Annotated in this window: 46 protein-coding genes and 1 pseudogene; 23 read left to right on the top strand and 24 right to left on the bottom strand. The window is 67.3% G+C overall.

All coding sequences use genetic code 11. The features are described from left to right. From ASC93_RS32115 to ASC93_RS14010, 5 genes and pseudogenes are all read left to right on the top strand, one after another. A pseudogene (locus tag ASC93_RS32115) lies at positions 1–213 on the top strand (methyl-accepting chemotaxis protein); the annotation flags it as partial. A 15-nt stretch (positions 214–228) separates the two neighbouring features. Further along, positions 229–735: a chemotaxis protein CheW gene (locus ASC93_RS14025; protein ID WP_056442910.1), complete on the top strand. Its 507-nt coding sequence runs from the start codon at positions 229–231 to the stop codon at positions 733–735. Between the two features lie 7 nt (positions 736–742). Continuing rightward, the gene (locus tag ASC93_RS14020) at positions 743–1,564 is read left to right on the top strand and encodes a protein-glutamate O-methyltransferase CheR (protein ID WP_056442907.1); all 822 of its coding nucleotides are present in this window, start codon (positions 743–745) and stop codon (positions 1,562–1,564) included. Beyond that, positions 1,561–2,640 carry a chemotaxis response regulator protein-glutamate methylesterase gene (locus tag ASC93_RS14015; RefSeq protein ID WP_056442904.1) on the top strand — a complete coding sequence of 360 codons (1,080 nt, stop codon included), beginning with the start codon at positions 1,561–1,563 and terminating at the stop codon, positions 2,638–2,640. Before ASC93_RS14020 ends, ASC93_RS14015 begins: the two co-directional genes overlap by 4 nt. Positions 2,641–2,746: 106 nt before the next feature. Then, on the top strand, positions 2,747–3,370 hold the full coding sequence (locus tag ASC93_RS14010; RefSeq protein WP_056442901.1) for a hypothetical protein: 624 nt from the start codon (positions 2,747–2,749) through the stop codon (positions 3,368–3,370). Here ASC93_RS14010 and ASC93_RS14005 read toward each other — a convergent pair. Beyond that, entirely contained in the window at positions 3,357–4,625 is a 1,269-nt protein-coding gene (locus ASC93_RS14005; protein WP_056442898.1) for a cytochrome P450, read from the bottom strand. The two genes, ASC93_RS14010 and ASC93_RS14005, sit on opposite strands and share 14 nt — an antisense overlap. A 212-nt stretch (positions 4,626–4,837) precedes the next feature. Here ASC93_RS14005 and ASC93_RS14000 point away from each other — a divergent pair, with 212 nt between their 5' ends. The 3 genes from ASC93_RS14000 to ASC93_RS13990 are packed head-to-tail and all read left to right on the top strand — an operon-like array spanning position 4,838 to position 6,259. Continuing rightward, complete coding sequence (locus ASC93_RS14000; RefSeq protein ID WP_056442895.1) at positions 4,838–5,329, top strand: type VI secretion system tube protein Hcp; 492 nt, start codon at positions 4,838–4,840, stop codon at positions 5,327–5,329. Between the two features lies 1 nt (position 5,330). Beyond that, a complete protein-coding gene (locus ASC93_RS13995; RefSeq protein ID WP_157201914.1) occupies positions 5,331–5,762 on the top strand; it encodes a Rap1a/Tai family immunity protein in 432 nt (143 codons plus the stop codon). Between the two features lie 14 nt (positions 5,763–5,776). Further along, the gene (locus tag ASC93_RS13990) at positions 5,777–6,259 is read left to right on the top strand and encodes a T6SS effector amidase Tae4 family protein (RefSeq protein ID WP_162251875.1); all 483 of its coding nucleotides are present in this window, start codon (positions 5,777–5,779) and stop codon (positions 6,257–6,259) included. A gap of 94 nt (positions 6,260–6,353) precedes the next feature. Here the strand turns inward: ASC93_RS13990 and ASC93_RS13985 are convergent, their stop codons facing one another. Next, positions 6,354–7,154, bottom strand: a complete 801-nt coding sequence (locus tag ASC93_RS13985) for a hypothetical protein (protein ID WP_157201913.1) — start codon at positions 7,152–7,154, stop codon at positions 6,354–6,356. A 202-nt stretch (positions 7,155–7,356) separates the two neighbouring features. Here ASC93_RS13985 and ASC93_RS13975 point away from each other — a divergent pair, with 202 nt between their 5' ends. From ASC93_RS13975 to ASC93_RS13950, 6 genes are read left to right on the top strand one after another with little or no spacing between them, the layout of a single operon-like run. Then, complete coding sequence (locus ASC93_RS13975; protein WP_056442950.1) at positions 7,357–8,196, top strand: M15 family metallopeptidase; 840 nt, start codon at positions 7,357–7,359, stop codon at positions 8,194–8,196. 52 nt (positions 8,197–8,248) lie between these two features. After that, positions 8,249–12,037: a type VI secretion system membrane subunit TssM gene (tssM, locus tag ASC93_RS13970; RefSeq protein WP_056442879.1), complete on the top strand. Its 3,789-nt coding sequence runs from the start codon at positions 8,249–8,251 to the stop codon at positions 12,035–12,037. Then, positions 12,034–13,020, top strand: coding sequence for a type VI secretion system-associated protein TagF (tagF, locus tag ASC93_RS13965; RefSeq protein ID WP_056442876.1), 987 nt, complete (start codon positions 12,034–12,036; stop codon positions 13,018–13,020). Before tssM ends, tagF begins: the two co-directional genes overlap by 4 nt. Position 13,021: 1 nt before the next feature. Next, a complete protein-coding gene (locus tag ASC93_RS13960) occupies positions 13,022–13,816 on the top strand; it encodes an OmpA family protein (RefSeq protein WP_056442873.1) in 795 nt (264 codons plus the stop codon). Positions 13,817–13,835: 19 nt separating this feature from the next. Further along, a complete protein-coding gene (gene tssA, locus ASC93_RS13955; protein ID WP_056442945.1) occupies positions 13,836–14,867 on the top strand; it encodes a type VI secretion system protein TssA in 1,032 nt (343 codons plus the stop codon). A gap of 42 nt (positions 14,868–14,909) precedes the next feature. Beyond that, positions 14,910–15,842: a LysR family transcriptional regulator gene (locus ASC93_RS13950; protein ID WP_056442870.1), complete on the top strand. Its 933-nt coding sequence runs from the start codon at positions 14,910–14,912 to the stop codon at positions 15,840–15,842. Here ASC93_RS13950 and ASC93_RS13945 read toward each other — a convergent pair. The 14 genes from ASC93_RS13945 to ASC93_RS13880 form a co-directional block, all read right to left on the bottom strand. Next, positions 15,796–16,515, bottom strand: a complete 720-nt coding sequence (locus ASC93_RS13945) for an SDR family oxidoreductase (RefSeq protein ID WP_056442866.1) — start codon at positions 16,513–16,515, stop codon at positions 15,796–15,798. The two genes, ASC93_RS13950 and ASC93_RS13945, sit on opposite strands and share 47 nt — an antisense overlap. Positions 16,516–16,642: 127 nt before the next feature. Beyond that, a complete protein-coding gene (locus ASC93_RS13940) occupies positions 16,643–18,298 on the bottom strand; it encodes a glycoside hydrolase 43 family protein (protein WP_056442942.1) in 1,656 nt (551 codons plus the stop codon). 44 nt (positions 18,299–18,342) lie between these two features. Continuing rightward, positions 18,343–20,280: a glycoside hydrolase family 97 protein gene (locus ASC93_RS13935; RefSeq protein WP_082548039.1), complete on the bottom strand. Its 1,938-nt coding sequence runs from the start codon at positions 20,278–20,280 to the stop codon at positions 18,343–18,345. A gap of 121 nt (positions 20,281–20,401) precedes the next feature. Next, entirely contained in the window at positions 20,402–21,415 is a 1,014-nt protein-coding gene (locus ASC93_RS13930; RefSeq protein WP_056442864.1) for a family 43 glycosylhydrolase, read from the bottom strand. 86 nt (positions 21,416–21,501) lie between these two features. Next, positions 21,502–22,134: an NF038129 family PEP-CTERM protein gene (locus ASC93_RS13925; RefSeq protein ID WP_056442860.1), complete on the bottom strand. Its 633-nt coding sequence runs from the start codon at positions 22,132–22,134 to the stop codon at positions 21,502–21,504. A gap of 12 nt (positions 22,135–22,146) precedes the next feature. Continuing rightward, entirely contained in the window at positions 22,147–26,631 is a 4,485-nt protein-coding gene (locus ASC93_RS13920) for a discoidin domain-containing protein (protein ID WP_082548038.1), read from the bottom strand. 378 nt (positions 26,632–27,009) lie between these two features. Next, positions 27,010–29,625, bottom strand: coding sequence for a type VI secretion system ATPase TssH (gene tssH / locus ASC93_RS13915; protein WP_056442852.1), 2,616 nt, complete (start codon positions 29,623–29,625; stop codon positions 27,010–27,012). A 30-nt stretch (positions 29,626–29,655) separates the two neighbouring features. Then, positions 29,656–30,735, bottom strand: coding sequence for a type VI secretion system baseplate subunit TssG (gene tssG / locus ASC93_RS13910; protein ID WP_056442849.1), 1,080 nt, complete (start codon positions 30,733–30,735; stop codon positions 29,656–29,658). Further along, positions 30,699–32,540, bottom strand: a complete 1,842-nt coding sequence (gene tssF, locus ASC93_RS13905; RefSeq protein WP_056442845.1) for a type VI secretion system baseplate subunit TssF — start codon at positions 32,538–32,540, stop codon at positions 30,699–30,701. The genes tssG and tssF overlap by 37 nt, the downstream gene beginning before the upstream one ends. Position 32,541: 1 nt before the next feature. Beyond that, positions 32,542–33,036, bottom strand: coding sequence for a type VI secretion system baseplate subunit TssE (gene tssE, locus ASC93_RS13900; RefSeq protein ID WP_056442842.1), 495 nt, complete (start codon positions 33,034–33,036; stop codon positions 32,542–32,544). 15 nt (positions 33,037–33,051) lie between these two features. Continuing rightward, on the bottom strand, positions 33,052–33,546 hold the full coding sequence (locus ASC93_RS13895) for a type VI secretion system tube protein Hcp (protein ID WP_056442839.1): 495 nt from the start codon (positions 33,544–33,546) through the stop codon (positions 33,052–33,054). Between the two features lie 53 nt (positions 33,547–33,599). Next, on the bottom strand, positions 33,600–35,093 hold the full coding sequence (tssC, locus tag ASC93_RS13890) for a type VI secretion system contractile sheath large subunit (protein ID WP_056442836.1): 1,494 nt from the start codon (positions 35,091–35,093) through the stop codon (positions 33,600–33,602). 2 nt (positions 35,094–35,095) lie between these two features. Further along, a complete protein-coding gene (gene tssB, locus ASC93_RS13885) occupies positions 35,096–35,599 on the bottom strand; it encodes a type VI secretion system contractile sheath small subunit (protein ID WP_056442833.1) in 504 nt (167 codons plus the stop codon). Between the two features lie 29 nt (positions 35,600–35,628). Then, entirely contained in the window at positions 35,629–36,234 is a 606-nt protein-coding gene (locus ASC93_RS13880; RefSeq protein ID WP_056442830.1) for a hypothetical protein, read from the bottom strand. 317 nt (positions 36,235–36,551) lie between these two features. On the opposite strand from ASC93_RS13880, the gene tssK reads away from it, so the two are divergent. Genes tssK through ASC93_RS13835 form a run of 8 tightly spaced genes read left to right on the top strand, consistent with a single transcriptional unit; the run spans position 36,552 to position 43,292 of the window. After that, entirely contained in the window at positions 36,552–37,913 is a 1,362-nt protein-coding gene (tssK, locus tag ASC93_RS13875) for a type VI secretion system baseplate subunit TssK (RefSeq protein ID WP_056442825.1), read from the top strand. Between the two features lie 16 nt (positions 37,914–37,929). Continuing rightward, positions 37,930–38,694: a type IVB secretion system protein IcmH/DotU gene (gene icmH, locus ASC93_RS13870; RefSeq protein ID WP_056442823.1), complete on the top strand. Its 765-nt coding sequence runs from the start codon at positions 37,930–37,932 to the stop codon at positions 38,692–38,694. A 25-nt stretch (positions 38,695–38,719) separates the two neighbouring features. Then, positions 38,720–39,121 (top strand): contractile injection system protein, VgrG/Pvc8 family, encoded by a 402-nt coding sequence (locus tag ASC93_RS31690; RefSeq protein WP_056442819.1) that lies wholly within the window; start codon positions 38,720–38,722, stop codon positions 39,119–39,121. After that, positions 39,043–39,663, top strand: coding sequence for a DUF2345 domain-containing protein (locus tag ASC93_RS13860; protein ID WP_056442815.1), 621 nt, complete (start codon positions 39,043–39,045; stop codon positions 39,661–39,663). The genes ASC93_RS31690 and ASC93_RS13860 overlap by 79 nt, the downstream gene beginning before the upstream one ends. A gap of 17 nt (positions 39,664–39,680) precedes the next feature. Next, a complete protein-coding gene (locus tag ASC93_RS13855; RefSeq protein WP_056442808.1) occupies positions 39,681–40,826 on the top strand; it encodes a hypothetical protein in 1,146 nt (381 codons plus the stop codon). After that, a complete protein-coding gene (locus ASC93_RS29870) occupies positions 40,826–42,550 on the top strand; it encodes a TIGR02594 family protein (protein ID WP_082548037.1) in 1,725 nt (574 codons plus the stop codon). Before ASC93_RS13855 ends, ASC93_RS29870 begins: the two co-directional genes overlap by 1 nt. A 12-nt stretch (positions 42,551–42,562) precedes the next feature. Then, positions 42,563–43,018 (top strand): hypothetical protein, encoded by a 456-nt coding sequence (locus tag ASC93_RS13840; RefSeq protein ID WP_056442794.1) that lies wholly within the window; start codon positions 42,563–42,565, stop codon positions 43,016–43,018. A 4-nt stretch (positions 43,019–43,022) separates the two neighbouring features. Beyond that, positions 43,023–43,292 carry a PAAR domain-containing protein gene (locus ASC93_RS13835; RefSeq protein ID WP_056442790.1) on the top strand — a complete coding sequence of 90 codons (270 nt, stop codon included), beginning with the start codon at positions 43,023–43,025 and terminating at the stop codon, positions 43,290–43,292. A 5-nt stretch (positions 43,293–43,297) separates the two neighbouring features. On the opposite strand, the gene ASC93_RS13830 is transcribed toward ASC93_RS13835, so the two are convergent. The 4 genes from ASC93_RS13830 to ASC93_RS13815 form a co-directional block, all read right to left on the bottom strand. Next, entirely contained in the window at positions 43,298–44,167 is an 870-nt protein-coding gene (locus ASC93_RS13830) for a hypothetical protein (RefSeq protein ID WP_056442787.1), read from the bottom strand. Between the two features lie 103 nt (positions 44,168–44,270). Then, positions 44,271–45,470, bottom strand: coding sequence for a DNA-binding transcriptional regulator (locus ASC93_RS13825; protein ID WP_056442936.1), 1,200 nt, complete (start codon positions 45,468–45,470; stop codon positions 44,271–44,273). Positions 45,471–45,900: 430 nt separating this feature from the next. Then, positions 45,901–47,118 (bottom strand): AraC family transcriptional regulator, encoded by a 1,218-nt coding sequence (locus tag ASC93_RS13820; RefSeq protein ID WP_056442784.1) that lies wholly within the window; start codon positions 47,116–47,118, stop codon positions 45,901–45,903. Between the two features lie 195 nt (positions 47,119–47,313). Continuing rightward, positions 47,314–48,723 (bottom strand): glycoside hydrolase family 5 protein, encoded by a 1,410-nt coding sequence (locus ASC93_RS13815; RefSeq protein WP_056442782.1) that lies wholly within the window; start codon positions 48,721–48,723, stop codon positions 47,314–47,316. Between the two features lie 322 nt (positions 48,724–49,045). On the opposite strand from ASC93_RS13815, the gene ASC93_RS13810 reads away from it, so the two are divergent. Continuing rightward, a complete protein-coding gene (locus ASC93_RS13810) occupies positions 49,046–51,169 on the top strand; it encodes a beta-galactosidase (protein ID WP_056442780.1) in 2,124 nt (707 codons plus the stop codon). Positions 51,170–51,175: 6 nt separating this feature from the next. Here the strand turns inward: ASC93_RS13810 and ASC93_RS13805 are convergent, their stop codons facing one another. The 4 genes from ASC93_RS13805 to ASC93_RS32110 all read right to left on the bottom strand — a co-directional run. Continuing rightward, entirely contained in the window at positions 51,176–52,096 is a 921-nt protein-coding gene (locus ASC93_RS13805; RefSeq protein WP_082548032.1) for an esterase family protein, read from the bottom strand. Between the two features lie 26 nt (positions 52,097–52,122). Further along, the gene (locus ASC93_RS13800) at positions 52,123–53,754 is read right to left on the bottom strand and encodes an alpha-L-fucosidase (RefSeq protein ID WP_056442777.1); all 1,632 of its coding nucleotides are present in this window, start codon (positions 53,752–53,754) and stop codon (positions 52,123–52,125) included. A gap of 95 nt (positions 53,755–53,849) precedes the next feature. Continuing rightward, positions 53,850–55,367: a tryptophan halogenase family protein gene (locus tag ASC93_RS13795; RefSeq protein WP_056442774.1), complete on the bottom strand. Its 1,518-nt coding sequence runs from the start codon at positions 55,365–55,367 to the stop codon at positions 53,850–53,852. Positions 55,368–55,444: 77 nt separating this feature from the next. Further along, positions 55,445–57,400 (bottom strand): TonB-dependent receptor (locus ASC93_RS32110; RefSeq protein WP_229412720.1); only part of this gene is annotated, 1,956 nt, incomplete at its 5' end.

The raw sequence follows: 57,400 nt of genomic DNA, 5'->3' as shown, positions 1-57,400 counted from the left end.
TCCAGTTCCGAAGAGCTGGCGGCGACGGCCGAGGAGATGAGTTCCCAGGCCGAGCAGCTGCAGGTGGCGATGGGCTTCTTCAAGCTCGCCGGCGACGCGGCACGCGGCGCCGCCGCGCGCCCGGCCCGTGCCGCCAGGCGCAGCACGCTGCGCCTGGCCGGCGGCGTTGCCGCCCAGGGCGAGCCGGACGAAGCGAACTTCACCCCCTTCTGACCGGACCGCGACCCGATGAAGCACACGAACCAGGACACCAATGTGGACGGCCAGACCGCCCAATACCTCACCTTCATGCTGGGCGGCGAATCGTTCGGCATCGGCATCATGGCCGTGAAGGAGATCATCGAATTCGCCGGCATCACCGAAGTGCCGATGATGCCGGACTCGATCCGCGGCGTCATCAACCTGCGCGGCGCCGTCGTGCCAGTGATGGACCTCGCGGCCCGCTTCGGCCGTCCGCAGACCGTGGCCGGCAAGCGCACGTGCATCGTGATCGTCGAGCTGGAGGCGGACGGCGAGCGCCAGCTGACGGGCGTCGTCGTCGATGCCGTCAGCGCCGTGCTGGACATCCCGGCCGCGGACATCGAACCCGCGCCGTCGTTCGGCACGCGCATCCGCGGCGACTTCATCGCCGGCATGGGCAAGGTGAACGGCAGGTTCGTCATCCTGCTGAACGTCGACTCGGTGCTGGCGCTCGCGGGCCTGCCCGACCTGGCGGCGGACGCCGCGCTGGCCTGAGGCACCCATGCAGCACAGTGCGATCAGCCAGGGCGAATTCGCGCGCTTCCAGCGCTTCATCTTCGACATGGCCGGCATCACCATGTCCGATTCGAAGAAGGCGCTGGTCAGCGGCCGCCTCGCCAAGCGCCTGCAGCATCTGGGCCTGCCCTCGTACGACGCCTATTTCCGCCTGCTGACGGACGGCGCGCACAAGGACGAGGTGCAGCTGGCCGTCGACCTGCTGACGACGAACGAGACCTACTTCTTCCGCGAGGCGCGCCATTTCGAGCTGCTGCGCGAGGCGGCGGAAGCGGCGCGTCCGGAGCTGCGCACAGGGGCGCCGTTCCGCGTGTGGAGCGCCGCCTGTTCGTCCGGCGAGGAACCGTACAGCATAGCGATGGTGCTGGCCGACGTGTTGAAAGCGGCGCCGTGGGAAGTCACGGCGTCCGACATCAGCACGCGCGTGCTGCAGCGCGCGCGCAGCGGGCACTATCCGCTGGAGCGGACCAGCCACGTGCCGCCGGACTACCTGCGCCGCTACTGCCTCAAGGGCATCCGCGAGCAGCAGGGCACCCTGCTCGTCAACCGCGCCCTGCGCGAGCGCGTGCAGTTCCGCCAGGTGAACCTGAACACGGCGCTGCCCGGGGACCTGGGCACGTACGACGTCGTCTTCCTGCGCAACGTGATGATCTACTTTAACGGCGAGACCAAGCGGCAGGTCGTCACGCGCGTGCTGGGCCGCCTGAAACCCGGCGGGCACCTGTTCATCGGCCATTCCGAGAGCCTGCAGGACATGGGCGACCTGGTCCGCCCCGTCATCCCTTCCGTCTACCGCAAACCGGCATGAAGACGATCGATGTGATGGTGGTCGACGATTCGGCCGTCGTGCGCAAGATCGTCGGCGCGATGCTGGAAGGCGCGCCCGGCATCCGGCTGCTGCACGCCGTGTCCGACCCGCTGCTCGCGATCGAGCGCATGAAGCAGGCGTGGCCCGACGTGATCGTGCTGGACGTCGAGATGCCGCGCATGGACGGCATCACCTTCCTCAAGAAGATCATGGCGGAGCGGCCGACGCCCGTCGTGATCTGTTCCACCTTGACGGACAAGGGCGCCGAGACGACGATGGCGGCGCTGGCGGCAGGCGCCGTATCGATCATCACCAAGCCCAAGCTGGGGCTGAAGGACTTCCTCAACGAGAGCGCGGACGAGCTGGTTGCGGCCGTGCGGGCGGCCAGCCAGGTCAATGTGCGGCGCCTCGCCGCGCGCGTCGCGCCCGCCCCTGCGCCCGCGAAGCTGACGGCGGACGCCGTGCTGCCGGCCGCCCACGATGCGCGCCCCCTGCTGCGCACGACGGAACGCGTCGTCGCGATCGGCACCTCGACGGGCGGCACGCTGGCGCTGGAAGAAGTCCTGACGGCGCTGCCGCGGGTCACGCCCGGCATCGTCATCGTGCAGCACATGCCGGAAAAATTCACGGCCGCCTTCGCCGAGCGCCTCAACGGCCTGTGCCTGATCGAGGTGCGCGAGGCGCGCCACGGCGACCGCGTGCTGCCGGGCCGCGCGCTGATCGCCCCGGGCGGCAAGCACATGCTGCTGCGGCGCGACGGCGCGCAATACTGCGTGGACGTCATCGACGGCCCGCTCGTCAACCGCCACCGTCCGTCGGTGGACGTGCTGTTCCGCTCCGTCGCCAAACACGCCGGCACCAACGCGCTGGGCATCATCATGACGGGCATGGGCGACGACGGCGCCGCCGGCCTGCTGGAAATGCGCAAGGCCGGCAGCCGCACCGTCGCGCAGGACGAGGACAGCTGCGTCGTCTACGGCATGCCGAAGGAAGCGATCAAGCGCGGCGGCGTGGAAAAGTCGGTGCCGTTGAAGGCCCTCGACCGCGAGATCCTGCAGCAGCTGAGCGCGCGTTGACGCCGTCCCGCCCGGCGCCGTGACAAACGGTGAGCCATGCGGCGGCGCACGCGGGTATCATGCCTCCCTGAACAGTGAGTCCACACGCCGAAGACGGGAGACGACGATGAAAAACATGATGGGTAGCGCCGCGCTGGCGATGTTGCTGGCGGCATGCGGCGGCGGTGGCGGCAATCCGGGTTCCGCGAGCAGTCCGACGCCGCCGCCGGCGACGGGCGGCGGGAACCTCGACGCCTACGTCGGCACCTGGACGTCCGCCTGCACGTCGCACGCGCTCGACACGGCCGTCATCCAGCGCCCCGCCGGATCGGCCAACACGCTCACGATCGGCGTCACCACCAATTACTACGCCAACACGACCTGCACCGGCGACGTCATCGCGACGCAGACCTGGAGCGCCGACACGACGGCGACCTATATCGGCACCGTGGCATCGAGCATCACGCCCGCCCCCGGCGTGGCCGTGATCTCGGCTTCCGTGGACAAGGTGACGACGCAGGTGCCGCAGCGCAGCGTCACGCTCACGGGCACCTTCGTCAGCCACAAGATCATCGACGGCCAGCCCAACTGGTGCGTCGATTACGCGGGCGGTTCCGTGTGCGTGCCCGACCAGGTCTACGCGGCCGGCGCAGCCTCCTTCGACGGCCTGTACGTGCAGGGCACCGATCTGTACGAGGTCAAGTCGAACGGCACCAATTTCGACGCCGTCGAACACTTCACGAAGAAATGACGGGTAGCGCAGCGAGCCCGCGCAGGCCCGCGATGCCGTTCCAGCGCGGGACCGCATCGGCCAGCGCCAGCCCCGGCCAGCGCCGCAGGACGGCGCGCAGCACGACGTCGGCCTCCAGCAGCGACAGTCCGGCGCCGATGCACACGTGGGGTCCGCTGCCGAACGACAGGTGGCTGCCGGCGCGCCGGCCGATGTCGAACGTATCGGGGTCAAGGAAGCGGTCCGGATCGCGGTTGGCCGCGCCGATCATGGCGATCACGAGGTCGCCGCGCTTGAGCGTCGTGCCGTGCAGCGTGAATTCGGTCGCGACGCGCCGGCCCGTGTACTGCACGGGACTGTCGTAGCGCAGCAGTTCGCGCACGGCCAGCGGCACGCCCTCCTCGTCCGCGCACAGGCGCGCCCACGCGTCCGGATGCGTGAGCAGGGTGTACAGGCCGTTGCCGAGCAGGTTGCGCGTCGTCTCGTGGCCCGCGAACAGCAGCATCGCGCATTGCGCCAGCAGTTCGCCGTCGGCCTGGATGTCGCCCGCGGCCTCGGCCAGCAGCATGCGGCTGACGAGGTCCGTGCCGGGTTCGCGCCTGCGCGCGGGCAGCAGCGCGTCGAAATAACGCACCATCTGCAGCAGGCTGCGCTGGGCGGCGCGCAACTGCTCGGCCGTCGGCTGCAGCGCGCCGATGAATGCGGCCAGATCGTCCGACCAGGCCATGAAGCGCGCTTCGTCCGCGCGGGGTATGCCCAGCATCAGCCCGATGACGCGCGACGGCAGCGGGCGCGCGACCGCGGCGATGAAGTCGAAGCCGGCGCCCGCATCCAGCTCGTCGAGCAGCTCGTCGGCGAGACGCTCGACCTCGACGCGCAAGGTTTTCACCAGGGTCGGATGGAAGCCAGCCGCCATGGCCTTGCGCACGCGCTGGTGGTCGGCCCCGTCGAGGAACACCATGGCGCTGCCGAACAGGCGCTGGAACGCTTCCAGCCCCGCCTGCGCGCGGCGGCCCGCAAAGCTCGCGTCGACGCCCGGAATGCGCTTGACCCAGCCACCCGTGCGCTGCGACGAAAAGCGCGGATCGCGCAGGGCCAGCTCGACGTCCTCGTGGCGCGTCAGCAGCCACGCGCCCTGGAATACGTCGTCGCGCCACAGCACCGGGCCCGCCGCGCGCAAGCGGCTGTAGGCGGGATACGGGTCGTGCAGGAAGGCGGCGTCGAACGACGGCGCCGCCGGTGCCGCGTCGGGCGCCGTGGTCGCGAAGTCTCTCATGCGATTCAAAAGATGATGAACGGCCGGCACATGCCGGGGGCTCGCACTTTACCATTTTTTCGGCGCGACAAGCGGACGCAGTTCGATGCCACCGTCGGCCCGGCTGGCGCCGCATGCCGGATCTTGATTTGCCGGCGCCTCCACATTGAGGCCCCCCAGATTATCCTGAACCGAACTCTGCGACGATGCCTCACCACCTACAGGAGGCATCCATGGCAATCGACGTTTATCTGCAGCTCGACGGCATCAAGGGAGAGTCGGCCGACAGCCAGCATCCGGGCTGGATCGAATGCTCTTCGGTCAACTGGAAACTCCACCAGCCCAGGAGTGCGACGTCGTCGACGGCAGGCGGACACACAGCGGAACGCGCGGAGCTGTCGGACGTTGCACTGACGAAGCTCTCCGACCTTGCGTCGCCCATCCTTGCCCAGCACTGCGCAATGGGCAAGACCATACCGAAGGCGAAATTCGAGTTCTTCCGGGCAGATGGCCAAGGCGCGCGCGTCAAGTATTATGAGGTCGAACTGGACAATGTCGTCATCGCCGACGTCGCACAGTCGGTGGCCGCCGGCATCGGGATGGTCGACGTCATCGGTCTGAAGTTCTCCAAGGTGAAGTGGAAGTACACACAGCAAAAGATCGCGGGTGGCGCCGGCGGTAACACTGCCGGCGGATGGGATGTCGCCACCAACCGGGTGGCCTGACATGGCGCCCGTACCGACTATCTGCAGAACGATCGCCGCACTCGTCCTGATGCTGGCGGCGAACGCCGCGTCGGCCGCGCTGGGTCAGGACGACGAGCATCCCTTTGTCATGCCCGGGACGCCGGCCAAGAGCGTTCCCGCACCAACGCCGTGGTTCACGGGCGCGCAGCTCATGCGCCAGCTCGAGCGACACGATGCCGGTGCCGCCGCGTACCTCAAGGGCGTGTACGACGCCACGGAGAGCGGCCTGTGGTGCTACACCGATCGCCGGCACGTGAAACTGCGCAAGCAGTCTCCTGAAGCCATGCGTGCGGATGCCGTGAGCTATCTGCGCCGGCAACCGGCCGCGAAGCTCGACGGGCGCGCGGCGGTGCTGATCGTGCAAATGTGGCAGGCACGCTGGCCGTGTCCGCCCGACGGCTGCTGCACCTGATGGAGGAGAACACGATGTCCGTGACTCCGCCACCTTACGCGTTGTTGCGCGCGTACTATCCTGATCCGTTCAACGTTCCGGCCGAAGAGCTGTGGCGATGGATCGGGTACCCGGACAAGATATTCGACCCGGCCTGGCACAACACCTGTGCGGTGCGCATGAGCATTGCGCTCATTGGCGCCGGCATCCGCCTGCCGCATGGATTCCTGCAGATCGAAGCCGGAAGGTACCGCGGCGAGCGGATCGAGATCAAGCAGGAAGTGCTGGCCGCCCATCTGGCCGCGATTTGGGGCGAGCCCGAGAAATTCGGCGCGGCCCGCCTGCGCGAGTCGGTGGGCGGCCGGCGCGGCGTGATCCGCTTCGTCGGCCTGTGGGGGCCATACGATCCGCAAGGGCATATCGACTTGATGTGCCACGACGAACTCCATCGCCTCGCCTGTGAAGGTGGCCACGTGTACTGGCACGCAGTGGAGTGCTGGTTCTGGGAATGCCCTTGAGCCGCCGCGCAGGTCCGGCCGGCTCGCGGCCGCTGCCATGCACGACGCCATCAGGCGATGCGTTCCCTCGCGGCCGCCCCGCTCCGGTCTCCGCTCAGGTCTCCGGCCCGGGCCGTGCAACCGGCACCCGCTTGCACGCCGCCTCCCTGCGCCCCACGGCATCGCACACCCGCACGCGGCACTGCTCTTCGCCGGCCGCGTTGTAGCGGCGGCACGCCTCCAGTTGCTGCGCCGGCGTGGCCTTGCGGTTCACCGGTTCCATGTGGCTCATCAGGGCCGCCAGCAGCACGACGTCGCTGTCCTGCTCGCGCGCCGCGCGCGGTTTCGCGCGTTTTTCCCTGCCGCCGTCGCGCGCAGTGTCCCGTGCCGCGTCGTGCGCTTTGCGGTGCGCGGCCTTCGCATGCGCTTCCTTGGGTTCCGCCTTCGCCGCATGCGTCTTGTGGCGTTCCGGCGCGGGCGGCTGCGCCATGTCGGCCAGCGGATTGGCCATCGGCGCGGCCGGTTCCGGCACCGCCGGCGCTGCGGGCTCGTCGCGCAGCACGGCCGCCGTCGACGCGGCGGGCGCAGGCATCGACACGGGCGTGACCGGCGCGGCGCGCGGCACCTCGGCCACGCTGGTCACGGCCGGCGCCGCCGCCACGGCGACCGCCGGCGTGCGGCCTTCCTCGCCGCCGCCGAACAGGAGCAGCGCACCGCCCGCGACGACCGCCCCGACGGCGGCAACGCCCCACGCCAGCGCGCGCGAACGTGGCCGCGGCCCCTGCGCGGCACGGTGCTGCCCGTGCATGCCGTCCAGGGAGCTGAGGATGCCCTTCTGTTCCGGGACAGCCTGCTCGTCGGGCGAAAGCAGACTGGGCCGGCCGCCTCGGACCGGGCGATCGCCTTGATGTTGCAATTTAGCTCCTTAAAAAAGTTTGCATTACTTTACAAGAATCAAGACAATTGTGCCGCGAATTTGCTTTTAATCGTGCGTGATTAACACATTTGGTGAGTTTTTGCGTTTTTTCAATCGTGCGCGGGGTTGTCGATAGCCGGATTTATACTTTCGGGAAATATTTTAACGACAACTATGTGTCCGACTATCCGGAGCGTCCTTGGTGTGGGTCCTGGCAGTAACCGTTTATTTCATCATGGCGTGCGCCGTCAGCTGGATGGTGCTGTTTCCGGCCGGCCGCGAATTCGTCCTGAGCGCGCTCGCCGGGGCCGGAGTGCGGCTCGGCCGCCGCGCGGGCGCGTTGGCGCAGCAGGGCATGCGCGACGCCGATGCGGTCCGCACGAACGGCCGCGCGGCGGCGGGACGGCTGGCGGGCTTCGTGCGGCGCCACTGGATCGCCTGCGCGTGCGGCGCCGCCCTCGTCTGCCTGCCGCCGCTGGCCGCCCTGCTGCTCGCGGAACGGCCCGTGCTGAGCGGCTACGAGCCGTCGACGCACGCCGTGAACGAGCAGGTGGCCGACCTGCTGCAGGGCGAGCAGCTCGTGCCGCCGCCCCCGCTGCCGCCGCTCGTGTTCGCGACTGCCGAAGTGGCGCAGGAGCGGCCGCTGCTCGCTTCGGCCAGCCGCGACTGGGCCATGCTGAACGCGGACTACACGCAGCGCCTGCTCACGGTCTTCCGGATCATGAAGGAGCGCTACGGCTACGACATGGCGATCCTGGAAGGCTACCGCAGCGCCGCGCGCCAGGATGCGCTGGCCGCGCTGGGTCCCGGCGTCACGAACGCCCGGTCGTGGCAGAGCTGGCACCAGTACGGGCTCGCCGCCGACTGCGCGTTCGTCCGCGACGGCCGGCTCGTGATCTCGGAAAAGGATCCCTGGGCCATGCGCGGCTACCAGTTGTACGGCCAGGTGGCGGAATCCGTCGGCCTGACCTGGGGCGGCCGCTGGAAGATGATGGATTTCGGGCATACGGAACTGCGCCTGCCCGGCGTCATGAAACGCTGACTCACCAATCCCGCACCACGCGCACCACGGCATCAACCACTCTCTCGTCATCATGCAAAAAATCTGGCATTTCCTGACCGCCCGCACCAGCCTGACCGTCATCGGCTGGGCGGCCTTCGCCGCGTTGCTGTTCGCGGCCGCGCGGCTGCTGCAATGGCCGCCCGCGCTCCCCTGGATCGTGCTTGGCGCCGCCCTGCTCGTGGGCGCGGCCCTGTGGCTGTGGCGCCGCTGGCGCCATGCGCGCAAGGCCGGCCGGATCGGCGCCATGCTCGAACAGCAGGCCAGCCCGCAAGCCGATCAACCCGTCGCCGACGCGACGCAGCGCCAGGAAACGGAAGTCATCCGCAAGCGCCTGCTGGACGCCATCGCGACGATCAAGGGCTCCAAGCTGGGGCAGTTGTCGGGCAGCGCCGCGCTGTACGAACTGCCGTGGTACATGATCATCGGGAACCCGGCGGCCGGCAAGAGCACCGCGATCGCCAGCTCCGGCCTGCAGTTCCCGTTCGCAGACAGCAAGGTCGTGCAGGGCGTGGGCGGCACGCGCAACTGCGACTGGTTCTTCACGACCGAGGGCATCCTGCTCGACACGGCGGGCCGTTATTCCGTCGTCGACCAGGACCGCGCCGAGTGGTTCGGCTTCCTCGACCTGCTCAAGAAGCACCGCCGCAAGGCCCCGATCAACGGCGTCATCATCGCCGTCAGCATCGCGGAGCTGACGCGCAACCGGCCCGAGTTCGCGATCAACCTGGCCAAGAACCTGCGCCAGCGCGTGCAGGAACTGACCGAGCGCCTGGAAGTGCACGCGCCGGTCTACGTCGTGTTCACCAAGGCCGACCTGATCGACGGCTTCAACGAATTCTTCCAGGAGAGCGAGCGCGCCGAACGCGAAAAGGTGTGGGGCGCGACGCTGCCCTACGACCAGAACGTGACGAGCGAGCGCCTGCTCGACCAGTTCGACGCCCGCTTCGACGAACTGTACGACGGCCTCAAGGAACTGAGCCTGGCGAACATGTCGCAGCAGGCGCGCGAGAACATGCCGTCCGGCGTGTTCACGTTCCCGCTCGAATTCGCGTCCATCAAGCCGGCGCTGCACGCCTTCGTCGCCACGCTGTTCGAGGACAACCCGTTCCAGTTCAAGCCCGTGTTCCGCGGCTTTTACTTCACGAGCGCGCTGCAGGAAGGCGAGACGGTGTCGACGTCGTCGGCCCGCGTCGCCCAGCGCTTCGACCTGCGCCTGCAGCCGCCCGCGCACGAGGACCAGCACCAGCAGCAGGGTTACTTCCTCCTCAACCTGTTCCGCAAGGTGATCTTCGCCGACAAGGATCTCGTCGCGCAGTACGCCAGCCCGGCCAAGACGCGCCTGCGCTATGCGGCCTTCTTCGCGGCGACGGCCTTCGCCGGCCTCGCGCTGGCCGGCTGGAGCTGGTCGTACATGAACAACCGCCAGCTCGTCGCCAACGTCCAGGCCGACCTCGACCAGGCCATCCGCGTGCAGGGCAAGAGCATGGACCTGCAATCGCGCTTCCAGGCGCTGGAGATCCTGCAGGACCGCATCGAGCAGCTCGACCGCTATGCCGAGCACCGCCCGCTGTCGCTCGGCCTCGGCCTCTACCAGGGCAACCTCCTGAACCGCAAGCTGAAGGAGGAATACTTCAACGGCGTGCGTGAAGTGATGTTGAAACCCGTCGCGCAATCGCTCGAATCCTACCTCGCCGACGTCAACGGCAACGCGGCCCAGCTGCAACCGATGAACAAGCCGGCCGGCGCTCCGGCGGCCGGCGCTCCGGCGGCCGACGCGCCGCAGCAGTTCAAGGACGCGTCGCCGCTCGACACCGAGGACGCCTACAACGCGCTGAAGACCTACCTGATGCTGGGCGATAAATCGCGCGCCGAAAGCGCCCACCTGAACGACCAGCTCACGCGCTTCTGGCGCAACTGGCTGGAAGCGAACCGCGGCGCGATGCCGCGCGAGCAGCTGATCCGCAGCGCCGAGCGCATGATCTCGTTCTACCTCGCGCAGGTGAACGATCCGTCCTGGCCCGTCATCGACACCCGGCTGGCACTCGTCGACCAGACCCGCGACAGCCTGCGCCGCGTCGTGCGCGGCATGCCCGCGCGGGAACGCGTGTACGCGGACGTGAAGGCGCGCGCGGCGACCCGCTATCCGTCGATCACGGTGGCGCGCATCGTGGGCGACCAGGACAAGGAACTCGTCCTCGGCAGCTATGCCATCTCCGGCGCCTTCACGCGCCAGGCCTGGGAAGGCTTCGTGCAGCAGGCGTTCCGCGACGCGGCCAACCGCGAGCTGCAGAGCGCCGACTGGGTCCTGAAGACGGCCGCGCGCGACGACCTCACGCTGGAAGGCAGCCCGGAACAGATCCAGAAATCGCTCGTCGACCTGTACAAGGCGGAGTACGCGCGCGAGTGGCAGAAGTTCATGCAGGGCGTGACGGTGAAGGACCTGGACGGCTTCGACGGCGCCGCCAGCGCCATGAACCGCCTGGGCGATCCGCAGAATTCGCCGATCGACAAGCTCGTGTCCACGGTCTATGAACAGACGTCGTGGGACAACCCGACCCTGGCCGGCGCCAGCCTGCAGCGCGCGCAGAACGGCCTCTCGGGCTGGTTCCGCGAGACGATCCTGCGCCAGAAACCGGCCATCGTGAACGTCAGCCTGCCGGCACCAGGCACACAGGCGGCGGCCGCGCCAGCCCTTGGTCCCGTCGGCCGCGAGTTCGCGGGCGTCGCACGCCTCGTCGTGGCACGCGACAAGGACGCGTCGCTGATGCGCGGCTACATCGACAATCTGTCGAAGCTGCGCGCCCGCTTCAACCAGATCAAGAACCAGGGCGACCCGGGCCCCGGCGCCAAGCAGCTGATGCAGCAGACGCTGGACGGCAGCGGTTCCGAGCTGGCCGACGCGCTGCGCTACGTCGACGAGCAGATGCTGGTGGGGATGACGGACGCCCAGCGCCAGGCGCTGCGTCCCGTGCTCGTGCGCCCGCTGATGCAGACGTTCGCCGTGATCGTGCAGCCGGCCGAAAACGAGATCAACAAGGTGTGGGCCGCCCAGGTCGTCCAGCCGTTCAACCGCGGCCTGGCGCTGAAGTACCCGTTCGCGACCGAGTCGAAGGCCGAGGCCAGCAACGCCGAGATCGGCGAGATCTTCGGCCCGGACGGCGCCATCGCGAAATTCTTCACGACGACGGTGGGCCCGCTGGTGGTGCGCCGCGGCGATTCGCTCAGCCCGCGCACGTGGGCCGACATGGGCGTGAATCTGGCGCCGAACGTCGTCGCGAGCTTCCCCGGCTGGGTCGCGCCGCTGGCCGCCGGCGGCGTCGCCAACGCGGCCGCGTCCAGCGGCGGCGAGGCGCAGACCCGCTTCGACCTGCAGGCGCTTGCTACGTCCGGCGCCACCGAATTCACGCTGGAGATCGACGGCCAGGCGCTGCGCTGGCGCGGCCAGCCGCAACCCTGGGTGCACATGGTGTGGCCGAATCCGGCCGGCGTGCCGGGCGCGAAGATCACGGCCGTCACGCCGGAAGGCCGCAACGTCGTGCTGCTGGACGAGCCGGGCCACTTCGGCCTGAAGAAGATGATCGACGCGGCCCAGCGCAAGCGCAAGGACGGCGGCGTGTTCGAGATGAGCTGGCAGAATGCCGGCGTCACGGTGACGGCGAACCTCAAGGTCCTGCCGGCCGCGCCCGCGCCGGTCCAGGCCCAGGCGCCCGCGCCGGGCCAGGGATTCAAGCGCCTGCGCCTGCCGGACACGATCATCGCGCCCAAGCCGGCCGCGCCGGCCGCGCCGCTGCGCACCGCCATGGCGGGAGACGCGCAATGAGCCGCCAGCTCACTCCCGTCAGCGTCGGCTATTTCGGCAAGCTGCCCAGCCGCGGCGACTTCGTGCGCGCCAGCGCCAGCCCGGCCTTGTTGAAAGTGCTGGACGACTGGCTGTCCGAAGCGATGGACCTGATGAGCGCCAACGCGCGCTGGAAGCTCGCCTACGACGCCGCCGCGCCGCTGCACTTCGCCTTCGTCGGCCCGCGCCGGCGCCACGCGATCGGCGGCCACATCGTCGCCAGCAGCGACGAATCGAGCCGGCGCTACCCGTTCCTGATGGCCGGTGCGATGGAAATCGCCGAGCCGGCGGCCTTCCTGCCGACCACCCCGCTCGTGTTCACGCGCCTGTGGAGCAGGCTCGAAACGCTGACGCTCGGCGTGCGCAACGCGGGCGATCCGGCCGCGCCGCTTGCCGCCGCGAGCAGCCAGCCGATCGACCTGGACCTGCGCGCGTGCGCCTACGACGCCGCGTTCGAGGACTTCCTGGACGTGCTGACCATCGGCGCGCTCGACGGGCTCCTGGACCGTACGGGCTTTCGCGTCTCGGCGCGCCAGGTGCTGCTGGCGCTGGGCATGCTGCTGCAGCCCGTGCTGGACAGCGGGTCCGGCCGGCTCGAGAAAAGCCTCGTGCTGCCGCTGCCGGAAGACCTCATCCACCGCAACCTCGTGGCCGCGTTCTGGATGCACGTGATCGCCCCGTTCCTCGCGCGCGCCGACTTCGAGCTGGCGCTGTTCGTCACCCGGCTGGAAGGCCGGCCCGCGCTCGTCGTCGGTTTTTCCGGCGCGTCGGCGCAGACGCTGCGCACCCTCATCGACCCGCAGGCGGGCCTCGACCACCTCATCGCGTTCGCGGACCTCGAATGGGTCGAGGACCAGGTCGACGGCGACTACGCCGTGCGCAAGCTCTCGTCCTACCTGGCCCAGGGCAGCCTGTCCCTCAAGTCCGCGCTCGATTCCGTCGGCGCGGCATTCATCGGAACCTGATATGCGAATCATCACCCAGCGCGCCCTCGCCGCCTTTTTCATCCTGTGCTGCGCCGGCGCGGCGGCGGCCCGGAACACCGCGCCGGCGCCGGCCACCCCGCAGCCGGGCCAGGTGCTGGCCAGCGGCACCGTGCCGGACGAGGCGACGAAGGCCGCCGTGCTCGCGAAGCTGCGCGACGTCTACGGGGCCGAGCGCGTCGTCGACCAGATCGCCATCGGCCCCGTCGCCACGCCGGCGAACTGGAACGGCTATGTGCAAAAGCTGATCACGCCCGACCTGCGCCAGATCAGCCGCGGCCAGCTCAAGATCGACGGCAGCAACGTCAGCCTGCGCGGCGAGGTGGCCAACGAGGCGCTGCGCCAGCGCATCGCCAGCAATGTCGCCACCAACCTGAACCCGACCTATACCGTCAACAACGGCCTGCGCGTGTCCGCCGCCGAGCAGGCCCTGCTCGACAACACGCTGGGCAACCGCACCGTCGAATTCGAAAGCGGCAAGGCGACGCTGACCCCGACGGGCCGCGCGATCCTCGACGAGATGGTGGCCGCGATGCTGAAGCTGAAAGGCCGCCGCATCGAGATCATCGGCCACACGGACAGCGCCGGCCTGCGGGCCAGCAACGTGAGCCTGAGCCAGGCGCGCGCCGCCACCGTCAGGTCCTACCTGGCCGCGCACGGCATCGCGGAAGAAAACCTCGCCGCCAGCGGCCAGGGCCCGGACCGCCCCATCGCCAGCAACGACACCGCCGAGGGACGCGCGCGCAACCGCCGCATCGAATTCCGCCTCGCGCAATGATCCAATGACGAAAGACACCATGTTCACCGCCGACGCCCTGCTCGCCCCGATCTCCGCCGCGCAACCGTGCGGCGCCGACCTCGCGTTTTCCCCGGACCTGGACGCCATCGCCCGCGCGCGCCAGTTCGACGACCCGTCGCTCGCGCAAGGCGAATGGGTCACGGAGCTCAAGGAGGCCGACTGGGGCTTCGTCGTCGAGCGCTGCGCGCGCCTGCTGGCCGAACAGACGAAGGACCTGCGCCTTGCCGTCTGGCTCACCGAGGCGGCCGCCAGGCGGCACCATATGCGCGGCCTGAGCGAAGGATTCCTGCTGCTCGCGGGCCTGTGTGACCGCTTCTGGGACGCGGGCCTGTATCCGGAAGCGGACGGCGGCGACCAGGAACAGCGCATCGGCAACCTCGCGTGGATCTTGTCGCGCACGCGCGCCCTCGTGCGCGAGATGCCGCTGACGGAAGGCCGCGGCACCGCCTACTCGACGGTCGACTTCGAAGCGGCGCGCCGCCGCGCCGCCGCCGGCGACGCCGACACGCCGCCGCGCGTGGCGGACCTGGAAGCCGCGAAGCGCGCGAGCTCCCCCGCCTTCAGCGACGCGCTGCGTAGCGACGCGCAGGCCTGCCTGGACGCGCTGGCGCAGCTCGAGCGGGCGGCCGACGCGCGCCTGGGCCACGACAGCCCCGGCTTTTCCGCCGCGCGCGACGCGGTGCAGACGCTGCTGCACGCGCTGCCGGCGCACGCGGCCGCGCCACAGGCGCCGCAGCCGGTCGAGGCAGCCGCGCAGGCATCGCCGGCGCTGCCCGCCGTCGCGGTGGCGCCGCAGCCGCCGGCCGCCGGGCCGGGGCCGATCCGCACGCGCGCCGATGCGATCGCCCAGCTGCGCACCATCGCGAAGTTCTTCCGCGAGACGGAGCCGCACAGCCCCGTGTCGTATTTCGCGGAGAAGGCTGCGAGCGCCGGCGAGCAGGATCTGCATACCTGGCTGCGGTCCGTGATCAAGGACCAGGGGTCGCTGGCGCATCTGGAAGAATTGCTGGGGGTGCCGCGGGCGGAGTAAACGAACGGGTACAATCGGTCCTCCGCCAGCCGCCCGAACGCCATGGACCTGAAACGCCTGAAGACCTTCATACGCGTCGCCCGCACCCTGAACTTCAGCGAGGCCGCACGCCAGATCCACCGCACGCAGTCGAGCGTCACGGAACAGATGCAGTCGCTGGAGGCCGATCTCGGCGTGGCGCTGTTCGACCGGTCGAACCGCAAGCTCGCCCTGACCGCCGCGGGCGCGTGCCTGCTCGGCTACGCGGACCGGCTGGCCGGCCTGGCGGACGAGGCGCGCGGCGCCGTGCTGGCCGCGGGCGGCGTCGCGTGCCGGACGCTGGACGTGGGCGGCATCGAGACCATCGCGGCCGCGTTCCTGCCGGACGTCGTGGCGCGGATGGCGGCCACGCATCCGGACGTCAGCGTCAGGGTGGCCGTCGCCGCGACGTCGGCACTGCACGCCGGCGTCAAGGACGGCACGCTCGACGCGGCATTCTTCTTCGGCACGCGCGCGCCGGACGACGACCTCGTTTGCCGCGAGATCGCGCTCGAGCCGCTCGTCCTGATCGCGCCGCCCGGTCATCCGCTGGCGGCGCGCGCGAGCGTCGGCCACGACGACATCGCGCACGAGCGCTTCCTCGTGACGGCGCAGGGTTGCGCCTATCGCGGGATGTTCGAGACCGCGTTTCGATCATGCCCGGACGGGCCGCCGCGGATCGCCGGCGAATCCGGCAGCGTGGCGGCGATCGTCGGTCTCGTGGAGCGCGGCCTGGGCTGCGCCATCGTGCCGCGCATGGTGCCGTCGATCCGGGACGCGCATCTGGCGGTCGTTCCCCTGCACGGCGACGCCGCGGCGGTGCCGGTGTCGATCGCGTACCGCAAACGCGGGCCGTCGTCGATCGGCCTGGCGGCGCTGCTCGCCGCGCTGCCTTTGGCAAGCGGCGACGCTACACCAGCCGATGCCCGCCATCCAGATGCAGCACCGACCCGGTAGCGAAGCCGTTGCGCATCAGGAAGCGGATGCCGTCGGCGATGTCCGCGGCCTGGCCGATCCGCCCCACCGGCAGCCGCTTCGCCATGTCGTTCAACCTGGCGCTGGCCTCGTCGCCCGCGACCTGCTTCCAGATCGGCGTGTCGACCCAGCCCGGCGACACGACGTTCACGCGGATCGGCGCCAGTTCGATGGCCAGCGCGTAGGCGAGCGATTCCAGCGCGCCGTTGACGCCGGCGACCACGGAACCGCGCGCCGCGGGCCGATAGGCCGCGATGCCGGACGTGAACGTGATCGAGCCCTTCCCGGCCAGGCGCGCGGCGCCGTGCTTGGCCAGCAGCAGCGGCCCGATGAACTTGGAGTCCACGACCTTGCGCGCGGCGGCCACGTCCAGCGCCGGCAGCAATTCGTAGGCGCCTTCGATGTCCGCCGCGGTGGACACGATGTGATCGAGGTCGCCGCATTCCGCGAACAGCCGGATGACGTCGTCCTCGCGCGTGATGTCGGCGGCAATCGTGCCCACGTCCCCGACGTCGGCCAGCGAGTCGGCCGCACGGCGCAGGCGGTCGGTAGAACGGCCCGCGATGACGACCCGGGCGCCGTCCGCGATCAGCGACCTCGCGAGGCACAGCCCCATGCCGGAGCTTCCGCCGACGATCAAAATCATTTCACTCATTTCCTCTCCTTGTCGATCGTTGATTCGACTGCACGTTGGCAGGCAGCCGATTCTCGTATCGATCGACGCGGAGGGGAAACGGGAAATGCCGATCGGCGCCATCGGCAATGCCGATGGACGTGCGGGCTCAGCGTCGGGGCGCACCGGCACGGTTGTCGACGGCATAGGTCACGCTGTCGACGTCCACGTACCCGTGTTCGCCCGCCTGGTTGAACGTGAACAGCCCGACGCGGCTGCCGCGGTAGGCGCCCCAGGTCAACGGGAAGTCCGGCAGCACAGGTTCGAAACGCTTGCCGTCGGCGCTGGCGGCCAGCGTGCTCCTGCCGTCCAGTCCCCAGCTCGAACGCAGCCAGATCGCGTCGTGCGGCCATGGCCGCAACCGCGTGTAGGTGCCGTCGCGCGAGATTTCCAGGTAGCGCCGGCCGTCCGCCATCACGATGCCGGCCGACGCCGTGGAGGCGGCCGGGTTGGCGGCGCGCGGCCGCGCCGTGAAGTGGAGCAGGCCCGCGTGCTGGCCGTCGGCCATGCCCTTCAGTTCGAGCCGCGCGGCGAACGACTGGCCGCCGGTGCGCACGACCCGCTGGGTCAGCACGTTGCCGATCTTGAGCAGGTTGCCGCCATCCAGGCCGGAAAACGCGTGCAGGCGCAGATAGCCGGGACGGGCCGACAGCGACCACTTGTCCATGCGCGGCTGGTAATTCCATTCCCACGCCGGCGCGAGTGCCGGGCCGTCGAAGCCGTCGCCCCCTTGCGGAAACAGGCGGCGCGAATGCGATGCCGGCATGGCCGCTTCCCACACCATCGTGCCGATGCCGTCGCGGTCGGGTTGCCCGATCACGGGCCAGCCGTCGATCCAGTGGACCGGCAGCAGGCTTGCGGCCCGGCCCGACCAATCGCCGTCGCCGTGGTGCGTGAAGAAATACCAGTTCCCGTCCGGGCCCTGGACGATCCCGCCCTGGTTCGGCTGCATGGCGCTGACGTCGGCGTGCATGAGCTGGCGCCTGGCGGACCACGGCCCGTGTATCGACGGGGCGCGCCGCATCATCATCACGCGGGTGTCGCCCTGCACTTCGCTGAAAAAGTGATAGTACGTGCCGTCGAACTTGTACAGCTTGTTGGCTTCGCTGCCCTTGGACTGGTAGATCACCCGGTCCGACGCCGGGATCAGCGTCGCGTTGTCGGCCCCCATTTCCCACAGGTGGATCTTGTAGCCGTCGCTGAAGTTCGTGCCGACGAAATAGCCCTTGCCGTCATCGTCCCAGAACGGCGCGCAGTCGTCCCATCCGGGCGCGCGCAGCACCTGGCGCAGCGGGGCCCACGGCCCTTCCGGACGCGCTGCGCTCGTCATGAAATAGCCTTCCTCGGGGGTGCCGAAGTAGATCCAGAACCGGCCCGCGTGATGGCGGATGGCGCCGGCCCAGATGCCCCGGCCGTAGCGGTTCATCCGGTCCCAGTTCAGTTCCGGAGACACCTGGGTCAGGTCGGGCACCGCGTGGCCCACGGTTTCCCAGTTGACCAGGTCGCGCGAATGCAGGATCGCCATCCCCGGCGAAAACTGGAAGCTCGACGAAATCGCATAATAGTCGTCGCCGACGCGGATCGCATCCAGGTCGCTGTAGTCGGCCGGCAGGACGGGATTGCGGTAGCGCCCATTACCGAGGTCGCCCCACTGCGCGGTGCGGCCGGCCGGCGCCTGCTCCTCGGCCCAGCCGGGGCTCGCCGTCACGGCGGCGCCGGCCGCGATGGCGCACAGTGCGCCGAGCCAGCGCCGGACAGGAGTCATGCGAACGCGTTCCACCATGTCTGCGCCGGCCACGGTGTGCGCGGTCATTCGAGGCGTTCCAGGATCGCCACGGCGCCCCCGGAGGACGCGAGCCGCAACGGGAGCACGTCGCCGGCGCCGACCTCGCGCTCCTTGCGCACGACGTCGTTCGGCGTGGCGCCATCCTCCCAGGTCGTGACACGGTAACGCCCCGCGGGCAGGAAGCGCAGCGCGACGCGCTCGACGCGGCCGTCCTTCGCATCGTCTGCCGTCATCGCGCCGACGTACCAGGTGCTGCCCTGGCGCCGCGCCAGCACGATGTCGCGTCCGGGCTCGCCCGCCAGGTAACGCGTCTCGTCCCATGCGGTCGGCACGCGCCGGATGAAATCGAAGCCGGCCGCGTCGCGGTAGGCGTCGGGGTCGTCGGACACCATCTGCAGCGGGCTGTCGTACACCACGTACATCGCCAGCGCCTGGCCGCGCGTCGTCTGGGTCTGCGGCATCTCGGCGCGCACGGTGAAGGTGTCCGGCGTGGCGTTGTGGAAGCCGCCGGGCGTGTAGTCCATCGGGCCGGCGAGCATGCGCGTATAGGGCAGCATCAGGTTGTGGCGCGGCGTGATCGTCCGGTTCATCTTGTTCCACTCCGCGCCCATCACGCCTTCCTGGGTGATGAAGTTCGGATACGTGCGCTGCAGCCCGTCCGGCACGTAGGCGCTGTGCAGGTCGAGCAGCAGGTGGCGCTGCGCGGTGGCGCGCGCGACGCGCTGGTAGAAGTCGACCATCTCCTGGTCGTCGCGGTCCATGAAATCGATCTTGACGCCCTTGACGCCCCAGCGCGCATAGGTGTCGAGCACCTCGTCCATGCGTCGCGCGACGTGTTCCCAATGGGCCCACAACATCAGGCCCACGCCCTTGCCGGCCGCGTAGCGCACGAGCGCCGGGATGTCGATGCCGTCCGCGGCGCGGGTGATGTCGGTCCCCGGCAGCGCGATCCAGCAGTCGGGGCCGGAGCCGTAGGCCCAGCCGGCGTCGATCAGGTAGTACGGCAATCCGGCGGCCGCCGCGAAATCGATGAAGCGGCGATAGCTTGCCATGTCGGGCTTCATGCCCGCCAGTGGGCCGGACCACCAGTCCCACGCGGCCTTGCCCGGCCGCACCCAGCTGAAGTCGCCGTCCGGCGCGGGATTCAGGTTGCCGACCAGCTGGGAGCCGATCATGTCGCCGATGCGGTCGCCCAGCATGACCGCGCGCCAGGCCGTCGTCAGCCCGCCCTTCGACACGAACGCCGGACCGTCGCGCTTGGGCACCGCCGACAGCCGCACCCGCAGCGCGCCGCCTTCGCGCCACAGGGACGCGCCGGTATAGCCGTTCAGGTTGGCCTGCGTGATGGCGTACGAGGTGTCGCCGGCCGGCGTGGTGCACACCACCGGCACGTCGTAGGCGACGCCCTCGCGCAGTTGCGACACCTTCACGCGGTCGAACGGCACCTCGTGGGCGCCGGCGGCCTTCGACACCAGGCATTCCGGGTCCCCCGCCGGCACGAACGCGGTCCGTTCGCCGCGCAGGCGCACGGGATCGGTGCCGTCGATACGGTAGCGGAAGGCGACGCCGTCGTCATACGCGCGCACGTCGATGAACAGGCGCCGGCCGGCGGCCCCGCGCTCGCGGAACGTCAGCGTCGCGCCCCGATAATGGTCGCGCGCCGCGGCGGCCTTGGTCGCGGTCAGCGGAATCGTGCGGTCGACCGCGACGTCGTCGCGCCGTTCCAGCGCCAGCGCGCCGAACGCCGGCACACCGTCCAGCTCCAGGCCCAGCGGCGACGCGGCGATGACGGTCTTGCCGCGGCGCGCGATGGTGAACCGGCTGGCATCCTGCTCGATGCGGATCGCGACGCGTCCGTCCGGCGACGAGACGACGAGCGGCGCGGCCCAGGCCGAAGCGGCCGGCACGAGCACGGATGCGACGGCGGCCGCGAGCACGGATGAAAATCGGGGCAAGGTCATTCGAGTATCCTCTGGAGGGTCTTGTATCGGCGGCGCAGCGGCGCCGCCTTGTTGGTCCAAAATAAATTCTATACCAAGTAATTGGCAAAAGCGTGGGAATCGGCGCCGCGCCGGCCGGTCGTCACGGGGACGGGGCGTGGAGCCGGAACCGGAGCGGCGCGTCGCGGTCGACGATCAGCCTGCCGTCCTTGTAGACCAGCTCCGCCACCTGGATGACCGTGCGCTGGTTCCAGCGTGGATCGGCGGCCGCCTCGGCCTCGTTCTTCTGGTGCACGAAATAATAGATGAATGCGCGCTCGCCATCGACGACGACGTCCGGGTGCTGTCCCATGGCCCGGTCGGTCGCCGTGCGGCCCGGCGTGCCGAGGATGTAGCCCGGCTGCTCCGTCCAGTCGAGCGCATTTTCGGAACGCAGCACGATCAGGCCCTTCCACACGTCGGCGATCAGCCAGTAGTGCCCCTTGAACCGGAACGCCACCGGCCCCTCGCCGTGCGTCGGATTGACCGGCTTGTCGCCGACCTTCGTCCAGGTGCGCAGATCCGTGCTGTCGGCCGCCAGTATCCGGCTTTGGGCGTGCTCGTCCTTGTACCACATGCGGTAGCCCTGCCCCAGCTTCATGACGCTGGGGTCGATCACGCTGCCCGTGCCCAGTGTCACGTCGCCCGCGCAGTTCCAGCTGGACAGGTCGGTGCTGGTCAGGTGCACGATGCGCGCCTGCGAACCGGGCGCGCCCCAGCGGTGGAATATGCCCGGCACGACGGTGAGCCACATGTGGTAGGTGCCGTTTTCGTAGAGCACGTCCGGCGCCCACAGCGTCACGTCCGTGCACGCCTTCGGGAACGCCGCCGTCCCCCGGTAGCGCCAGTGCACGCCGTCGCGGGAGTCGGCGATGCCGATGGCGGTGCCGTGCACCCATTCGACGTCGTCCGGATCGGGCAGCGTCATCGTCGCCCGGCGATTGGTGTAGAACATCTTCCACACATGGGCCGCGCGATCGAACACGATGGAGACATCGGCCGCGCCGTCGAACACCGGGTCGCGGTACAGGGGCTTGGGAGCGAGCTCGGCGGCGTGCGCCCAGCTGGAAAAAACGCATGGCACGGCAAGCGCCAGGGCAGCAAGTAGCGAATTCATGATACGTCGGGTTCTTCGGATCGGAGTCATCCGGCCGGACGGGCGTTGCGCCCGCCGGCCGTCGGCATGCAGGAGAGGTCGTCGCGCTAGCGCCGCCTGTTGCGCGGGCGCCGCGCCAGGGCCAGCCCGGCCAGGCCGATGCCCAGCAACGCACAGTCGACCGGCTCCGGAACCACCGTCACCGCCGGGTCCACGATACGGATGCCGAGCTGGCCATCCACGCCCGCCAGCGCGGCGGGCGTCCACGTGAATTCGGCAAGCGCGCCGCTCAGGGCGTCGTGGCGGCCGAGCAGCGTCGTGCCGTCGCTGCCGAACGCCGACACGGCGAATGTCGAGATGAACGCCGCGGCCGGATCGGGCGCGCCCTCGACATCGAGGTCGAACGACAGCGGGCCGCCGAAATCGACCGACTGGAACAGGTCGTTCGCCGTATCGTTGCGGAACCGCCAGCCGCCGGCCACGGCGGTGACGCCCCAGGTATCGATATAGGGCGAACTCTGGAAGCCGGCCAGCCCCGTCACCGTCACCGTGGCGAGCGGCACGTTGTCGGTGGCACTGAGGTTCATGTCGAGGTACCCGCTGGCCACGCCGAACGAGGACGTGTCGATCGTCACATGGACGGGACTGGCCGCCGCCAGGCCGCAACCCGCCGCCAGGGCCAGCGCCAGCGCCGTGCGGGTCAGGCGGGAAATAACGTTATGCTTGATATCGTTTTGCATGATGGAGTGTCCTTAGAACTGGGCGCGCAACAGCTGCGGCGTGTAGCTGACCGGGACGCGGCCGGGATTCGAAAACGTCAGGTTCACGGTGACCGACGCGCCGGCCGCGAGCGGATCGGCCAGGCTGACATACGGCGCGCCGCCATCCGTGCCCGTCGCGTTGTCGAGCACGAGGCCGCTGGCCAGGTTGTTCAGCTTGAGCGCCAGGCGGCCGCTCAACGTCGCCCCGCTCGTGTTCGCGATCGTGACGGCGCCGACATACTTGCCGGTCGCACGGTTCAGGGTCGCGCCCTGCTGCGTCATGTGCACGCTCGCGCCCAGGTCGGCCGGACCGCTGAGCGCGCCGTGCAGGCGCACTTCGGCCAGGTTGCCGACCCAGTTGGAGAAGTTGTAGATGCGGATGTAGCGATACGGTGCGGTACTCTTCATCGCAAGCGTCTGCCAGTCCTGCACCGCGCCGGCGGTGGCCGTGATATCGGCCCACGTCGTGCCGTCGTTGGAACCCTGGAACACCGTGTATTTCGCGCGGCCGACCTGGTCCTGGCGCGCCAGCAGTTCGACGCTCGCCAGGCTGACCTGGTTGCCGGACTTGAAGTCGAAGATGATGTAGCTGCCCGTGCCGCTGTTGTTGGTGCCGATGCGGAAGTCGGAGGCGGAGAAGATATTGCTGTCGAACAGAGCGTCGACGTTCGCCTTGGTCGCCGCCGCGCTGCGGTTGTAGGTCGAATCGATCAGGGTCGCGACGGTCGAGACGTTGCGGATCAGGTCCGATTCATCCACCACGTAGGCCCCGCTGCCGTCCGTCGTGGCCGTGGCCGGGAAGCCCGCCGACCCGTCCGCCAACGTGTAGTTGACGGCGAACGCCACCTTGCCCGGCGCCACGCCTTGCGGCAAGGTCGTGGTGGCCGTGAAGTTGACGTTGTCCGTCGTGGCGACGGCCGCCGCCTGGCCCTGGATCGTGGCCGTGACGTTGCCGATGGCCGCCTTGGCCGTGAACTTCAGCGTCACCGAGTTGCCGGCGACGACACGCTTGTTCAGCACACTTGCCGGGCTGAGCGATTGGGTGGACGTCAGCGACGCCGACGCGATCTGCGCGGACGACTTGTAGACACCGTACAGGCGCAGCTCGGACATATTGCCGTACCAGGCGTTGCCGTTGATGACCCGCAGGTAGCGATACGGCGTGGCACTGTTGGCCGTCAACGTCTGCCAGTCGGCGTTATTGCCCGCCGCGTTGGTGAGCGTGACCCAGTTCGTGTTGTCGTTCGATCCCTGCACCACGACGCCGTTGATGCGGCCGACCTGGTCCTGGCGGGCGAGCACCTCGACACGCGACAGGACGACGCTGCCGCCGCCACGGAAGTCGAACTCGACCCAGCTGCCGGCGCCGCTGCCGTTGAGACGGTAGTCGGTGGCCGAGTTGATGTTACTGTCGAACAGCAGGTTGGCCGTCGAAATCGCGTCGGCGGCGTTGCGGCCGTAGGAATCCGTCACGCTGGCAATCGTCGTGACGTTGTCGATCAGGCCGGTCTGGTCGGCCAGGGTCAGCGTGCTGGCGTCCGTCGTCATGAAGGTCGGTTCGGCGTCGACGCCCGCGGCGGTCTTGTAGTTCAGCAGGAAGCCGACCTTGCCGTATCCGGCCGTGGCGGTGGCGACCCAGGTCGCGGTCCAGTTCACGTTGTCCGTCGTGGTCACCGTCGCGGGCTGGCCCTGGATGGTGACGGCGACGTTGTTGATCGGCGCGGTCGACACGAACTTGAGCTTCACCGTGTTCCCGGGGACGATGCGGCTTTTAAGCGCCTGGTCCGAGCTCAAGCCCAAGGACGCGATCTGGTTGACGGTCTCGTAGCGCGTGCCGAAGATGTGGAACTCGCTCAGCTCCAGCATGGTGCTCGACGGCTCGATCATCGCGATCCTGATGAAGCGGAAGCGCTGGTTCCGCAGATCATCCGAGACCGGCAGGGTCTGCATGTCTTCCGTGACGGTGGTCAGGCCCGGCGTGAGGCGGGTCCAGTTGATGTTGTCGTTGGAGCCGTAGACCGTCGTGCCGCCGATACGCTCGGGGAAGCTGTTGCGCACCTGCAGGCCGAAGGCCGATGCGGCGATCTTGAAGCTGGGACCGAAGTCCAGGGTGTGGGTCAGGTTCTGCGCCCAGCCGAAATACACGAAGCTGCTGGTATTGTTGTCCAGCGCCGCCGCCACCGACGTGTTGAAGGTGGAGGCGACGAGCATGTTGGTGTAATCCAGGCTGCCGTCGTAGATCACCGGCGTCAGCAGTTGCAGGCCGGCCGTGGCCGTCCTCAGCGTGGCCAGCTTCTGGAAGTACACGTCGTCGGTCGCGCTCGCGATCACGCTCCGCATGTCGTTGTACGCGGCCTGGTACGTCGCCAGGGTCGAGGTGACGTACGGCCTGGTCGCGTCATACGTCGCCGTGACGGTATCGACCGTCGCCTGGCGGTCGGCGCCCACGACCACGCTGTAGCGCTTGCTTGCCACGGTCGTGCCGTCGCTGGCCTGGACCACGAACGTATAGGTGCCGGCCTGGCTGGGCGACCACGAGAACGCGCCGGTGCTGGCGTTGAAGGTGGCGCCGGGCGGCAGGTGGTCGATCTGGTAGGTCAACGTCGCCGTCGGGCTCGAATCCGTGGCCGCGAAGGTGGTGGCGACGGCCTGGCCGGCGCCGGCATACGTGTAGTCGGTCTGGTCGGCGTTCCCGGCGGTGAACGCAGGCAGGCTGAGGCTGCTGCCGTTGACGTTGATGTGGTCGAGGTCCACCGTCGTGCCGGCGCCCTTGATCGTGGCGTGCATGAAGTCATCCAGCGATCCGGCGTGATTCACATACATCCATTGGCCGTTGGTGTTCGGCAGCTGGATCGTCGTCCCGAGGGTCTCCATGGTGGCGATGCCGTTCGTGCGGATCTTGAAGGCCAGGCTGCTGGTGCCGTCGCCATAACCGAAGACGACGAAATTGCTGCCCGCCTCGGTCGCCGTGGTGTGGATGTAGGTCGCGGTCGCGTCCGTCATGACGACGGAATTGGCGTCGAGCGGCGTGAAGTGCAGTTCGACTTCGCGATACGATCCGGTGGGCACCTTCGCCAGGTACTTGCTGCCCTCGCTCGCCGCGGCAGCGGGGATGAACAGCCAGAAGTCGCCGCCGCCATCGCCGCCGGCCCAGTTATAGCCCGTGCGGCTGGAGAAGAAGCGCGTGAAATTGGGCGCGGCCTGTTCCATGTTCACGCCGCGGTTGTACTGGTAATAGTAAAACGTTTCCCAGGTGTTCTGGCCGATGCGCCCGCGGTAGTAGCCGGACAGGCCGTGGTACACGACGGTCGGGTTGCCGTCGGCGTCCGTGTGCGACGCGGTGGGCACCCAGGGAATCTCGTAGCCCAGCATGTACTTGCTCCACAGCTCCGTCGCCGTGAAGATGCGGTCGCCCAGGAATTCGTACGGCCCGACGGCGTCCGGCGCCGTGGACGCCGTGCCTTCGACCGGGTCGACCTTCGTGTCCTGCGCCATCATGAGGCGCGCGAGGATCGCGGCGTTCGTGAGGTCGCCCGCGCCGTGCGCCTGGTCGCGCCCCATCTCGACGTGCTGCACGCCGGGCGTCACGTCCTCGCCCGTGTCGTCGTTCCTGGTCACCATGCGGAACAGCGCCTTGATGGCGCCGTTCTGGCCCTGGTCGACCGCGTCCTTGTTCACCGTGAACCACTCGACCGTCTTGTTGTAGTTGGGCCGGTCGCCGGCGAAGATGTACCCCGACATGGCGCCGATCGTCGTGTACAGGTGCTGGTTCATGAAGCGGCAGTTGCAGCTGTCGTCGATGTCGATCGTCGGCAGGACGAAGTTGTTCCAGAAAAGGTTCGTGTCGTCATCCGTCCACGCCAGCGCGGACGTCTGGTAGCTGGTGTAGCGCAGGATCTCCGCCGCGCCCACCATCCGCTGCAGCGGAATGCCGGTGTGGATGTGCGCGTCCGTGTAGTACGCGAACTGGCTCGGGTCCATCTGCTCGTACAGGCGGATGATCCGCATCGCGTTGGCACGGTAGGTCTCGTTGCCCGTGATGTAATAGAGGATGGCCTGCGTATAGGCCGTCAGCGCGTCGGCGATGAACCCGCCCTCCACGCCCTGGCTGTTCAAGCCGTAGTAGCGCGGCTTGGAAGGATCGGCCCCGTTGAGGTTCTTGATCGACGGGGTGGTCGACGCTGAGCCGGAAAGCACCATATTGTTGAAGTACGTGTTCCACGGTTCCTGTTGCGCGCGCACCTGGGTGCGCACATTCTCCAGCACATCCTTGGTCAGGCCGACGCCGGGATGCTTGAAGCCGCTCGCGTCGATCGTCTCGTTGATCGTCGGCTGGTAACTCGTGGCCAACGTCTGGATCGCGTCCGCCGCCCGGGCGACGCGCACCGGCAACGTACCCAGTGCCGCGACGGCGCCCGCCGCGACGACGATGTGGGCTATCCGCCTGAACGGACCGTCCAATCCTAATATTCTCATCTTGTCTCCTCCTCGTTGCACTGCAAAGGTGCCGGTTCTGCTCCGGCTTGTTTCTTGTATATAAAATACCCTGGCGCGTAAAAAAAATGCCCTGTGGCGACATACCCGGGCCTCTGTGATGCTTGTTGCATGACGTGCGAAACAACGCAAAAAGACGCACGGTGGATGCGCGTCCCGCGCCGCGGACGCTCCGCGGCGGGCCTGACCGGCCTGTTTTCGTTATCGATATCAAATACTAGGACATTGTTGCGGCCGTGTCTACGTTTTCTTCCGCAATTCATCCATTCGGTGCGGTCCCGCACGTCGTCGACAGGTATTGATCCGATATATATCCAATACAATCAAACGGTCGTGCGGGTCGCGCCGGTGGCGGTGAACTCAGTCGATCGCGTAGGTGAAATCGCCGCTGTCGCCCGCCCCCACCGCGATGCGCCCGATGGCCGCGCCGTCCGCCATCCGCGCCAGCACGGCCTCGGCGACCTGCGGCAGCAAGGTGCCGTTGAGGATGTTGTCGACGTTGCGCGCGCCGGAATCGACTTCCGTGCAGCGGGCCAGCACGGCGTCCACGAGCGACTCGTCGTACGCGAACGCCGCCTTGTGGTTCGCGGCCACGCGCTGGCCGATGCGCTCCAGTTTCAGTTCGATGATCCCGACGAGCACATCGTCCGGGATCGGATAGAACGGCACGACCTTCAACCGGCCCAGGAACGCCGGCTTGAACTGCTTCGTCAACGCCGGCCGGATCAGCGCTTCCAGCTCGTCCGGCGCCGGCAGTTCCTCGGGCGCCTTGTTCAGGCAGGCCTGCATCAGCGTGCTGGATGCCACGTTCGACGTGAGGATGATGATGGTGTTGCGGAAGTCGACTTCGCGGCCTTCCGCGTCGTCCAGCGCGCCCTTGTCGAACACCTGGAAGAACAGCTCCAGCACGTCCGGGTGCGCCTTTTCCACCTCGTCCAGCAGCACCACGCTGTACGGGTTGCGCCGCACGGCTTCCGTCAGCACGCCGCCTTCGCCATAGCCCACATAGCCCGGCGGCGAGCCTTTCAGGCCGGAGACGCTGTGCGCCTCCTGGTATTCGCTCATGTTGATGGTGACGAGCTTGCGTTCGCCGCCGTACAGCACGTCGGCCAGCGCCAGCGCCGTCTCGGTCTTGCCGACGCCGGACGGGCCCACGAACAGGAACACGCCCTGCGGCTTGTTCGGGTCGTCCAGGTTCGCGCGCGCCGTGCGCACGCGCTGCGCGACCGCCTCGATCGCATGCGGCTGGCCCAGCACGCGCTGCTCCAGCAAGTCCTTCAGGTTCAGCACCGTGCGGATCTCGTCCTTGACCATCTTGCCGAGCGGGATGCCGGTCCAGCCGGCGACGATGCCGGCGACGACGTGGCCGTCCACCTGCAGCGGCACGAGCGGCGTTTCGCCCTGCAGGGAACGCAGTTCGTCACGCAACGCGCGGGCGTCGGCGGCATCGCGGATGCGCTGCACGAGGTCGCGCTCCCGGTCCCAGCGCGCGCGCAGGGTCGCCAACTCGTCCTCGAACGCGCCGCGCAGGGACGCCAGTTCGGCCAGACGCGCATCGTGCGCACCCTCCCCGGCGTCGCGCTCGCGCTCGAGCGCCGCGCGTTCGGCGCCGATGCGTTCCAGGCTGCGCGTGAGGTCTTCGATGCGGGCCGGCGCCGCGTCGCGGCCCAGCGCGACCTTGGCGCACGCGGTGTCCAGCACGCCGATGGCCTTGTCCGGGAGCTGGCGTCCGCTGATGTAGCGGTGCGACAGGCGCACGGCGTCCGTGATCGCCTCGTCGTGGATGCGCACGTTGAAGTGCTTTTCCATCAGCGGCGCCATCCCGCGCAGCATGGCGCACGCGAGTTCCTCGCTCGGCTCCTCGACCTTCACGACCTGGAAGCGGCGCGCCAGCGCCGGGTCCTTCTCGAAATATTTTTTATATTCGCTCCACGTCGTGGCCGCGATCGTGCGCAGCTCGCCCCGCGCCAGCGCGGGCTTGAGCAGGTTGGCGGCGTCGTTCTGGCCCGCCTGGCCGCCGGCGCCGATCATCGTGTGCGCCTCGTCGATGAACAGGATGATGGGGTGCGGGCTTTTCTTGACTTCGTCGATCGTGTTCTTGAGGCGGTTCTCGAACTCGCCCTTGACGCTGGCGCCGGCCTGCAGCAGGCCCAGGTCCAGCACGTGGATCTCCACGCCGCGCAACACCTCGGGCACGTCGCCCGTCGCCACGCGCAGCGCGAGGCCCTCGACGACGGCCGTCTTGCCGACGCCCGCCTCGCCCGTCAGGATCGGGTTGTTCTGGCGCCGGCGCATGAGGATGTCGATTAGCTGGCGGATTTCGAAATCGCGCCCGATCACGGGGTCCACGTTGCCGTCGCGCGCGCGCTGCGTGAGATTGGTCGTGAACTGGTCCAGCGCGGGCGTTTTCGAACCTTTCTCGCGCCGCAGCCCGCCCAGCGGGTCGGCGCCCTGGTCCTGCCCTTGCGCCGCCACCGGCGCCACGGCGGGATCTTCGTCGGAGCCGGCCGTGACGTCGTCGAAGTGGTGCTTGATGCGGTCCAGGTCGAATTCCGCGAACAACGGCGACACGCGGTGCGCCAGCTGCGACAGCTCGGGAGAATTCAGCAGCGCCTGCAGCAGGTGGCCGCTGCGGATGCTGGCCTGGCGTCCCGCGCGCAGGTCGAGGGACGCGATCAGCCACGCGTGCTCGAACAGCTTCGGCAGGCGCTCGGAAAACACGGGCGTGCGCGTGTTGCCGCTCTTGAAGCCGGCCACTTCCGCCCGCAGGTCGGCCTCGAGCCGTTCGATCGAGACGCGCGAGCGGCGCGCGATGACGGCCAGGTCGCAGGCCGGCTGCTCGAGCAGCGCCAGCAACAGGTGCTCGATGTCGACCTCGTACTGGCCGAGCGACACGCACAGGCCGGCCGCCCGCGTGGCGGCCGCGCGGCAGGTGTCGTCCAGTTTGCCGATCAGGGTTTTCAGGTTGATGCTCATCGAGTCTCCTCAGTAGTGGAACCGCCTCGTTCAGGCGGCGTGGATTTCATAGTTCACGTCGGCGCGGTCGGCCGTTTGCGGGCCGTCGACGAGGAAGCCGTCCCAGCCCAGACGAGCGCCGGCGCGGTCGCCCGACAGCGCGACGCCGCGCACGTCCGCGGCGCGCAGCACGAGCCGCACTTCGTATTCGAGCGACAGGCCGGTGAACATGGTGACCATGTTCGCCAGCGCGCGCGCCGCGCTGCCGCCCGGCAGGAAGTCTTCGTACGACTTCAGGTCCAGCGGGCCGATCACGAGCCGCAGGCGCAGGTCGCGCTGCCACACGCGCATGCCCGCCATGGCGCCCGCGCCCAGGGTGGCGTTGCCCATGCCGAGCGCCGTCTGCTGGGCGGCCGGGACGTCGTACCAGCGGCCGACGAACTGTTCGGCGCGCACGTCCTGGCCGAAGTACTCGGACAGCACGCGCGCGATCTGCACGCTGGACGCGGGCCGCTGGCGCATGGCCGTCGCGAAGTACGCCACGGATTCGTCCAGCACGCCGTCGCCGTGATCGGACAGGCGCCGCCGCAGCGACGCATGCCCCATGCCGGCGAGGGACAGCAGCAGCGGCAGGAAGCCGTCCTTGCGGCCGCCGTATTTCAGCTCCAGGCGGTATTTGCGCCAGGCCTCGTAGAACAGCGCCAGCGTGCGGTTCGAAAAAGTGTCGAGGAAGGCGCGCGGGCCGTCGTCCCGTTCGGCGACCTGCTGCGCCGCGACGCGTTCCGTGTAATGGGCCGGCAGCGCGCCGCTCGAGCCCAGCAGGCCCATGAACGTCGGCGTCAGGCGGATGTAGCGCAGCTCGCGCGCGTGCAGCGCGGCGGCCAGTGCGGCGCTGCCGGGTGCGACGGCGCGCGGTTCCGGCTGCAGCGACTCGATCTCGCTGGCCGGGAAGGCGAGCGAGGTGGAATTCGAAAAGCGCAGGAAGTTCGGCAGCAGTCCGTCTTCCGGCATGCCGCGGCGCAGCAGCCACAGCTCGATCATGCGCACGGCCTGGAAATACTGGAAGCGGTACGGCTGCGCGAACAGCCGCTCGATTACAGCAGGCTCAAATCGCCGCTTCGTGGCGTGCATCGCAGCAGCTCTCCCCCGGTCTTGTTCGAAATGATCACGAGTTGCGTGAAGCTGTTGGCATGCACGTACAGGCCGAGGAAGCGTTCGACGATGTGGGCGAACGCGTCGACGCCGCTGCCGACGAACGCTTCCTCGTCGATCGTCAGGCGCACCTCGATGCCGCGCACCATGCAGGCGAACGGATTCCCCGCCAGCCAGGCCGTCGTCGCGCGGTGCTCGACGGCGAGGACGCCGCCGATCTGGCGCTGCGACGCCGGCGACCGCGGCAGGTCGTACAGCGTCAGCATCTCGCGGAACGCGGCGATGCCCCCGCCCGACAGCGACAGGTGGTTCAGCGACAGGTGCGAGATCAGGCGCCAGTGCGCGCCGCGCCCGCGCTCGAAACGGTACGACGGCGTCGGCTTGCGCAGGAAGCTGATCGCCTGCACGGCCGATCCGCCCTCGAGGAACAGGTCGCCGCCGCGCACGCCGTACGACAACAGGGCCGGCAGGTCGCGGTTGGTGCACGTGAGCTCGATGCTGAGCGTGTCGGTCTCGACGTCGGCCGGATCGAAATCTATGTCGACGACCGAGATCTGCGTCTCGTAGCCGGGGCTCCTCTCGGCCAGCAGCGGATCGCGCCGCATGATCCAGTAATGGCCGCTCTTGTCCGGCACCTGGCCGTGGCGCAGCGAGTAGAACGGCCGGAACTCGACGATGGATTCGCCCTGCGGCGTCTGGCGCACGAGGCGCACGCTGTCGATGGACTGCACCTCGAACGCGAAGGCGCGGCGGGCGTCCGCCAGCACCGGGTAGCTGTCCGTCGTGTGGGTCAGGCGGATCGGTTCGCCGCGCTGGCGGAACAGGTTCACGACGGGCGTGCAGCCCAGCAGCAGGTTGGTGGCGGACAGCGTGCCGAGCATGCGCGCCGTGTTCGAATCGGCGCGCAGGCCGGACAGCGCCAGGTGCAGCGTGACGGTGCGGCTTCCCGCCGGCAGCGCGGCCGTCAAGGCGGCCAGGTCGACGTCGAAGAAGTTGAACTTCTCCGGGAAGCAGAAGTATTCGGTGAGCAGGCGGTACGCGGTGTGCGAGCGGGCCGGGAAGTCGATCAGCGCCTCGTCCTCGCCATAGCCGGCCGGCCGCAGCGGCAGCGCGGACAGCGGTATCCAGCGGCCGTTGCCGTCGGCCTCCACGTAGGCGCAGACGGCGCGCATGAACAAGGCGTCGCGCAGCGCGGCACAGAACGACGGCTCGCCGTCGATGAACACGCGCAGGCTCGCGAGCTTGAGGCCCGCGACCGATGCGGCGCCCGTGGCGGCCAGCGTGATCGCGATGGACGACGATGCCTGCGCCGGCGGGCGGACGGCGTCCGGTGCGTCGAGGATGGCGTCGAAGCGGGCGCGCGTCAGCGCCAGCGGGGCCACCGTCACGGGATACGCGGTGCGGAAGGTGCACGGCGCGCCGCGCACCGGACGCGTGGCGAGCTGCGTGCCGCGCGGGATTTCCGTGGCGGCGCCGGGCTGCGCGGCGGCCGCGCCGAAGTCCATGCGCGCGATCGAACAGGACGGGAACGGGCGCAGGTAGTGCGGGTACAGCACTTCGAACAGCGCCTCGGTGAATTCGGGGTAATCGTCGTCCAGGCGCTTGGCGATGCGCGAATTCAGCAGGGCGAACGATTCGATCATGCGCTCGATGTGCGGGTCTTCGCACACCTCGCCGCCGATCAGCAGTTTGCCCGCGATCTTGGGATAGCGCTCCGAGAATTCGCGCGCGTGGCGGCGCAGGAAGCCGAGCTCCTGCTCGTAATACGGTAATAACTGGTCCAACTCAGGCTCCCGGGGCTGCCTGCCGGCGTGCCTTGCTGATGGTGTAATGCTGGCTGGAGGGCTGCAGCACGGCGTCGAAGTTCACCGGCTCGTGCGCCGCGCTCACGACCATCAGCGCGGTGATCGAGAAGTTCAGGCGGTTGACGGCGTCCTCGCGCAGTTCGAGCCGGGCCTGGACGTTGCGCAGGCGCGGTTCGTGGCGCGCGATCGCGGCCTCCAGGCTCTTGCAGATGAACGCGCGGTCGTCGGTGCTCGACAGCGACAGGCCCGCGAAATCGTGCAGGCCGTACGCGACGATGGAACGTGCGCATTCGGGAAAGCGCCGGAAGGTATCTTCCGGCATCACGGAGCGGGTATTCAGCAGCGCCTCGAGATCGCGCGCCACCGAATCCTTCATTTCCTCGAGCGAGACGCGCGGCACGGTGCCCGCCTGGGCGTGCCCCGGCCGCTCGATCAGGCGGTCGAACAGCCCGGGCATGAAACCTTTGGCGGACATCGTGCCGGCCCGCTATCAGGCGGCGATCTTGTTGGCCGACAGGTCCCAGCCGCCCGACGTGTTACCGCCCGAGCCGCCGCCGACCTTCTGCTGGGTGTACTTCCACTTGACCTTGGAGTACTTGATCGCCACGTCTTCGGTCAGGATGTTGCCCGGCTCGACGGCCGGCGCCACGCTGCTGATCAGGACATTTTCCAGCTCGATCTCGAAGTACTTCACGCGCTCGCCCTGGCCGTCGGCACGCAGGAACTCGAACTTCGCCTTCGGGATGGTCTTGCCGGACGAGCAGGTCTGCAGCAGGATCGGGGTGGCCAGGTCGGCCAGCTTGGAGACGACGATGTCCTTGTGCTCGGTGCGCTCGGCCGTGTGGCCGCCGCCGGTCGACGCGGTCGCCGATTTCGGTTGCAGGACTTCCCACTGGACGCTCTTCACTTCGATCCAGTCCTTGTGGGTGGCGTCGGCGGATTCGCCTTTGATGCCGTCGATTTGCAGGTAGACGTCGATTGCCATGTTGTTCTCTTCCTTTCAGTTCGGTTTGATAACGGGGGGTAAAACGGGGTTGATCAGCTATTGGCCGATGCCGGGAGCTCGGCGACGAGGCGGAGGGAAACCGACAGCTCGTCGAGCTGGAAATGGGGACGCAGGAACGAGACGGCGCGGTACACGCCGGGACGGCCCGGCACTTCCGACACCTGCACGCTCGCCTCGCGCAGCGGGAATTGCGCCTTCTGTTCCTGGCTCGCGTTGTCGTCGAGGAGGACGTACTGGGTCAGCCAGCGGTTCAGGAAGTCCTCGACGTTGGACGCCGCGGCGAAGCTGCCGATCTTGTCGCGCATCATGGCCTTCATGTAGTGGGCAATGCGCGACACGGCGAAGATGTACTGCAACTGGGCCGACAGCACGGCGTTCGCGTTGGCCGCGTCGCTGTTGTACTTGCGCGCCTTCTGCGCCGACTGCGCGCCGAAGAAGGCCGCGTAGTCCGTGTTCTTGCAGTGCACGAGCGAGATGAAGCCGAGGTCCGACAGCTCCTTTTCGCGGCGGTCGGTGATGGCGATCTCGGTCGGGCACTTGAGCGCGATCTCGCCCTCGTCCGTCTTGAACGTGTGCGTGGGCAGGTTCTCGACGAGGCCGCCGCCTTCGACGCCGCGGATCGCCGCGCACCAGCCGTAGTCCTCGAACGCGCCCGTCAGCTTGGTGCCGAACGCATACGCGGCGTTGCACCACAGGTATTTATGGTGATCGGTGCCGTCCACGTCCTCGACGAAGTTGAAGCCTTCGGTCGTGGCGCCGTCGGCCGGGTTGTACGGCAGGCGGCCCAGGAAGCGCGGCAGGGTCAGGCCGACGTAGCGCGCGTCTTCCGACTCGCGGAACGATTTCCACTTCGCGTATTCGACGGTGTCGAACACCTTCGACAGGTCGCGCGGCTTGCCCAGGTCGGAATAGCTCTCCAGGCCGAACAGCTCGGGCGACGCGGCCGAGATGAACGGCGCGTGCGCGGCCGCGGCCACGTGCGACATCTGCTCGACGAAGTACATGTCTTCCGGCTGGCGCGTGATCTCGAAGTCGCCCAGCAGCGCCCCGAACGGCGCGCCGCCGAAGGTGCCGAATTCCTCTTCGTAGACCTTGCGGAACATGGTGCTCTGGTCGAACTCGATGGCGCTCTGGAAGTCCTTCACCAGCTCGCGCTTGGTCGCGTTGAGCATCTTGACCTTGAGGTTCGGGCTCGTGGCGGTATTCTTCACGAGGTAGTTCAGGCCCGTCCAGCTGGACTCCAGTTTCTGGAATTCGGGCGCGTGCATCACGGCCGACAGCTGCGCCGAGATCAGGCGGTCCAGCTCCGCCACGCGGGCGTCGATGGTGGCCGCCAGGTTGTCGGACACGACGACCGTGCCCTCCATGACCTGGTTGACCAGTTCCGCGATCAGGTCGCGGGCGCGCGCATGTTCGGCGCTCGACTTGGCGACCTTGCTCTGCTCGACGATCCGGTCGAGCAGATCGGCTTCGGGAGCGGGCAGCGTGGTGTCGGCCGCGAGGGCGGTGCTTTGGAGTGCGGACATGATCACTCTTTCGTCGTCTGCTGGCCGAGGCTGGCCATCGTTTCGGTGCTGTTCAACACGTCGTTGAGCAGGTCTTCGAGCTTGTCGTTCCCGGCCAGCTTGTTGCGCAGGTCGGCCAGCCTGGTGCGCGCCTCGAGCAGCTTGCGCAGCGGCTCGACCTGGTTGACGACGGCCTCGGGACGGAAATCGTCCATCGAACGGAACGTCAGGTCGACGCCGAACTGGCCGCCCTCGCCCGTCAGCTCGTTCTGCACGCGGAACGCCGCGCGCGGCTCGACGCCCTTCATGACTTCGTCGAAGTTGTCGCGGTCGATGCCGACGAAGCTGCGTTCCTTGAGGCGTTTTTGCGGCGCTTCCGAATTGCCGCCGAAATCGCCGACGACGCCGACGACCATCGGCAGCTCCTTGTTCTCGATCGCGTCGCCGATCTCGACGTCGTACGTCATTTGCACGCGCGGCGGGCGGACTTTCTGCAGCTTTTTCTGCACACTGGAATTTCTGGACATGGGATTCCCCTGGGGTTGAATCGGACTTGTTATTTCAGCGCGCCGAACGGGTCGGCACCGGACGATGCCGCGGCGGCCTGCCTGACTCTCGCCCTGGCGCGACCGCGGGCGACGGCCTTCGCCGGCGCAGGCGCGGCGACGGGCGGCGGGACGAGCACCTGCTCGCCCAGGCTCTCGCGCAGCAGCTTGGCCAGGTCCTGCGATTCGGTCCGGATCGAGCCGGACAAATTGTTCTGCCGGCTCAGGTCCGCCAGCGCGCGCGTCGACAGCCGCAGGCCGCTGATGGCGACGATGCTGTTCGCCAGGCGGTCGTTCGGATCGCGCACGAGCACTTCCTGGGCGTTGACGATGGCCTCGCCGTACTGGCCGGCGTCGTAGCGGGTCTGGGCGATGCTCGACCACGGTGCCTTGTCGGCGGGGTAAGCGGCGGCGGCTTCCTTCCACAGGGTCACCGCGTCCTCCTTGCGGCCGGCCGTATTGGCATCGGCGGCCTTGGCGAGCAGCTCTTCCATCGTCGGGGCGGGTGGCTTCTCGGCCACCTCCGGCTTCGTCGTGGCGCAGGCCGAAAGCAGGATGGCGCAGGCGGCGGCGCCGAAGAAACGGCTGATCCGGCCGAACGGGAATGCTGGGGTCATGCGGGTCCTCGCAACTGTTAAAGAAATGATGTCACGCGATTAACTTTGTAAAACTTTTTTTATAGTATCAGAATTGTTTTCTTGATCAAGCTCAATTTTTTGCCAATCGTACGCGTGTCGATGAGTAGTAAAACACTCACTAAAACTCACTATTTCCTTGGGAATTGCCCCGTAACCGGCCGGAATCCTATGTTTATATGGAGAAATATCACGAATTGTCACAAAGAAAATTTGTGTCTTAATCGTGCGCTACATATCCGTAATAAATGTTACTGTTATGCCATTTTCATCTTCGGCAGCACAGGGACGACGAGCGCATGAGCGGCAAAATCTTATGGGGTGAAGGACTCTTCCTGCGCCCCCAGCATTTCCAGCAGCAGGACCACTACCACGAGGAGCGCCTGCACCGCACGGCGGCCCTGCTGCACCCGTATGCCTGGGGCATAGGCGCGCTGCAGGTCGACCGCGACGCGCTGGCGAACGACACGCTGCGCCTGCTCGAACTGTCGCTGCGCTTCCCGGACGGCGAGCTGTATTCGGCGCCGGGCGGCGACGAACTGCCGGACGCCATCGACCTGGGCCAACTGCCGCAATCCGTGCAGACCGTGACGTATCACGCCGCCCTGCCCGGCTTCAAGCCTTACGGCGCCAATTTCAGCGGCCACAGAACGAATGGCGCGGACGGCGCGGACGCGGCCAACGCCGCCCGCTTCCGCCAGCTCGACCGCGACACGCCGGACCTGTACACGCAGGCCGCCAGCGCCCAGCTGACCTATCTGCGCAAGACCGTGCGCCTCGTCTCGGATGCGGAACCGCTGGACGCCTATGTGCACGTGCCCGTGCTGCGCCTGCGCCGCGCGGCCACCGGCGGCTTCGAACTGGATGGTTCGTTCGTGCCGCCGTGCCTGACGATCAAGAGCGCGCCGCTGCTGTTCCTGCAGCTGCGCCGCCTGCTCGACGCGCTGCAGGCGAAGGTGAGCGCCCTGTACGGCCACCACCGCGAGCCGAGCCGGCACGTGATCGAATTCCGCTCGGGCGACATGTCGTCGTTCTGGCTCCTGCACACGGCCAGCACGGCATGCGCGACGCTGGCGCACTACTTCCACCACCCGTCGCTGCATCCGGAGCGGCTGTACGAACAACTGCTGTCGCTGGCCGGCAGCCTGATGACGTTCTCGAAAAGCTGGACGCTGGCCGACCTGCCGCCCTACCAGCACGCCGATCCCGGCCCCGCGTTCGCGACGCTGCACCAGATCATCCGCGAACTGCTCGACACCGTGATCTCGTCGCGCTACTTCGCCATCGCCCTGCGCGAAGTGAAGCCGTCGTACTGGCACGGCATGCTCGACTCCGAGAAGATCGACGACAAGACGACGTTCTATCTGGCCGTGTCGGGCGACACGCCGGCCAGCGAACTGGTGGACGTGGTGCCGCTGCGCCTGAAGATCGGCGCGCCGGACGACGTGGAGAAATTCGTGCTGTCGGCGATGCCCGGCGTGCGCCTCGTGCACGCGCCGCAGGTGCCCGCGGCCGTGCCCGTGCGCCCGGACGCCGTGTACTTCGCCATCGAGGCCAAGGGCCAGATGTACGAACGCATGCTGCAGGCGCAGTCGATCTCGATCTACGTCCCGGGCAGCATGGCCGACGTGAAGCCCGACCTGGTCGCCGTGACATCCTGAAAACGAGAGACTTTCCATGACCACCGCAACCGCACCTTCGCTCATGGCGGCCGGCGCCGCCGCGTCCGCGCCCGCCGCGCCGCAGGCCCTGCTGGACCTGATGTACGACGGCTTCTACGCCCTGTTCATGCTCAAGAACGGCAATGGCCCGCAGGACGACGCCGCCTTCGCGCGCAAGATGACGCAGTTCCTCGACGACTTCGGCCGCAACGCGCGCAAGCACAACGCGTCGCCGGACGACGTCGACGCGGCGAAATACGCGTTCTGCGCGGCCGTCGACGAGATCATCCTGCGCTCGACCTTCACGATCCGCGACGCGTGGGAACGGCGCCCGCTGCAGCTGCAGCTGTTCGGCGACCAGCTGGCCGGCGAACACTTCTTCGAGCGCCTGGAGCAGCTGCGCGCGCGCGGCAGCAGCCACGTGGAAGCGCTCGAGGTCTTCCACATGTGCCTCCTGCTCGGCTTCCAGGGCCGCTACATCCTGGAGGGGACGGAAAAGCTGAACTACCTGACGTCGCGCCTGGGCGACGAGATCGCGCACATGAAGGGGCGGCGCGGCGGCTTCGCGCCGCATGCGGAGCGCCCGGACCAGATCCGCCACAAGCTGCGCAGCGACCTGCCGCTGTGGGTGCTGTACTCGGTGTTCGGCCTGATCTGCGTGCTCGAGTACGCGGGCCTGCGCACGTCGCTCGGCCGCACGAGCGAGGCGCGCATGAACGGCTACACCGATGTCGTCAAGATGGCGCCGCGGGCGGCGAATTTGACGATCACGCTGCCGTAACGATCCTTTTCCGCAACAGGTCTTTATGCTGTCCCTGCACGATATCATTGCCCGCCGCCAGACCAACCGCATCCTGCGCCTGACGTTCCCCCATGACGACGGGCCGGCCGCCCAACTGCTGCCACAGCGCCTGCATGCGACCGAAGCGCTGTCGCGCGACTTCGAATACACGGTGGAGTTGCTATCCGACGACGCGTCGCTCGCCCTGAAGGACCTGATGGGCCGCCTGATGTGCGTGGAACTCGTCCGCGACGACGGTTCGCTGCGCCATTTCACCGGCCACGTGTTCGCGTTCCGCCTTGTGCGCACGGACGGTGCCGTCGCGTTCTACGAAGCCGTGCTGGCGCCGTGGCTGCGCGCGGCAAGGTCGAGATCCAGGCCCAGAGCGACAACATCGAAGTCATCGCCGAACAGGTGCTCAAGCTGATCAGCACGAGGGCGAACATCGAGATTACGGCGGCGAGGGAGATCGTGCTGAATGCCGGCGGCAGCTACCTGCGCATCAACGCCGAGGGCATCGAGCACGGCACCTGCGGCACTTGGATCGCCCACGCGGGCGCGCACAAGCTGGAAGGGCCGAAGAACCTCGACACCGTCAACCAGGCCGAATTCGAGCGCGTGCAACCGCGCAAGTTCAGCCAGCAGGTCTTCGTCGACCCTGCCCTGTGGGACCTGCCGTCCGGCGCGCGCACGCTGAAATACACCTTCCTGTCGCGTACCGGCCAGGTGCTGGGCAGCGGCACGCTCGACGGCGCCGGCAGGTCCAAGCCGCTGTTCACGGACGGCAGCGAGCCGGCGCACGTCGCGATCGACGTCAACGACGGCAAATGGGAACAGTTGGTGTTCGACCGGCCCGAAGGCATCCACGTGCCCGACGATGCGCCGCAGGTCGTGTTCGATTACGACCACGAGCCGGAGGACGAGGACGATACCTCGATCGAGGAATCGAACGATTCAACGTTATCCTGAACTACATCGGATTAGCAATGACGACTGCAAAAAAGTATCTACGGACCGCCATCGGCGCGGCTTCTTTCTGCCTGGCGGCGCACGCCGCTGGCGCAGGTGCGCCGGAAAAATTGGCGCTGCCGCTGAACGGGCGCACGTTCGACACGACGAGCATCGCGTTTTCCGGCGATGGCGCCCGCATCTGTATCGGGGGGGCGGACACGAACGATATGGGGGAATCGACCGTACACCTTGTCCTGGTCGACCTGGCACAACGCGCCGTGGCCTGGCAAAAGACGATATCGGCACCGGACGGTCTCGCCCTTCTCGATCCGGTGCAATGCGTGGCCGGAAGCGATCGTGTCTACCTGCTTGCAAACGCAGAAACGAGCCCGTCCCCCGCGCTCGCACAGTCAAGAATCTATGTGTACGCCTTCGACTTGCAGGGCAACCGTATCGCGGTCGCGCCGCTGGAAATTCCTGCCCAGAGCCGATACGGTTACAGGATTGCTGAAACTCCCGATGGCCTGAAAGTGGTCGGCTATATGCGTGACCAAGATGAAGACACCGAACGATACGGTACCTTTACGATGCTGTTGGATCGTGGCTTGCGGCCCCGGGGCGCACCCTTGTTTCGCAAAAACGGCGCCTATGTACTGCCGCCTGGCGCGCGCATCGTAAGCGACAGCGTTTTCCTGACCGGCAGGTTTTTTCCGGCGACCGTGAAAAAAACGGACGCCGGCGAATACATGACGTCGCGGCTGCGCCTGGACGGCGGCTACATCTGGAGTACCCGGTTACCGTCCGCAACACGCTTGGGCGTGAGCGCCTTTGTCGGGGACGACGGAACGAATTACAGCATCGGGTACATGGCCGACAAGACGATGCTGGCGATCGTCACGCCGGATGGCAAAGCGCTGCCGCCGCTTGCCTACCCCAGCCCGTATTGCCGTTCCAAGGCTCTGGTCCGGTATCACGCGGATCTCGTCGCGGTACGTGAACGCTGCGATGCAAAAGGTCGCGCGCTCGTGTCGATCGATACCGCGACTGGCAACGAACACGTCATCAAGCCAGTGGCCGACGAGCCGATGTACCTGGCCGCCAAAGGTGATCTATGGGCCCTCCTCGCACGCGACAAGAAGGGACACGCTTTTCTGTACACCGCTGAAAATGGGGGGCTTTGATGGCCTATACCTACGAAGACAAGCTGAACTTCGCCGCATCGTTATATTGTTCCGCACGTGTGGTCGCGGCACAGACCGGATGGTCGTGGGAGCTCCTCGTCGGCCAAGCCATTGAGGAGACCGGTTGGGGTGAAAAAATCCTGCCAGGAACAAATAATATCTATAACATCAAGGCCGACAAGAGCTGGACAGGGCCCTCCAAGGTCTTCCATGTGCATGAAGAGATTCATGGCAGAACTGTCTGGGTGGATGATCCATTCCGTGTGTACTCGTCCTACGAAGAAAGTCTCAGGGACAGGATTGCATTCATCGAGAACAACCAGCGTTATGCAGCCATGAAGGAACCTGACATCAAGGGCAATTACGAGCGAGAGGCTGACGCACTGAAAGACGGCGGCTACGCCACGAACTCCCGTTACGTGGGCAATATACTCAATATCATTCGCGGCCCCTCGTTCAGACGTGCTGTCAACCGTGCCAAGGAACGCGGCTGTGCCCATGTTCTGCCCGCGGTGGACATCCTCGTACTCGACGGCGCGAAGGTCCCCGTACCGGAAGCGAAGATCGAAGTCCAACTGGACGGAAAAAAAGCCGAGGCCATCACTGACGATAACGGACGCTTGGTCATCCGCCATAAACTGCCGTGCGGGGACCTCCACCTCAGGGTGTTCGACAAGGTCCGCGACAAATGGGTCGACCTGGAGCCGCTCGCATGCGGACCATCGCCCAAGGGACAGAGCGTGACCCTGATGGCACCGGATTTCAGCGCGCAAACCAGTACGCGCGCGCACGACAAGACGACGCCACCGAAACCTGCGCCGAAGCCCGCGCCAGCACCGGCGCCGGCGGCGAAACCGACCGGCGCCGCCGTGCCGACATTCAAGACCCACAAAGTCGCACAGGGCGAAAGCCTGGCGAAGATCGCGGCGCTGTACCACGTACGCTACCAGGCCATCGCCAGGGCCAACGGCATCACGTCGCCGTTCATCATCCGCCCCAGCCAGATCCTCCGGATCCCGGACGTGCAGGCGGCCGCGGCGACGCAGGAACAGCGCCGGGCCGCGCCGGCCGCGAACGACGGCGGCATCTCGCATGCCGCGCTAGGGCAGATGCTGACGGAGGGCCGCAACTACCTGCACACGCTGTACCTGCGCAATGCCGAGGCGCATCCGCAGACGGACCTGATGCATGCGAGCCGGGCCCCATGGATGGTTCCGGCACAGGAGGAATTCGAAAAAGGCGTGCGTCGTCGCCCAGGCAGGGACCGGAACGACCCGCGCATCTTGGAATACTTCAAGGCGACGCCGGCGCTCGACAAGCGTGCCGCAGCCGTCGACGAAACGGCATACTGCGCCGCATTCGCGAACTGGTGCCTCGGCCGCGCGGGCTACAAAGGAACGGCCAGCGCGCTGGCCCTGTCGTTCAAGAAATGGGGGCGGCCGACGCGCGACAATCGGCCCGCCCTCGGCGCGGTCGCGCTGATCATGTTCAAGAATGGTCAGCATCACGTCACCTTCGTCGCGGGCATTGCTGCCAACGGCAGGCTTATCGCGACATTGGGCGGCAACCAGGGCAACGCCCATGAAGTCAGTCACAGCTATTGTCCGACGGATCGCGTCGTCGCCTTCCGCTACCCCGCGGACTATCCCGATTACGATGACGACTACGTGCTGCACAATGTCGCCGGCGACCACGCGCCGATGTCCGCATCCTCCACCCATTGACGCTGTCAAGACATGAAGAAGATTTCGTTTTATTTTTATTTGTTGCTGCTTTGCGGCGGTCCGGTCCAGGCGTTCGACGATACGCCGTCTTTTTCTACCCGGGCCGGCGGAGCCGAACATACGCTGACCCTGAGCCACTGGGGACGCGATAACCGGGGTATCCCTTCGTTCGACTATCTCTACCAGCAGCGTGCCGGCGCGTGCCGCTTCCAGTTGGCTGGACACGTCATTGCCATCACCGGCGAGCGAGATGGCAAGGCCGAGCTGGAAGTCTACAATCCACAGAACGAAGATGGCAGCGAAGCACCGCCGGTCACGATGTTTTACGACGACAGGGTATCGATGACGTTGCCGTACAAGGGCAAGGTACACGAGGTCGGCCTGTCGGGGACTCTGACGACAGCGCAGCTGGCACAGGTGTGTACCAAGCGACACGACAAAAAGCTGTCGATCGACTTCCACAAATAACCCCATGCCGCAGAAAACCATCATCCGCGCCGGCGACAAGACGTCGCACGGTGGCACCGTGCTGGAAGGCCATCCGCTCGTGACGCTGCTCGGCAAGCCGGTCGCGGGCGTGGGCCATCGCGTCAGTTGTCCGCAATGCGGCGGCAATCCCGTGATCGCAGAGGGATCCGCGTCCGTCACGATGCTGGGCGTGTGCGTGGCCGTCGACGGTATGAAGACGTCGTGCGGCGCTACGCTGATCGGCAGCGCGCCCGCGCAGACGGCCGCGGCCTGACGGCGCTACCCCTGCAACGACAACCGGTACACCGTCGTCTGCCGATAGACCTGCCCGGGCAGGAGCATCACGCGCGGCCAGGCGGCGCTCATCAGGCCGGGCCTGGCGCGGGCTTCGACACGGAAGGCGTCCAGGCGCTGCGCCCCCGCGGGCACGGGGCCGCTGCAGAAGCGCACGGCGGCCTCGGTCGTGTACATTTGCAGCCGGCGGCCGGAAGCCGGGTCGAACACGCGGGCCACTTCACGCAGGGCGCCCTGCCCGCCGGCGAAGTGGTTGCGCACGCAAAAGCAGTGGTCGAATCCGCCGGCCCGGTGGAGTTGCGTGTCGGTCCAGCGCAGGCGCGGGCCGATGGCGGCCGGCTGGCGGAAGTCGAACGGGGTCCCGCCCACGGCGGCCACGCCGGCCGGGACGCCGCCGGGGCCCGCTTCCTCGAAATAGTCGGCGTCGATCTGCACCATGTGGTCGCCCACGTCGGCCTGGCCGCCCGAGAGGTTGAAGGACGGATGCGCCAGGGCCGCCAGCGGAATCGGCATGCCGGCCACGGCCTGGTGTTCGATCGTCAGCGCGCCGTCGTCGTCGAGCCGGTAATGGACCAGCATGCCGGCGCCGTCGCCGCCCGAGGTCAGCGCCAGCGTGACGCCGGTGTCGGTCTGGCGCCCCTCCCAGCGCGCGGCACGGCCCTTGGCCGGCGCGGCCGCGGCGGGGCCGGCCCGCAGCATGTCGGCCATGCGGCCGTAGCGGTCCGGCGCGTGCCAGGCGCGCGGCTGCGCACCCCGCTCGCCGATCGTCACGGTCATGCCGGCCGCATTTTCGAGCATGAATGCGCGCTCGCCGGCCAACGGGGCCGGGGCGCCCTGGATGAGATGGATCGTCATTACAGTCTGGCTTCCTGATGTCGGATATGAAGCCATTGTCCCGGCCCGCGCAAGGCCTTTCAATTATGAAAATTACCAACGGGGAGAACGTTTCTCGCCGACGCTACGCCGCCACGGACAACGTGTCGCGCTCGCCGAGCGCGCGGTCGCGCCAGGCGCGCGGCGTACAACCCAGTTCGCGCTTGAACACGAGGTGCATGTACTGGGTGGACGTGAAGCCGCAGCCGAGCGCCACGTCCGCGATGCTGCGCTCGCCGCTTTCCAGGCCCGCCTTGGCGGCATCGAGCTTCGAACGCAGGATCATGTCGTGCACGCTGCAGCCCAGCTCCTGGCGGAAATACACTTCCAGCGACGAGCGCGACACCCCCACGTACTCGGCCACCTGGTGCGTCTTGATGCCCTGGCATGCGTACTGGCGGATGTAATGGCAGGCGCGCATCACGTGCGGATGCTTGACGGCCTGGAAGCGGCTCGACGCGAGCACGTTGATGCCCGCCGGCGGCACGAGGATCTGCGTGTTCGCGAGACGTACGCCGTGCAGCATCTGTTCCAGCAGATGCGCCGCCGTGCGGCCCATCTCGTGCGCGCCCTGGATCACGGAACTGAGCGGGATGCGGGTGAGCATGCGCACGAGAGGGTCGTTGTCGATCCCGATCAGCGCCACCTGCTCGGGCACCGAGATGCCGGCGATGGCGCAGGCCTGCAGCAGCTGGCGCGCGCGCGCATCGGTGACGGCGATGACGCCCACGGGCTTGGGCAGGCTGCGCAGCCAGTCGATCTGGCCCTGGACCGCCGCGTCCCACGACGCCGCGCTCGTTTCGCAGCCGCGGAAGATCTCCGCTTCCATCCGGTCTTCCGCCATCAGGCAGCGAAACGCCTGCTCGCGCTCCTGCGCCCAGCGGCTTTCCTGCGCTTCCGGCAGGCTGAACATGGCAAAGCGTTGCAGGCCGACGTCGATCAGGTGGTCGTGGGCCAGCTTGACGAGCTTGAAATTATCCGTCGCCACATACGGCACGCCGGGCGGATACGCGGCGTCGCTGGCATACGAACCGCCCACCGCCACGACGGGCACCCTGCAGCCGGACAAGGCCTGTGCCACGGCCGGGTCGTCGAAATCGGCAATGACGCCGTCGCCCTGCCAGCGGTCCATGCCGGCCAGGCGCAGCCGGAAATCCTCCTCCAGAAACAGATCCCAGGCGACGCGGGTACCGCCCAGGTGGGCGGCGATACCGGCGATCACTTCGCGGTCGAACGTCTTATTCCCGTTGAACAGCAGCGCAATCCGATAGGCTTTAGTCTTCATGCGGCGTTCCCCGCAGATCGATTCCATTCATCGTCGTCTCCTAATGATTCTTTTTTTGTTTTAATGCCGATTTATTCGGCCGATAAAAACCATGCCGCCCGCGCCGAAGCGCGCATCAAGGAATGAACGGGCGCCGGAATCAATCCGGATCCCGGCGGCGCACGGCATGCGGGTCGGGATGAATTGCAGCGCTAATGAATTGGTCCAGCCATAAGGACATCGCGCTCATTGCGAGCACGCGACTGGAGTGGGATAGGCACGGGGGATGCGCAGTCATGGGATGGTTCCTCGTAGCGTGACCTGGACGCCGGCGGCGGCGGCCCTTCAACTCAAGGATAGGGCGCCATCCCGGGCGCCTCTAACGTACGTACCGCGTTTTCTATCACCGTGCAGAAATTACGATGACTTCTGCAAGGAGTGGAAGGCCGGATCAGCCGTTTTCCACTTTTTTTGGCGGCGCCGGCGCCGTGGGGACCGGCTCGGCGGGCGGCGCCTGCGGGGGCGCAAGCGTCCGGAACGTCTTGGGTGTGCAGCCGTATTCTTCCTTGAACAGCCGGTTGAAATACGACACGTTGGCATAACCGACCGAATATGCGATTTCGGCGACGGTCGCGGCGCTCTTTTCCGTCAGCAGACGGGCCGCTTCCGTCAGCCGCAATTTATTCAGATAACTGGTGAATGTCATGCCGAGTTCCGTCTTCAGCACCTCGTTCACCTTGTTCCGGTTCGCGCCGGTGCCGGCCACGACACTTTCCAGATCCAGCTCGGGATTCGTGTAATTCGTCGCGATGAATTTCAGCACCGACGCTTTTTCCTCGTCCCGATAAGGCGCGACGGTCAATTGGCGATAGGCGACCAGCGGCAAATCCTTTTTCAGCCGATAATTCAGGCTGGCGGCCAGCGTGCGCGCATGGGTCCGGAAAAACCACACGCCGAACAGGATCCAGCCGGCCAGCAGAATCACCACGAGCGCGGCGATATAACGGTAATCGTGCCCGCGCAATGTGATATTGCTGATCTCCACCCGCGAATCGATATTGAACGGCGTTTGCGAACTCGATCCGAAGGCCAGCACCGTCACCTTGTCAAGCTTATAACCCTGCGACGCCAGGTCCAGCTTCATCATGTAGAACCACCAGCCCGGAATGGTCATCCGCCGCATGTCGAGGGAAACGGGAACGCCCTGCTCGTTGCACGAGAAGAAAGTAACGGGCGACCGGTAAGTCAGGAACTCGCCGGGCCTCGAAATTCTGTCGTCGAATATCGTCAGGCCGAACACCATGGGATCCGCGGGGCTGCAACGGGCGAGAAAGGTGATGGTGTCGTATTTCGACAAATCCACCGTGGCGAGGCTGCCTTTCGCGTCCTTTGCCACGAACCTGGCACCGGCGAAAGGATACGGTGCCTTCCTCGTCAATTTGTAGTCGAACGCCAGCTTGTCCGCCCCGGACGCGCGCAGCCGGACCGTCGACGTCCCGCCCTGATCGCCGTCTGCGGTCGTGACAGCCTCCCAGCGGACGCCGTCGCGGAGCGTCGGCGACAGCGTGTAGGTCGGCTGGCTCAGGAAGATGAACAACACGGCGAGCAGCGCATCCACGGCCAGCAGCGCGATCAGGACGAGCAGTGACTTCTTGTAAAACTCTTGCATTGTGAACGTCGGTTGGTGTCTCGGTGCACCGCCTCTGCCGGGGGCGCGTGCTGCGATCATAACAGCGACGTCCGCAACGGCCCAAAAAAAAGGGGGCGGCCAGGGCCGCCCCGAAAACCTACCATGCCAGGCGGTAGGAGACTACTCGGTCAACCCGGAGTCGCGAACGCACCGCGCCCGCCCCTCCCGGGTGTATTACTTGGCGGCGTTCACGATCGCGCCGATCACGTCCGCATACCCTTGCGTGCCGTTCGAACGGTTGAACAGGCCGGACTGGTGGTTGGCGGTGTAACCGTTATCCCAGTACATCGGCACGACGCCGTGCGTGAACGCGGAATGCGTGATGTACTGGTCCCAGTACTTGCGATACGTGCCGGCGGCGTCGTACTCGGTGCGCACGCTGGCCGCGTACTCGCCCAGGATGACGGGGACGCCCTTGTCGACGAAGCCGGACTTCATTTTCTGGAACTGGCCGTCGACGTAGGACTCGTTGGCCCAGCCGGACGGATTGGCGGCCTGGCCCCACTTCCACTCGGTCGAGCTGGTGTCGAGCGCGAAGCTGTACGGATCGTAGAAGTGCACCTCCATCATCAGGTGGTTCGCGATCCAGTCGCTCGGCATCGTGGCGTTGCACGTCACCGCGTTGTTGATGTTCGTGTTGTAGGCCTGGACCACCAGGTGGCGCGAGGCGTTGTTGCCGCCCGTGGCGCGCACGGCGTTGATGAAGGTCTGGTTGAAGCCGTTCTGCACGCTGCAGTATTCCGTCGTCGGCGGATTGTAGTTACCGTCGACCATGACCTCGTTGGTCCCCGCGAACAGCAGCGTGTCGTCATGGTTCCTGAAGTTGTTGGCGATCTGCGTCCAGAACTTCGTCAGGCGCGCATTGGCGGTGCCCTGCTGGGCATAGGTCGGCTGCATCCAGCCGCCGTCCCAGTGAATGTTGATCATCGTGACCAGGCCCGCGTTGTGGGCGTAGTTCACCACTGCCGTCACGCGGTCCATCCACTGCGGGCTGATGTTGTCGTTGGCGTCCGCGTATTCCTTCCACGAGATGGGGATGCGCACGCTCTTGAAGCCGGCCGCCTTGATGCCGTCGAAGATCGCCTGGTTCGCGGCCGGGTTGCCCCAGTTCGTCTCGGCGAAGCTGGTGCTGCCCCACACATACGTGCCCATCGCTTCCAGCGTGTTGCCGAGGTTCCAGCCGGGTGACATCTGCGCCGACAACTGCATGCTGGTGAGGTTGCGCATGACGCCGACGCGCACTGCACGCGCCGCGCCGGCGTTGTAGCCGGTGCCGCCGGCCGTGAACTTGACCCAGTACCAGTAAGCTTCGCCCGGCGCGGCCTTGGTGTCCGTGTAGCTCGTCGCGGAATTACCCAGCTGCGCGATGCGGGTGCAGCCGCTGGGGTCCGGGTCGGTGTCGCGGTAGACCTGGATGCCGCTGACGGCGCCGCTGACGGTCCAGTTCAGCTGCACGCCATTGCCGTTGCCGGTCGCCGACAGGCATACCGTGGCGCCGCCGCCGCTGCCGCAGCTCTGGGCCTGCGCGAACGGTGCCGCGACGACCAGCATGGACAACATCGCCTTCGATAGCAGTGATTTCACGTCGTTCTACCTTTCATGAAGGGGCCCGGTCCGGCATCTCCTCCAGCCGGGCCGGTTGGGAAATCGTCGGAAAAAAGCGGTTGGCCGCATGGCTGCGGGCGGCAATGTCGTTCAGCGGTCGTTAGCGGCTGTTGGTCTATATTGTGTCGGCGGGACGATGCTGCCGCAATTGTGAAATCCGCCAGCGCCGGGATGAAAATTCGCACCGGCGCGGACTGCGACAAATCGTTGCGGCGCTGGCGGTTTTTGTAATTGCAGGACTATCGCGCGGCTCGTCACAATGGCATATTGTCCACACCTGTATCCACAAGAAAGGTATTGAATGTTTACACGGAGACTCCTCGCCTGCGCGGTCGCCTGCGCGATCGCTGCCTGCGCGCCCGCAGGGGCGGCACCGGCGGCGGCCACGCAGCCGGACTTCCCGACCGTACTGTACGGGGCCGCCTACTACCATGAGTACATGCCGTACGAGCGGCTGGACAAGGACGTCCAGATGATCAAGGCGGCCGGCTTCAACGTCGTGCGCCTGGGCGAATCCACGTGGAGCCTGTGGGAGCCGGAAGACGGCCGCTTCGACTATGCGTGGATGGACCGCGTCGTCGACGCGATGGGCAAGGCGGGCATCAAGGTCATCATGGGCACGCCCACGTATTCGATCCCGGCGTGGATGGCGCACCAGCATCCGGAAATCCTGGCGACGAAATTCGGCGGCGCGAAGAACACCTACGGCATGCGCCAGAACATGAACACGGATTCGCCCGCCTACCGCTTCTATGCGGAGCGCCTGATCCGCCGCATCGCCGCCCACTACAAGGACAACCCCAACGTCATCGGCTGGCAGGTCGACAACGAGACCGGCAGCTACGGCGCCGCCAACGACGACGTGTTCATCCGCTTCCAGCACTACCTGGAAAAGAAATTCGGCACGCCGGAAAACCTCAGCCGCGCATGGTTCCTGAACTACTGGGGCCAGAACCTCCATACCTGGGAAGACCTGCCGCGGCCGGACGGCGCGCAGAGCACGGGCTACAAGCTGGAATGGTCGCGCTGGGGCCAGATGCGCGTCACCGACTTCCTGCACTGGCAGGCGCAGCTCATCCGCGAATGCGCCGGGCCGCGCCAGTTCGTCACGCACGATTTCGCCGGCTCGCTGCACGCGGACGTCAACGAGGAAGCCGTCGCGCGCGGACTCGACATCCCCGGCGTGAACATCTATCACTGGGGCACGCAGGACCAGTACAACGGCGCCGACCAGAAGCTGCAGGCCGACTTCACGCGCTCGCTCAAGGGCGGCAACTTCCTCGTCACGGAAACGAATGCGCAGACGACCGACTGGAGCTCGTCGTTCCAGTACCCGCCGTACGACGGCCAGTTCCGCGAGGACGTCTACACGCACTTGTCGAACGGCGCCGACATGGTCGAATACTGGCACTGGGCGTCGATCCACGCGAACCAGGAGACGTACTGGAAAGGCGTGCTGTCGCACGACCTGGAGCCGAACCGCGCGTATGCGGAAATGAGCCGCACGGGCCACGAGCTGCAGAAGATCGGCCCGCGCCTCGTCGGCCTGCGCATCCATAACGACGTGGCGATCCTGTGGAGCCGCGATTCGCTGAACGCCGTCAACGACATGCCGTTCGCGAAGCCGTCGCAATGGGGCGCGGGCGGCAGCAACGCCGACTACGGCGCGCAGGTGCGCCAGATCCACCGCGCGCTGTACGACCTGAACGTCGGCACCGACTTCGTATTCCCCGAGACGCAGGACCTGTCCGCCTACAAGGTGCTGATCGTACCCATGCTGTACGTGGCGGACGACGCCCTGCTCCAGCGCATCGCGGACTACGTGCGCAAGGGCGGCCACGTCGTGATGACCTTCAAGAGCGGCTTCACGAACGAGAACGCGGCCGTGCGCTGGACGATGGCGCCCGGCCCGCTGCGCCAGGCGCTCGGCTTCCACTACCAGGAATTCTCGAACCTCGCCCAGCCCCTCGCGCTCAAGGGCGATCCGTACCATACCGGCGCCGACAACAAGGTGCGGTACTGGGCCGAGTTCCTGCAGCTGGACACGGCCAAGGCCCTCGCCTGGTACGACCACCCGTTCTTCGGCCGCTGGCCCGCCATCACGTCGAACCAGTACGGCAGCGGCAAGGCCGTCTACGAAGGCACGTATCTGTCGGACCAGCTGCAGAAGGCGGTGCTGCAATCGGTGCTGCAGGAACAGGGCCTGATCGGCCCCGACCAGCAGCTGCCGGCGAATATCCAGGCGCGCACCGGCGTCAACCGGTTCGGCAAGACGATCCGCTACTACTTCAACTACTCGGGCGCCCCGGCAAGCTTCGCATACCGCCACAAGGCCGGCACGGACCTGCTGACGTCCCATGCCGTGAAGGCGGACGAGACGGTCAACCTGGGACCGTGGGACCTCGCGATCGTCGAAGAGAACTGACGGCGCCTATCGGAACAGCAGCTGGGCGTAGTGGTACAGGTTTTCCGCCCAGCTGTCGCGGTCATGCCCGTAGCCGTCCACGTTCCACACGTGGGCGACGCCCTGCGCCTTCAATTGCCGGTGCACGCCCTGCGCGACGTTGATCAGGCCATCGCGGTTGCCGCACGACAGATACAGCAGTTTCAGCCCGCCGCCGGCCTGGTGCGCCTCCGCGGCCAGCTTCGCCGCGTCTTCCGTGTTCGGCGCCGGCGAGAAGCCCGCTACCCAGGCGAACGCCTGCGGATGCTTCAGGCCGAAGTTCAGCGCCTGCCCGCCCCCCATCGACAGGCCGCCGAGCGCGCGGTGGCCGCTGTCCGCCAGCGTCGGATACGCGGCGTCGACGGCGGGGATCAGCGACTCCAGCAGGTCGTGCTCGAAGCGCGCGAAGCCTGCCGCGTTTTCCGGCGTGAAGACACGGTCGGGCGGCGGCGAACGGTCGTCCGCCAGCGCGCGGCCGTTGGGCATCACGACGATCATCGGCACGATCCTGCCGGCCGCCGCCAGGTTGTCGAGGACGTCGTTCGCGCGCACGTAGCCGCGCCATTCGTCCTGGTTGCCGCCGATGCCGTGCAACAGGTACAGCACCGGGTAGCGGCGCGTCTTGTCATAGCCGGGCGGCAGCCACACGTTGGCGGCGCGCCGCGTCCCCGTGACGGCCGACTGATACGTGAACGGCTCCACCTTGCCTTGCGCGGTGCCGGCGTGCGCGTCCGCGAAGCCCGCCGGCGGCGCGGCGAAAGCACGGACGTCGTCCGCCGCGAGGACCACGGGGCGGGCGAAATTGGCGCGCGCGCGGTCCGCGTTGACGTCGGCGTCCTGCGCGTGGACGACGTTGCCGATGGCGCACAGCGCGGCGGCGATCAGGATGCGGGACAAGTTGTCGGTCATGCGAGGGCTCCTTGGACGCGGCATGTTCACGCCACTTTCAACGCGATCGCGTACGGCAGCGCCGGGCGCTCGCGCGGCAGCGTCACCTGCAGGCCGTCGGCGGTCTGGCGGAACGCGAGCGCGCCGCCGCCGACGAGTTCGACGTGGGCCACCTCCTTCTTGAGGTGCTCGCCGCCGGCGCGCATGGATTTGATGGTCACGGTGCCGTCTTCCGGCCAGCCCATCACGAACGCGTACACGGCGTCCTTGCCGGCCGTGAAGCGGATGTCCGCGGCGGAGAACGGCTTGCCCTTGCCCTCGTTGAAGCCGGGGCCCGACAGCGGCGCCGCGGCCGCTTCGATCACGGGACCCTCGCCGCACGTCGTCCATGGGCGCGAATCGTAGATGCCCTCGCCGTTGACGGCCATCCAGCGGCCGATCTCCTCGACGATGGCGCGTTCCTGCTCGTCGATGGTGCCGTTGCCGCGCACCGGCACGGACAGCAGCAGGTTGCCGTTCTTGCTGACGACGTCGATCAGCGTGTGCACGACCGTCTGCGCGCTCTTGTACGCCTTGTTGTCGTAGATGCGGCGGTCGTAGTGCCAGCTGCCGATGCAGGTGCAGGTCTGCCACGGCAGCGGTTCGATGCGGCTGCTCTGGCCCCGCTCGATGTCCCACACCATCGAATGGCGCTGCACCTCGTCGAGGATCTTGCCGTTGACGACGACGTCGACCTTGCCGTGCTTCGCGACGCTGCGGTTGTACATGTGCGCAACCAGGCGCGGGCCGATGTCGCTGACGGGATACAGCGGCAGCACCGTGTCGTCGTAGTACACGAGGTCAGGGTCGTAGTTGTCGATCAGGTCGACGGTGCGGTTGTACAGCTTGTCCGCATACGCCTTGTCCGGCGCCAGCACGCCGCCGCCCCACTCCCACCGCTGGTCGACGGTGCCGCCGTCCTTGCTGAGCGGGTGGTTCTGCGCGTACAGCGCTTGCGGATCGACCCCGTTCCACCACTGGCCACGGCCGTCGGCCTTCGTCAGGCGGCCGTCGTACGGCACGCCGGCCAGCGGGCCGTTCTTGTCCGCGCCCTGCGCCGTCTCGTACCACGACCACGCGTGCGCCGCGTGCACGGAGACGCCAAAGCGCAGGCCGTGCTTGCGGGCGGCATTGCGCCAGCCTCCGACGAGGTCCCTGCCGGGGCCGAGCTTCGTCGCGTTCCAGTCGGGCTGGTAGCGGCTCTTGTACAGGTCGAAGTTGTCGTGGTGGTTGGCCAGCGCGACGAAGTACTTCGCACCCGCCTTCTTGTACAGGCCCACGAGTTCGTCCGGATTCCAGCGCTCCGCCTTCCACCGGCGGATCACGTCCTTGAAGCCGAACTTCGACGGGTGGCCGTACTTGGCCACGTGGTATTTGTAGTGGTCACTGCCCTCCTCGTACATGCCGCGGGCGTACCAGTCGCCGTGTTCGGGTTCGCATTGCGGGCCCCAGTGCGCCCAGATGCCGAATTTCGCGTTGCGGAACCAGTCCGGCGTTTCGTATCCGGACAGCGACGGCCACGTCGGCTCGAACGGGCCGGTGGCCATGGGGATGCGGGCACCGGCCGCGCCGGCATAGGGGGACAGGGCGAGCGCCGGGATGGCGGCCGCCATGTGCTGCAAGAGTGCACGTCGTTTCATCACTATCCTTCGAAGGTCGGTATTTTATGTATTCTATACACAAAATGATACCTGCTGCATCCGGCGCCGGCAACAACGAAATCGTCCAGGCTCGCTCACGGTTTTCGCATCGTGCCGGCTGCCAGTTGCGCGACGAATTCGCCATGGTCCGGCATCGCGCCGACCGCCTGCCGGATCGTCGCGTGCACCTTGCCGAAATGCTCGTCCAGGCGCTTCAGGTCCATGCGGTCGATCAGGGGATCGTCCGTCTCGGGCCTGAGCCCGAGTCCCAGCATGATCGACGCGTGCGAGTCCATCGAGAACCCCTCCGGATCGTACAGGGTCACGCGGCCGGACGCGCGGAACAGGTCGATCTGGTGCCGCAGCGAGTCCGGGATCGGCATGTTCGCGCAGTAGCGCCAGAACTCGGAATCGTCGCGGTTCGTGAGCTTGTAGTGCAGGACGATGAAGTCGCGCACGAATTCGTAGCGCTGCGCGACGAGGCGATTGAATTCGTCGGCCAGTTCGGGGCGGCAGTCGCGGTCCGGGAAATACTGGAGCAGCCAGCCGACGGCCAGCTCGATGATGTTGATGCTCGTCGATTCGAGCGGTTCGAGGAAGCCGCTGGACAGGCCGACCGCCACGCAGTTCTTGACCCACGACTTGCGCCGGCGGCCCGCCGTGAAGCGCAGCTGGCGCGGCGCGTCCAGCGCCTCGGTATCGAGGCCGTCGAGCAGGACGCGGCCCGCTTCCTCGTCCGACATGAACGCGTCGCAGTACACGTGGCCGTTGCCGGTGCGGTGCTGCAGCGGGATGCGCCACGTCCAGCCGGCGCTCTTGGCCGCCGCCCGCGTGAAGGGCGTGAGCTTGTCGGCGGAGGCGCTCGGCACGGCCTGGGCGCTGTTACAGGGCAGCATGGCGCTCCAGTCCTCGTAGCCGGCCTTGTACACGCCTTCGATCAGCAGGCCGCGAAAGCCCGTGCAGTCGATGAACAGGTCGCCCTCCACGCGGCGCCCGTCGCGCAGCGTCACGGCCGTGATGAAGCCGGTGTCCGGGTGCAGTTCGACGTCGCCGACCGTGCCTTCGATGCGCGTGACGCCCCGCTCCGTCGCGTAGTCGCGCAGATAGGCGGCATACAGGCCGGCGTCGAACTGGAAGGCATAGGAATACGCATTGGTGACGGATGGCCGGTCGCCGTACGGCGGAATGAAACGGTGCGCGCGCGCCATCGCCGTCGCCACCGACCATTCCTCGTACGACGGCATGTCCTTGCGCGCGCGGGAAAGGCGCAGCCAGTACATGTAGGCGGGACGGTTTTCGATGGCCGGGCCGAAGTCGCTGAAGCCGTGGAAGAACCGGTTGCCGACGTGCCCCCAGTCCTGGAACTCGATGCCCAGCTTGAAGGTGGCCTTGGTGCGCCGGATGAAGTCGGCCCCGTCCAGCCCGAGCGCGAGGTTGTAGTAGCGGATCGTGGGCAGCGTCGATTCGCCCACGCCGACGGTGCCGATCTCGGGCGACTCGACGAGCACGATGTTGCAGGACGTGCCGAGCCGCAGCGCCAGCGGCGCGGCGGTCATCCAGCCGGCGGTGCCCCCGCCGACGATGACGATGTTGCGGATAGCCATGTCGGACATGATTGTCTCCAATATCAAAAACGCGAAAACCTCCCGCCGCCGGATGGCGTGCGGGAGGTGTGCTCACGAGGTTACGATCAGAAGGTGTAACCCATCCGGACCGAGTAGCTGCGGCCCGTGTAGAACGCACCGCGCTCCATCATGCCGATCCCCTGCTGCATGTACTGCTTGAACAACGCGTTGGTGAGGTTCGTCGCCTGCACCGACACGTTCAGGTTATCGGTGAACTTGTACTGCAGGCTCGCATCGACCTGGCCGTACGCCCCGCCCCAGGTCGGCAGCGCGTAGTAGAACACATAGTTCTTGCCGAAGTTCGGGCTCGCCGGATTCGCATCGATGCCGTCGTTGCCGTTCGTGCCGTAGGCGTTGATCGCCTGCAGGTACTTCGAACGCCAGCTGTACGCCACGCGGGCGGACACCGGGCCCTTGTCGTACAACACCGCCAGGTTGAGGGCGTTCTTCGACATGCCCGTCATCGGCACGTTACCCACGTTCAGCAGGTGGCCGTCCGTGTCGCAACCGGAGAGGTCGCGCGCCAGCAGCGTGTTCGGGTTGTCCTGCGGCGTGCACCACACCTGCGCCAGCGGCTTGCCGAGGTCCTGGCGGCTGTCGATGTAGGTGTAGTTGGCCGACACACCGAGGCCGGACAGCAGGCCTGGCAGCTTGTCGAAGTACTGCTGGTAGCCGATCTCGGCGCCGCTGGCCCGGCCGGTCGCGCCATTCACGGGCGACGTGACCGCGAAGTCGTGCGGCTGGCCGGTCGAGTCGTTCAGCGTCGTGAACGACGTCTTGCCGACGATGATGTCCGACAGGCGCTTGTTGAACAGCGCCAGCGTGAGCTGGCCGCCATGGCCGAAGTAGTACTCGGCGGTCAGGTCGAAGTTGTTCGAGCGCGTCGGCTTGAGCATCGGATTGCCGACGCCCGAGCCGGTGTAGTCCACACCGTCGAGGATCGTGACGTTCGTGTCCTTGTCCGTGTGCGTGTGCACGTTCTGGCTCAGCGTCGTGTAGGTCTGCATCTGGTAGAAGTCCGGACGCGTCATCCCTTTCGAGAGCGCGGCGCGGAACTGCAACTGATCGCTGGCCTTCATGCGCAGGTTCAGGCTGGGCAGAACGTTGGTGTACTGGTTGTCGAAGTTCCGCGGATCGGACATCGCGGCGATCTTCGGCACGGTCGGGAGCTTGGACGTATCCGGCGGCGAGAACAGCAGGTAACCGGCCGCCGACATGTCGGTGCGCACGACGCGCACACCCACGTTGCCGTCCACCGGGTAGCGCAGCGTGTCGAAGCCGAAGCGCAGCTGGGCATACGCGGCCTTGGTCTTCTCATGCTGCAGGTTGCGGCTCTCCGGGTCGCCAAACAGCGCGTAGTTCCAGAGCGCGTCGCCCGAGCACGTGCCATTGCAGAGCACCTTCACCATATCGTGCAACTGGGTGAAGCCCGGCGGCGGCGTGCCTTGCGACAGCGACAGGTTCGGCACGACGATCGACGGCGGCGTCGCGACCTTGCCACCGAAGAAATTATTGAACGGTACCACCGACGCATTGCCGGCGAAGCGCGGGTCGCTCAGGTAGGCGAGCTTGCTGAACGGCTGCCATCCGTCGCTGCCGACGGCCCACGGCTGCGTGATCTCGTGCCACTGGTTGTTGCCGTGCGTCGCACGCGTTTCCGCGCTGCGGTTGGTGAAGCGCACGCCGAAACGCAGGTCGTTCAGGACCGGGCTGTCGAAGGTGAACTTGGCGTCCAGGCGGGCCGCGTTCTGGGCGGCGACGGCCTCGTCGCGGTGCTCCTGGGTAAAGCCCCAGTAATAGTTGTTCGGATTGGCCAGGAAGGCGCGGTCAGCGTCGTCGAACGTCAGCTTCGGCGGCGAGGTGCGGAAGTCCACCCCCTCCTTCGGTGCATAGGCGCCCATGCCGACGGTGTTGTCATACCCGTCCGTGGTGGCGCGGGTGTGCTGCAGGTCGCCGCTGAAGACCCACTGGTCGGTCGCGCGCCACTGCAGGTTCCACGCGACGTCGCGCGTGTCGGAGGT

This window comes from Massilia sp. Root335 (assembly GCF_001425685.1).
Lineage (GTDB): Bacteria > Pseudomonadota > Gammaproteobacteria > Burkholderiales > Burkholderiaceae_D > Telluria > Telluria luteola.
Note: the sequence above shows the minus strand (reverse complement) of the source record. Positions and strands in the feature narration are given on the sequence as shown.

What these genes read in the sequence shown, in the direction of transcription:
- ASC93_RS13880 (WP_056442830.1), bottom strand. Translation starts at nt 36,234, where the DNA reads ATGACCCCAGCATTCCCGTTCGGCCGGATCAGCCGTTTCTTCGGCGCC.
- ASC93_RS13895 (WP_056442839.1), bottom strand. Translation starts at nt 33,546, where the DNA reads ATGGCAATCGACGTCTACCTGCAAATCGACGGCATCAAAGGCGAATCC.
- ASC93_RS13960 (WP_056442873.1), top strand. Translation starts at nt 13,022, where the DNA reads ATGCGAATCATCACCCAGCGCGCCCTCGCCGCCTTTTTCATCCTGTGC.
- tssM (WP_056442879.1), top strand. Translation starts at nt 8,249, where the DNA reads ATGCAAAAAATCTGGCATTTCCTGACCGCCCGCACCAGCCTGACCGTC.
- ASC93_RS13810 (WP_056442780.1), top strand. Translation starts at nt 49,046, where the DNA reads ATGTTTACACGGAGACTCCTCGCCTGCGCGGTCGCCTGCGCGATCGCT.
- ASC93_RS13830 (WP_056442787.1), bottom strand. Translation starts at nt 44,167, where the DNA reads ATGACGATCCATCTCATCCAGGGCGCCCCGGCCCCGTTGGCCGGCGAG.
- tagF (WP_056442876.1), top strand. Translation starts at nt 12,034, where the DNA reads ATGAGCCGCCAGCTCACTCCCGTCAGCGTCGGCTATTTCGGCAAGCTG.
- tssA (WP_056442945.1), top strand. Translation starts at nt 13,836, where the DNA reads ATGTTCACCGCCGACGCCCTGCTCGCCCCGATCTCCGCCGCGCAACCG.
- ASC93_RS13990 (WP_162251875.1), top strand. Translation starts at nt 5,777, where the DNA reads ATGTCCGTGACTCCGCCACCTTACGCGTTGTTGCGCGCGTACTATCCT.
- icmH (WP_056442823.1), top strand. Translation starts at nt 37,930, where the DNA reads ATGACCACCGCAACCGCACCTTCGCTCATGGCGGCCGGCGCCGCCGCG.
- ASC93_RS13945 (WP_056442866.1), bottom strand. Translation starts at nt 16,515, where the DNA reads ATGAGTGAAATGATTTTGATCGTCGGCGGAAGCTCCGGCATGGGGCTG.
- tssC (WP_056442836.1), bottom strand. Translation starts at nt 35,093, where the DNA reads ATGTCCGCACTCCAAAGCACCGCCCTCGCGGCCGACACCACGCTGCCC.
- ASC93_RS13825 (WP_056442936.1), bottom strand. Translation starts at nt 45,470, where the DNA reads ATGAAGACTAAAGCCTATCGGATTGCGCTGCTGTTCAACGGGAATAAG.
- ASC93_RS14015 (WP_056442904.1), top strand. Translation starts at nt 1,561, where the DNA reads ATGAAGACGATCGATGTGATGGTGGTCGACGATTCGGCCGTCGTGCGC.
- tssB (WP_056442833.1), bottom strand. Translation starts at nt 35,599, where the DNA reads ATGTCCAGAAATTCCAGTGTGCAGAAAAAGCTGCAGAAAGTCCGCCCG.
- ASC93_RS14025 (WP_056442910.1), top strand. Translation starts at nt 229, where the DNA reads ATGAAGCACACGAACCAGGACACCAATGTGGACGGCCAGACCGCCCAA.
- ASC93_RS14020 (WP_056442907.1), top strand. Translation starts at nt 743, where the DNA reads ATGCAGCACAGTGCGATCAGCCAGGGCGAATTCGCGCGCTTCCAGCGC.
- ASC93_RS13925 (WP_056442860.1), bottom strand. Translation starts at nt 22,134, where the DNA reads ATGCAAAACGATATCAAGCATAACGTTATTTCCCGCCTGACCCGCACG.
- tssG (WP_056442849.1), bottom strand. Translation starts at nt 30,735, where the DNA reads ATGCACGCCACGAAGCGGCGATTTGAGCCTGCTGTAATCGAGCGGCTG.
- ASC93_RS13840 (WP_056442794.1), top strand. Translation starts at nt 42,563, where the DNA reads ATGAAGAAGATTTCGTTTTATTTTTATTTGTTGCTGCTTTGCGGCGGT.
- ASC93_RS29870 (WP_082548037.1), top strand. Translation starts at nt 40,826, where the DNA reads ATGGCCTATACCTACGAAGACAAGCTGAACTTCGCCGCATCGTTATAT.
- ASC93_RS13950 (WP_056442870.1), top strand. Translation starts at nt 14,910, where the DNA reads ATGGACCTGAAACGCCTGAAGACCTTCATACGCGTCGCCCGCACCCTG.
- ASC93_RS13805 (WP_082548032.1), bottom strand. Translation starts at nt 52,096, where the DNA reads ATGACCGACAACTTGTCCCGCATCCTGATCGCCGCCGCGCTGTGCGCC.
- ASC93_RS14000 (WP_056442895.1), top strand. Translation starts at nt 4,838, where the DNA reads ATGGCAATCGACGTTTATCTGCAGCTCGACGGCATCAAGGGAGAGTCG.
- ASC93_RS13855 (WP_056442808.1), top strand. Translation starts at nt 39,681, where the DNA reads ATGACGACTGCAAAAAAGTATCTACGGACCGCCATCGGCGCGGCTTCT.
- ASC93_RS13820 (WP_056442784.1), bottom strand. Translation starts at nt 47,118, where the DNA reads ATGCAAGAGTTTTACAAGAAGTCACTGCTCGTCCTGATCGCGCTGCTG.
- ASC93_RS14005 (WP_056442898.1), bottom strand. Translation starts at nt 4,625, where the DNA reads ATGAGAGACTTCGCGACCACGGCGCCCGACGCGGCACCGGCGGCGCCG.
- ASC93_RS13995 (WP_157201914.1), top strand. Translation starts at nt 5,331, where the DNA reads ATGGCGCCCGTACCGACTATCTGCAGAACGATCGCCGCACTCGTCCTG.
- ASC93_RS13795 (WP_056442774.1), bottom strand. Translation starts at nt 55,367, where the DNA reads ATGTCCGACATGGCTATCCGCAACATCGTCATCGTCGGCGGGGGCACC.
- ASC93_RS31690 (WP_056442819.1), top strand. Translation starts at nt 38,720, where the DNA reads ATGCTGTCCCTGCACGATATCATTGCCCGCCGCCAGACCAACCGCATC.
- tssK (WP_056442825.1), top strand. Translation starts at nt 36,552, where the DNA reads ATGAGCGGCAAAATCTTATGGGGTGAAGGACTCTTCCTGCGCCCCCAG.
- ASC93_RS13835 (WP_056442790.1), top strand. Translation starts at nt 43,023, where the DNA reads ATGCCGCAGAAAACCATCATCCGCGCCGGCGACAAGACGTCGCACGGT.
- ASC93_RS13800 (WP_056442777.1), bottom strand. Translation starts at nt 53,754, where the DNA reads ATGAAACGACGTGCACTCTTGCAGCACATGGCGGCCGCCATCCCGGCG.
- tssH (WP_056442852.1), bottom strand. Translation starts at nt 29,625, where the DNA reads ATGAGCATCAACCTGAAAACCCTGATCGGCAAACTGGACGACACCTGC.
- ASC93_RS13930 (WP_056442864.1), bottom strand. Translation starts at nt 21,415, where the DNA reads ATGAATTCGCTACTTGCTGCCCTGGCGCTTGCCGTGCCATGCGTTTTT.
- tssE (WP_056442842.1), bottom strand. Translation starts at nt 33,036, where the DNA reads ATGTCCGCCAAAGGTTTCATGCCCGGGCTGTTCGACCGCCTGATCGAG.
- ASC93_RS13920 (WP_082548038.1), bottom strand. Translation starts at nt 26,631, where the DNA reads ATGAGAATATTAGGATTGGACGGTCCGTTCAGGCGGATAGCCCACATC.
- ASC93_RS13935 (WP_082548039.1), bottom strand. Translation starts at nt 20,280, where the DNA reads ATGACCTTGCCCCGATTTTCATCCGTGCTCGCGGCCGCCGTCGCATCC.
- ASC93_RS14010 (WP_056442901.1), top strand. Translation starts at nt 2,747, where the DNA reads ATGAAAAACATGATGGGTAGCGCCGCGCTGGCGATGTTGCTGGCGGCA.
- ASC93_RS13940 (WP_056442942.1), bottom strand. Translation starts at nt 18,298, where the DNA reads ATGACTCCTGTCCGGCGCTGGCTCGGCGCACTGTGCGCCATCGCGGCC.